The 57,255-nt window shown below is 73.5% G+C and carries 48 protein-coding genes and 2 pseudogenes (1 of these 50 only partly in view); 23 read left to right on the plus strand and 27 right to left on the minus strand.

The genetic code is table 11. From position 1 onward, the window contains the following. Positions 1–1,345: 1,345 nt before the first annotated feature. Positions 1,346–1,612 (minus strand): annotated as a pseudogene (locus tag IE180_RS36850) (HNH endonuclease); the annotation flags it as partial. A gap of 92 nt (positions 1,613–1,704) precedes the next feature. Here IE180_RS36850 and IE180_RS31085 point away from each other — a divergent pair. Next, positions 1,705–3,060, plus strand: coding sequence for a tetratricopeptide repeat protein (locus tag IE180_RS31085; RefSeq protein ID WP_190160293.1), 1,356 nt, complete (start codon positions 1,705–1,707; stop codon positions 3,058–3,060). 970 nt (positions 3,061–4,030) lie between these two features. Here the strand turns inward: IE180_RS31085 and IE180_RS31090 are convergent. The 4 genes from IE180_RS31090 to IE180_RS31105 all read right to left on the minus strand — a co-directional run bounded on the left by IE180_RS31090 (position 4,031) and on the right by IE180_RS31105 (position 7,009). Then, entirely contained in the window at positions 4,031–4,477 is a 447-nt protein-coding gene (locus IE180_RS31090; RefSeq protein ID WP_190160294.1) for an ATP-binding protein, read from the minus strand. 155 nt (positions 4,478–4,632) lie between these two features. Continuing rightward, positions 4,633–4,959 (minus strand): hypothetical protein, encoded by a 327-nt coding sequence (locus IE180_RS31095; RefSeq protein ID WP_190160295.1) that lies wholly within the window; start codon positions 4,957–4,959, stop codon positions 4,633–4,635. 234 nt (positions 4,960–5,193) lie between these two features. Then, the gene (locus IE180_RS31100) at positions 5,194–5,616 is read right to left on the minus strand and encodes an STAS domain-containing protein (protein WP_190160296.1); all 423 of its coding nucleotides are present in this window, start codon (positions 5,614–5,616) and stop codon (positions 5,194–5,196) included. A gap of 988 nt (positions 5,617–6,604) precedes the next feature. Then, a complete protein-coding gene (locus tag IE180_RS31105; protein ID WP_190160385.1) occupies positions 6,605–7,009 on the minus strand; it encodes a putative type II toxin-antitoxin system PemK/MazF family toxin in 405 nt (134 codons plus the stop codon). 285 nt (positions 7,010–7,294) lie between these two features. On the opposite strand from IE180_RS31105, the gene IE180_RS37690 reads away from it, so the two are divergent. Next, a protein-coding gene (locus tag IE180_RS37690) for an IS630 family transposase (protein WP_444545787.1) occupies positions 7,295–8,358 on the plus strand; the annotation gives its coding sequence in 2 pieces (ribosomal slippage) (positions 7,295–7,738 and positions 7,741–8,358; 1,062 coding nt in all). Positions 8,359–8,375: 17 nt separating this feature from the next. Here IE180_RS37690 and IE180_RS31120 read toward each other — a convergent pair. Beyond that, a complete protein-coding gene (locus IE180_RS31120) occupies positions 8,376–8,789 on the minus strand; it encodes a hypothetical protein (protein ID WP_184931761.1) in 414 nt (137 codons plus the stop codon). Between the two features lie 419 nt (positions 8,790–9,208). Between IE180_RS31120 and IE180_RS31125 the strand changes: the two genes are divergently transcribed. Further along, positions 9,209–9,574: a hypothetical protein gene (locus IE180_RS31125; protein WP_190160299.1), complete on the plus strand. Its 366-nt coding sequence runs from the start codon at positions 9,209–9,211 to the stop codon at positions 9,572–9,574. Beyond that, positions 9,571–10,242: a nucleotidyl transferase AbiEii/AbiGii toxin family protein gene (locus IE180_RS31130; protein ID WP_190160300.1), complete on the plus strand. Its 672-nt coding sequence runs from the start codon at positions 9,571–9,573 to the stop codon at positions 10,240–10,242. The genes IE180_RS31125 and IE180_RS31130 overlap by 4 nt, the downstream gene beginning before the upstream one ends. Positions 10,243–10,300: 58 nt before the next feature. Here IE180_RS31130 and IE180_RS31135 read toward each other — a convergent pair. The 3 genes and pseudogenes from IE180_RS31135 to IE180_RS31145 all read right to left on the minus strand — a co-directional run. Then, positions 10,301–10,552: pseudogene (locus IE180_RS31135) on the minus strand (transposase family protein); the annotation flags it as partial. A gap of 94 nt (positions 10,553–10,646) precedes the next feature. Continuing rightward, positions 10,647–11,129 carry a hypothetical protein gene (locus tag IE180_RS31140; RefSeq protein WP_190160301.1) on the minus strand — a complete coding sequence of 161 codons (483 nt, stop codon included), beginning with the start codon at positions 11,127–11,129 and terminating at the stop codon, positions 10,647–10,649. A gap of 7 nt (positions 11,130–11,136) precedes the next feature. Continuing rightward, a complete protein-coding gene (locus tag IE180_RS31145) occupies positions 11,137–11,589 on the minus strand; it encodes a universal stress protein (protein ID WP_190160302.1) in 453 nt (150 codons plus the stop codon). Positions 11,590–11,801: 212 nt separating this feature from the next. Here IE180_RS31145 and IE180_RS31150 point away from each other — a divergent pair, with 212 nt between their 5' ends. The 3 genes from IE180_RS31150 to IE180_RS31160 all read left to right on the plus strand — a co-directional run bounded on the left by IE180_RS31150 (position 11,802) and on the right by IE180_RS31160 (position 15,793). Beyond that, positions 11,802–12,272, plus strand: coding sequence for an STAS domain-containing protein (locus IE180_RS31150; protein ID WP_373302840.1), 471 nt, complete (start codon positions 11,802–11,804; stop codon positions 12,270–12,272). After that, on the plus strand, positions 12,247–12,696 hold the full coding sequence (locus tag IE180_RS31155) for an ATP-binding protein (protein WP_190160304.1): 450 nt from the start codon (positions 12,247–12,249) through the stop codon (positions 12,694–12,696). Before IE180_RS31150 ends, IE180_RS31155 begins: the two co-directional genes overlap by 26 nt. A 142-nt stretch (positions 12,697–12,838) precedes the next feature. After that, positions 12,839–15,793, plus strand: coding sequence for a HAMP domain-containing protein (locus IE180_RS31160; protein ID WP_190160305.1), 2,955 nt, complete (start codon positions 12,839–12,841; stop codon positions 15,791–15,793). A 96-nt stretch (positions 15,794–15,889) separates the two neighbouring features. Here the strand turns inward: IE180_RS31160 and IE180_RS31165 are convergent, their stop codons facing one another. The 3 genes from IE180_RS31165 to IE180_RS31175 form a co-directional block, all read right to left on the minus strand. Next, on the minus strand, positions 15,890–18,205 hold the full coding sequence (locus tag IE180_RS31165; RefSeq protein WP_190160306.1) for a SpoIIE family protein phosphatase: 2,316 nt from the start codon (positions 18,203–18,205) through the stop codon (positions 15,890–15,892). 345 nt (positions 18,206–18,550) lie between these two features. Beyond that, positions 18,551–18,793, minus strand: a complete 243-nt coding sequence (locus tag IE180_RS31170; RefSeq protein ID WP_190160307.1) for a hypothetical protein — start codon at positions 18,791–18,793, stop codon at positions 18,551–18,553. Between the two features lie 192 nt (positions 18,794–18,985). Continuing rightward, positions 18,986–19,255 carry a DUF6213 family protein gene (locus tag IE180_RS31175; RefSeq protein ID WP_190160308.1) on the minus strand — a complete coding sequence of 90 codons (270 nt, stop codon included), beginning with the start codon at positions 19,253–19,255 and terminating at the stop codon, positions 18,986–18,988. Between the two features lie 282 nt (positions 19,256–19,537). Between IE180_RS31175 and IE180_RS31180 the strand changes: the two genes are divergently transcribed. The 3 genes from IE180_RS31180 to katG all read left to right on the plus strand — a co-directional run bounded on the left by IE180_RS31180 (position 19,538) and on the right by katG (position 24,251). Further along, positions 19,538–19,927, plus strand: coding sequence for a hypothetical protein (locus IE180_RS31180; RefSeq protein ID WP_190160309.1), 390 nt, complete (start codon positions 19,538–19,540; stop codon positions 19,925–19,927). Positions 19,928–20,006: 79 nt separating this feature from the next. Further along, positions 20,007–21,893, plus strand: a complete 1,887-nt coding sequence (locus IE180_RS31185) for a transketolase (RefSeq protein WP_190160310.1) — start codon at positions 20,007–20,009, stop codon at positions 21,891–21,893. 174 nt (positions 21,894–22,067) lie between these two features. Then, the gene (gene katG, locus IE180_RS31190; RefSeq protein WP_190160311.1) at positions 22,068–24,251 is read left to right on the plus strand and encodes a catalase/peroxidase HPI; all 2,184 of its coding nucleotides are present in this window, start codon (positions 22,068–22,070) and stop codon (positions 24,249–24,251) included. Between the two features lie 57 nt (positions 24,252–24,308). Here the strand turns inward: katG and IE180_RS31195 are convergent, their stop codons facing one another. Both IE180_RS31195 and IE180_RS31200 read right to left on the minus strand, forming a co-directional pair. After that, complete coding sequence (locus IE180_RS31195; protein WP_190160312.1) at positions 24,309–25,106, minus strand: hypothetical protein; 798 nt, start codon at positions 25,104–25,106, stop codon at positions 24,309–24,311. 15 nt (positions 25,107–25,121) lie between these two features. Further along, positions 25,122–25,682 carry a hypothetical protein gene (locus IE180_RS31200; RefSeq protein WP_190160313.1) on the minus strand — a complete coding sequence of 187 codons (561 nt, stop codon included), beginning with the start codon at positions 25,680–25,682 and terminating at the stop codon, positions 25,122–25,124. 148 nt (positions 25,683–25,830) lie between these two features. Here IE180_RS31200 and IE180_RS31205 point away from each other — a divergent pair, with 148 nt between their 5' ends. Next, complete coding sequence (locus tag IE180_RS31205) at positions 25,831–26,661, plus strand: SDR family NAD(P)-dependent oxidoreductase (RefSeq protein ID WP_190160314.1); 831 nt, start codon at positions 25,831–25,833, stop codon at positions 26,659–26,661. A gap of 22 nt (positions 26,662–26,683) precedes the next feature. Here the strand turns inward: IE180_RS31205 and IE180_RS31210 are convergent, their stop codons facing one another. Beyond that, entirely contained in the window at positions 26,684–28,489 is a 1,806-nt protein-coding gene (locus IE180_RS31210; RefSeq protein WP_190160315.1) for a glycoside hydrolase family 15 protein, read from the minus strand. A gap of 171 nt (positions 28,490–28,660) precedes the next feature. On the opposite strand from IE180_RS31210, the gene IE180_RS31215 reads away from it, so the two are divergent. Together IE180_RS31215 and IE180_RS31220 are read left to right on the plus strand one after the other, a co-directional pair. Further along, positions 28,661–29,356, plus strand: a complete 696-nt coding sequence (locus IE180_RS31215) for an alpha/beta hydrolase (RefSeq protein ID WP_190160316.1) — start codon at positions 28,661–28,663, stop codon at positions 29,354–29,356. Between the two features lie 95 nt (positions 29,357–29,451). Next, positions 29,452–29,697, plus strand: coding sequence for a hypothetical protein (locus IE180_RS31220; RefSeq protein WP_190160317.1), 246 nt, complete (start codon positions 29,452–29,454; stop codon positions 29,695–29,697). An 8-nt stretch (positions 29,698–29,705) separates the two neighbouring features. Here IE180_RS31220 and IE180_RS31225 read toward each other — a convergent pair whose 3' ends face one another. Both IE180_RS31225 and IE180_RS31230 read right to left on the minus strand, forming a co-directional pair. Then, the gene (locus tag IE180_RS31225; protein WP_190160318.1) at positions 29,706–30,206 is read right to left on the minus strand and encodes a DUF3291 domain-containing protein; all 501 of its coding nucleotides are present in this window, start codon (positions 30,204–30,206) and stop codon (positions 29,706–29,708) included. 32 nt (positions 30,207–30,238) lie between these two features. After that, entirely contained in the window at positions 30,239–30,910 is a 672-nt protein-coding gene (locus IE180_RS31230; RefSeq protein ID WP_190160319.1) for a helix-turn-helix transcriptional regulator, read from the minus strand. Between the two features lie 312 nt (positions 30,911–31,222). Here IE180_RS31230 and IE180_RS31235 point away from each other — a divergent pair, with 312 nt between their 5' ends. Then, entirely contained in the window at positions 31,223–32,608 is a 1,386-nt protein-coding gene (locus IE180_RS31235) for a GH1 family beta-glucosidase (protein ID WP_229861080.1), read from the plus strand. Between the two features lie 169 nt (positions 32,609–32,777). After that, on the plus strand, positions 32,778–34,226 hold the full coding sequence (locus IE180_RS31240) for a purine-cytosine permease family protein (protein WP_190160320.1): 1,449 nt from the start codon (positions 32,778–32,780) through the stop codon (positions 34,224–34,226). Between the two features lie 7 nt (positions 34,227–34,233). Here the strand turns inward: IE180_RS31240 and IE180_RS31245 are convergent, their stop codons facing one another. The 4 genes from IE180_RS31245 to IE180_RS31260 all read right to left on the minus strand — a co-directional run bounded on the left by IE180_RS31245 (position 34,234) and on the right by IE180_RS31260 (position 38,748). After that, the gene (locus tag IE180_RS31245; protein WP_190160321.1) at positions 34,234–34,800 is read right to left on the minus strand and encodes a HutD/Ves family protein; all 567 of its coding nucleotides are present in this window, start codon (positions 34,798–34,800) and stop codon (positions 34,234–34,236) included. 143 nt (positions 34,801–34,943) lie between these two features. Continuing rightward, the gene (locus tag IE180_RS31250) at positions 34,944–36,197 is read right to left on the minus strand and encodes an acyltransferase family protein (RefSeq protein WP_190160322.1); all 1,254 of its coding nucleotides are present in this window, start codon (positions 36,195–36,197) and stop codon (positions 34,944–34,946) included. A gap of 2 nt (positions 36,198–36,199) precedes the next feature. Continuing rightward, the gene (locus tag IE180_RS31255; RefSeq protein ID WP_506005097.1) at positions 36,200–38,353 is read right to left on the minus strand and encodes a bifunctional polysaccharide deacetylase/glycosyltransferase family 2 protein; all 2,154 of its coding nucleotides are present in this window, start codon (positions 38,351–38,353) and stop codon (positions 36,200–36,202) included. 164 nt (positions 38,354–38,517) lie between these two features. Beyond that, a complete protein-coding gene (locus tag IE180_RS31260; protein ID WP_190160323.1) occupies positions 38,518–38,748 on the minus strand; it encodes a hypothetical protein in 231 nt (76 codons plus the stop codon). 352 nt (positions 38,749–39,100) lie between these two features. On the opposite strand from IE180_RS31260, the gene IE180_RS31265 reads away from it, so the two are divergent. The 3 genes from IE180_RS31265 (at position 39,101) to lanL (ending at position 43,092) form a co-directional block, all read left to right on the plus strand. Then, complete coding sequence (locus IE180_RS31265) at positions 39,101–40,051, plus strand: glycoside hydrolase family 16 protein (RefSeq protein ID WP_190160324.1); 951 nt, start codon at positions 39,101–39,103, stop codon at positions 40,049–40,051. A gap of 150 nt (positions 40,052–40,201) precedes the next feature. After that, positions 40,202–40,384, plus strand: coding sequence for an SflA family class IV lanthipeptide (locus IE180_RS31270; RefSeq protein ID WP_190160325.1), 183 nt, complete (start codon positions 40,202–40,204; stop codon positions 40,382–40,384). Positions 40,385–40,386: 2 nt separating this feature from the next. Then, positions 40,387–43,092, plus strand: a complete 2,706-nt coding sequence (gene lanL / locus IE180_RS31275) for a class IV lanthionine synthetase LanL (RefSeq protein ID WP_190160326.1) — start codon at positions 40,387–40,389, stop codon at positions 43,090–43,092. A gap of 111 nt (positions 43,093–43,203) precedes the next feature. On the opposite strand, the gene IE180_RS31280 is transcribed toward lanL, so the two are convergent. The 4 genes from IE180_RS31280 to IE180_RS31295 form a co-directional block, all read right to left on the minus strand. After that, the gene (locus IE180_RS31280) at positions 43,204–45,756 is read right to left on the minus strand and encodes a galactose oxidase family protein (RefSeq protein WP_229861082.1); all 2,553 of its coding nucleotides are present in this window, start codon (positions 45,754–45,756) and stop codon (positions 43,204–43,206) included. Positions 45,757–46,001: 245 nt separating this feature from the next. Then, positions 46,002–49,520 (minus strand): CHAT domain-containing protein, encoded by a 3,519-nt coding sequence (locus IE180_RS31285; protein WP_190160327.1) that lies wholly within the window; start codon positions 49,518–49,520, stop codon positions 46,002–46,004. 3 nt (positions 49,521–49,523) lie between these two features. After that, complete coding sequence (locus tag IE180_RS31290; RefSeq protein WP_190160328.1) at positions 49,524–49,673, minus strand: hypothetical protein; 150 nt, start codon at positions 49,671–49,673, stop codon at positions 49,524–49,526. Further along, entirely contained in the window at positions 49,670–50,317 is a 648-nt protein-coding gene (locus tag IE180_RS31295) for a DUF6338 family protein (RefSeq protein ID WP_190160329.1), read from the minus strand. The genes IE180_RS31290 and IE180_RS31295 overlap by 4 nt, the downstream gene beginning before the upstream one ends. A gap of 305 nt (positions 50,318–50,622) precedes the next feature. Between IE180_RS31295 and IE180_RS31300 the strand changes: the two genes are divergently transcribed. Further along, the gene (locus IE180_RS31300; protein ID WP_190160330.1) at positions 50,623–51,687 is read left to right on the plus strand and encodes an NAD-dependent epimerase/dehydratase family protein; all 1,065 of its coding nucleotides are present in this window, start codon (positions 50,623–50,625) and stop codon (positions 51,685–51,687) included. A gap of 114 nt (positions 51,688–51,801) precedes the next feature. On the opposite strand, the gene IE180_RS31305 is transcribed toward IE180_RS31300, so the two are convergent. Beyond that, on the minus strand, positions 51,802–52,911 hold the full coding sequence (locus tag IE180_RS31305) for a sensor histidine kinase (RefSeq protein ID WP_190160331.1): 1,110 nt from the start codon (positions 52,909–52,911) through the stop codon (positions 51,802–51,804). Further along, positions 52,904–53,725 carry a response regulator transcription factor gene (locus IE180_RS31310; protein WP_190160332.1) on the minus strand — a complete coding sequence of 274 codons (822 nt, stop codon included), beginning with the start codon at positions 53,723–53,725 and terminating at the stop codon, positions 52,904–52,906. The genes IE180_RS31305 and IE180_RS31310 overlap by 8 nt, the downstream gene beginning before the upstream one ends. Before the next feature lie 124 nt (positions 53,726–53,849). On the opposite strand from IE180_RS31310, the gene IE180_RS31315 reads away from it, so the two are divergent. The 4 genes from IE180_RS31315 to IE180_RS31330 all read left to right on the plus strand — a co-directional run. After that, positions 53,850–54,566 carry a glycosyltransferase family 2 protein gene (locus IE180_RS31315; RefSeq protein WP_190160333.1) on the plus strand — a complete coding sequence of 239 codons (717 nt, stop codon included), beginning with the start codon at positions 53,850–53,852 and terminating at the stop codon, positions 54,564–54,566. Continuing rightward, positions 54,563–55,183 carry a TIGR04282 family arsenosugar biosynthesis glycosyltransferase gene (locus tag IE180_RS31320; protein ID WP_190160334.1) on the plus strand — a complete coding sequence of 207 codons (621 nt, stop codon included), beginning with the start codon at positions 54,563–54,565 and terminating at the stop codon, positions 55,181–55,183. The genes IE180_RS31315 and IE180_RS31320 overlap by 4 nt, the downstream gene beginning before the upstream one ends. Next, complete coding sequence (locus IE180_RS31325; RefSeq protein ID WP_190160335.1) at positions 55,180–55,839, plus strand: methyltransferase domain-containing protein; 660 nt, start codon at positions 55,180–55,182, stop codon at positions 55,837–55,839. Before IE180_RS31320 ends, IE180_RS31325 begins: the two co-directional genes overlap by 4 nt. 521 nt (positions 55,840–56,360) lie before the next feature. After that, positions 56,361–57,255, plus strand: the 5' portion of a protein-coding gene (locus tag IE180_RS31330; protein ID WP_190160336.1) for a glycosyltransferase 87 family protein. 539 nt of this gene lie beyond the right edge of the window; only the first 895 of its 1,434 coding nucleotides appear in the window; the start codon lies at positions 56,361–56,363; the stop codon falls past the right edge of the window.

Genomic DNA, 57,255 nt, shown 5'->3' on the forward strand with positions numbered 1-57,255 from the left:
GGACTCAACACTTCCGTCCGGGCGATCCTGATGGTGTTCCGTTCCTCCGTTCATCCCTCTGGATCAATCACTTGCCAAACGGGAACTGCGTACTGCTGTTACTGCGAACTGCTTGTACCGCTTGTACTGCTGGTGTTGCGAACTGCTGGTGGCCTCTCACAGCGCCACTTCGGCAGCCAGCCCCGTCGCCCGTCCTGCGTCTGCTCCGGCTTGGAACCCCACTGCCGAACTTCCCGGTGCGCGCGTCCGCAGCCAACGCCTTCACCAGGGGTACTGCGCACTGACTTCACTGCGGGGTACTGCGCACTGCACTCACGGGTACCGCACCTGCCATGACCGCGGTCCCGTGTCGGCGGCCCCTGATCACCGCGGGCCACCCGGTGCGGCCGCCAGTCCCGTCGCCGTCCTGCAACAACCCTGGCTTCGAAACTCCGCCGCCGCACCGTCCTGCGAACTGCAACCACCTGTACTGCTGGTACTGCTTGCCGGCAGTTCGTCTCTGCCAGGCCCTGCTGTCCTTCTTGGCTACGAGAGAAACCATAGCCCCGACACCGACCAATGTCTACTCTGGCCGGTGTAGATTTTTGCGGGTGAGAAGGTGAGGTAATCGACCTCGGCCAGTGACTCGTGTGGGGTGCTGGGCGGCCGCCCAGGGGTGACTGCCGTATGTCGGGACAGAGGAGCAGTCAGTGGAGAACCGGCTGCTCCGTAGGAGCGGAGGGGCCGGTCCGCCTTCTTCTCGGAGCGGTTGAACGGTTGCGCCCAGCAGCTGCCTGTCCTCCTCGGTTTGCTGCTCCCCCTGTGGAACATGCGGTTCGGGCGGCTTGGCACGCCTGGCGTACCAAGCACCAGCTCTGGTCCGACGAGATGATCCGGTCCGGTGGGTCCGGGACGGTCCGGTTCCGCGACGACTGCGGTGAGCAGTTCCGGCCGAAGGGCGAGGGCGTCCCGGACTGGCGCACGCGCACGGTCCGCGGGGAACGACTTGAGGCGCGGCCTTCGTGACCGTCCGGCAGGACCTGGCGCCCGGCGCGGACACCCTGCTGATCGCCGAGGTCGTCGGCACGCTCAACGCCGCCGAGCACGACCCGACGGCCGGCGCCGATGCCCGCCCGCACTCCCTGGACAAGCGGACCGCGCTGCTGCACCGGCTGCTCGACGGCACCGGCCGTTCCGCGGTCGGTGATGCCGATGGTGGCGTACGCGGCGTCGAGGACCTGGCGGCGCCGCTCGGCCTCGGCGGCGCCGATCCAGTAACGCTCGCCGCCCGGCCCGAAGGCCGCCTCGTGCGCCCGGTGCGTGTAGCCGCCGTGTCCCATGGGGCGGTGCACAGCTGCTCGTTGACCACGGCGGTCGGCTCGCAGGCCTCCGCGTACACCGCGAGCGCCCGGACCTCGTCCCGGTCCGCAGCCAGGCCCCGGCAGAGCTTCGTCGCCGTCCACTCGTCGACGTACCGGCGGTGCGCGTCGGGCAGCGGCGGTGGCGTCCACTGGGCCGGGTCCTGGTCGGCCTTCGACCGGTTCGTGCGCGCGGTGACCGCGACGAGCAAGGCGTCCGCGCCCTGGTCGTTGGCGTACGCCTCGCGGTGCTTGGCGTCCCAGGCGCTGGCGCCGACTGGCGGGGAGCGTCCTTCCGTCTGTGGTGCATTCGAAACCGCCGGTGGGGTCGGCAAGGTGTCAGGGGTGAGCGCTATGGTGCGTGGCCGTGGACGCTTCTGATCTTGACCACCGGGCCCGGACGCGGTCCGGCTGCATACCGCCGGAGCTGGTCTCGCGGCTGCTCGAACGCGGCCATGCCGACATGGTGGAGCTGCAGGCCGGACGCGGGGAGTGGTTCTGCGCGCTGGCGTGGGCCCGGGTGCTGGGTGAGCAGGGACGAGAGGCGGACGCGTCGGAGGTGCTCGCCCCGTACGTGGCAACGGGCTGGTGGACGGCCGTTGTCGCCGCGGCCGAGTTGTTGGAGGGCTGGGGCCGTATCGACGAGGCGATCGAGATCACCCGGATCCGCATGGAAGCCGGGCACCCGATGGCTTTGGAGGCCTACACGAGGCTGCTCGCCCGGCACGGCCGCGCCGAGGAGGCGTTCGACCTGCTCGTGCCGCACGTCGACGACGGGGTGCTCGCCACCGCCCTGGTCGACGTCGCCTCCGTCGCCGGCCGCGACGAGGAGGCTGCCGCGCTGCTCGTCGGCCGGATTCGGGCCGACCACTGCTGCGACGGCCCATGGTGCTGCCGCGGCCTCGACCCCGACACGCTGCTCGGCCTGCTCGCGACGACCCGGGAGCGCCAGGGCTGCATCGACGAGGCCATCGCCCTGCTCCACCGCCGGCAGATCACGTCGGTCAACAGCCGGGACCAGCTCGCCGACTTGTTGGCCCGGCACGGCCGGATCGAGGAACTGCGTGCCTACGCCGCGCTGGACGGACATGAGGAGGCCCTCCAGCGGCTGGCGGAGCTGCTGGAGGAGGGGGACGATCTGGAGGGCGCGATCGCCGTATACGGGCAGGCTGACGGTCCCGCGGCCCGGAACCCGAACTCGGCCTACGAGCTCGCGCAGCTCCTGGCTCGACACGGACGGGGCGGAGAGGCGATCGCCGTGATGCGCGCCCAGGCCGACGCCCACCACAGCGACGACTGGATTCTCCACGCCTTGTCCGAGCTGTGCCTCGACCAAGGTTGCCCCGCCGACGGCCTGGCCCACCTCGACGCCCTCGACGCCCGGCGCGGGGGTGGGGGCGAGTGGGAGCTGTTCTGGATGCGGTTGCCGCTGATCGCCGCCTGCGGCGGGGTCGACGAGGGGGTGGAGCAGGCCCGGGCTCACCCTGAGGGCAACACCTGGTACGCGGCGAAGCACATCGCCCGCCTCCTCGCCGGCGCTGGGCGCACCGAGGAAGCCGTTGCCGTCCTTCAGCAGCACGACCGCAGGAACAGCCACGACCTGGCCCACCACCTCGTCGATCTCGGCCGCGTCGAAGAGGCCATGGCTGTCCTTCAGCACATCAGCCCCCCGTCACCGCTCGTGCCGACGGCACGCCTGTGGTCCGAGGAGCCACCGTTCTGAGGCTCTGACAGAGCCCGGGCACTCACGGCACGTCACCCCATGGTTGAGGGGACGACCTTGCGGTTGACGGCCGCCCGCGGTGGTGGAGATCCGCTCGACGGTGGCCGGGACCTCCGTGTGGAACCAGCGGTCACCGTCGGCGCCGGCGGGCATCGACGGCGGCGTCCGCTCCTGCTCCTTGCCGGGTGTCGCGACGACGGGAGAGGCGACGGCCATCGTGGTGACGGAAGGCTCGGCTGCACCGACACCGTCCTTGAGGCCGTCACCGACGCGAACTCCACCTGGGGTGGATGCTCACGCGATCCCCGGCCAGAAGTTCACGATCTTCCCCAGGGGAATCCCGGAGTCCGCACCGTGGGCGCTCCCCACGAGAGGTGGAACACCTACGTCCGCAATCGCCTTCGTCTCGGCCGAACGCCGGTCGGCCGAGACCGTCGGCCCCGCCCCGGCCGAGAACCCCGTTCGCTCACCGGTCTCTTCCGTTCTCGAACACGGCCAGTTCTTCGGACGTGCCGCCGAACGCGGGCCCGCAGTTGGGCGGCAGTCGCTCCCGACCATCGCGATCGCCTCCTGCGCCGTATCGGCCCTCCCGACCTTCTGAGTCCGCGAAGGTCCCTCGACGTAGTACGGCCCGACGGTGCGCGGGCTTTCGTGCGGCAGGAGTACGAGCGAGGGCGGCGCTCCGAGGAAGAGGCCCACGCCGCCCGCTCGGCCTCCTGAGCACTCATGGCCGGGGTCGCGACCACAGCCACAGGCACGGCGCCGGCTCCGCAACGGCCCCGGCGCCGGTCGGACCACGGCGCAGTGAGCACGTACCGCCCGTCCGGCGCCGGACAGGCTCCAGATGGACGGGGGGGAGAGGGAGATGCTCGGACGGTCCCAGGGACGCTGCCATGCGCCGAGTACGCGGATCGCGCGCGCATGGGTGGCGGTGCAGTCGCTTCCCTCCGGAGGCTTGATCCCTGCGCCCTCACGCGTCGTCGGCCAGCCCGATCGCTGTGGTGATCCGTTTGCCCACGGGTTCGCGGGAGACCGCGAAGCTCTGACCGAGGGCCATGACGATCTCCAGCCCGTGCTGCCCGATCCGGTTCGGGTCGGGAGCGAGAATCGCCGGCGGCGTCGGATTGCTGTCCCACACGCTCACCTCGACCGCGCCGCCGTTGACCTCCAGCGTCATGAGACAGGGGCCGGGCGCGTACTTGCGGGCATTGGTCACCAACTCGCTGACGACGAGCTGCACCACGCTCATCACGCGCCCGGACACCGGCAGACCGTGAACGGCCTGCACGTCGGTGAGGAAGGAGCGGGCGAGGTCGCGGGCGACGGCGATGTCCTCGCTGCCCTCGAACGCCCCGGACACCGAGAGGACATCCCCCAACGGCGACTGCCGTTCCCCGCTGCTTGCCGTCTGCTGCATGCTGACCAGCCTTGTCCCTGTTCACCCAGTCTGCCGCGACCCGCTTACCCCCGAACCCTCACCTCACACATCCGGCGATCACAAGTCGCCCCGGCGGGTCTCGGCGTCGTCGCCCCTGCCGAGCGGCACCGCTCCGGAACAGGCCTTCGCCGGGGTCAGGTCCTCGCGGGCACAGTTGCCGTCGGCGGTTCCAGGTGGCCGTGCAGGACGGCGGCCAGCTCCCGGGCCCTCGCCTCACTGTTCACACCGCGCAGGACGAAGCCGACGGGGCCGGCGTAGACGTCCGAGCGGACCTCACCGGCCCGGACCAGGCGGAGGACGGCGCTGCGGGCGGCGTCGTCGATGGCGTGTCCCGGGCCGGCCGGCTTCGTCATCTCGCCGGCCCCGAGTTCGTCGCCGGACTCGTCCGGGCTGGGCGGGCCGCTCGGGAACGTGAACCGTCGGTCGCGCGGTGGTCCCGGGACGACGCCGATCAGCGGCATGTGTGCGGCTCGGGGAGAAGGTGGTGTGGGGTCCGCGGACGGACACGGCCCCCACACCTTCCCGTGTCTATGCCGTGGAGCACAGGGACGGGGGCGCCAGGCGGCAGTGTATCAGGGTTCTGCGGGGCGTGGGCCGGGAAGGCCGGGCGGGGCGGCGGTGCCGTGCTTGCCGGGGTTCCCGGTGCACCAGGAGGACCGCCGCGAGCATCGGGCCGCAGGTCAGGAGCATGAACGTCATGACGTGACCGCTGCCGTCGGGGAACCGGCCCGGTTCGGGGCCTGTCTTGCCGCGGTGGACGCGTTCAGGAGGCGCTGAACGGCCCGGGAGCGGTTCGCGAGTCTGAGGCGGCGTCCGTGCCGGGGCCACCAGCGGAGGACGGCGAGGAAGCCGGAGTCGCAGAAGGTGACCCGCGAGGTGTCCAGGACGAGGCCGGTGCAGCCGTGGTCGGCGGCCGAGGCCAGCAGCGCCCCCAACGGTGCGACGCTGGAGCGGTCGATCTCTCCGGCGAGGTGGACGATCAGGGTGCTGCCGAGGGTGGTGCAGGAGCCGATGCTTATGACGCCGGGCGCGGTGTCCGCGCCCGAGTCGTGCACGACGGGAGGGGCGGGGGCGGCGAGGGTCGCGGGCAGTATCGGGGCGGTGGTCGAGGTACTCACACCCCCATGAACGCCTCCCACCCAGGTCCGGGAAACGAGCCACGCGGCCCCTTCACCCCATGTGACCAGCACCGGTCCCCGGCAAGAGGGAAAGATTCCACCCGGACGAGGCATGCGGGCGTTTGCGGCGCGACCGCTGGTTCCAAGATCGCGGGTGCGGTTCACCGCACGGGCGCCTTCCGTCGTCTTCACCGCGGCCGGCGCGCTCGGCACGCCCTGCGCCAGCCCCCCGTGCGGGCCTGGCGCAGGGCGTGGGCCCAGGTGGCATCCTGGGGGCGACGGCGAGAACGGCCGGGAGGCCGAGGGCGGTGATTCCGGGCAGGGCAGAACAAGTCGGAACCCCGCTCGCGGCCATCCCCGCGGCCCGGGCCGGCGTTGTTCGAAGCGGCATCACCCGTGGGAGTCACGGCTGCTGCGGCGTCTTGCGCGGACATCTCGCCGCGGGCTTCGACGGGGCCGGGCCCGTGCGCGTCCGGCCGCGCGTGGGAAGACGCCCCCGCACCCTTTCGCCGAGGGCCGGCCGGAGGCATCACCACCCGTACGACGCACCTGCTGACCCACTGCGCCAACGCGCTCGCCGCCGGGGGCCGGTGCGGCGCGGAACAGCGACCCCGATGCCCCGGGCCGCCCTCGCCCTCACCGAAGACCGTCGCCGCAGCACCGGCGAATCCCACCAAGCCCTCCCCCCACTCCTCACGGACGCCGGCCAGCCGCTGACCATCCCTGCGGCCCGCCCTCCGGAGCAGGCACGGTTGGAGGCAGCGGTGTTTCTCGCCTGCTGCAAGATCGGCTGCCTCTCCGCGCACCCCCTGGGCATCGTCCAGGTGCCTCCGGAAGAAGACCGCCTCCCCCTTCGGCTCCTCGACGAGCCGTACATCGTCCCCTACTGGGCCGAGTTCCTCCTTATCCCGATGGTGGGGGCGTCGAGGCGGCGGATCATCTCGCCCGAGCTCGCCCATGCCCTCGCGGGCGTCGGCTCCTTCTCCGTCTACCCGAGTTCACCGCGACGGAGGGCGTCCCTCATCTCGCTGAGCTTCGCGGTCGTTGCCGGGGTCCGCTCCTGTGCCTGTTCAGCGATTCGGAGGGCATCGTCGATCTCGCTGAGCTTCCTGGAGGACAGGACGGCCGCCCGTTCTATCAGGTCGTCCCGGGACACGGTGGTCAGCCACGTGCACGGGGTGAAGCCCGGACGAGGGAACGCGAGCCGCAACACGCCTTCGAGCGGCAGCCCTTCACCGGCGCCGACCGTCACTTCGATGCCCAGGCCACTGATGTCGAGGCCCGCCGGAGCGACGACCTGCATCACCTGGAACCCGGACGCGTCGTCTCCTGACAGCAGTACGACCAACCTCCGCTCGTCGAACCGGACCCACCAGACTTCGCCACGTTGCACAAGCCCTCCGATACACAGGACGGCGGTCAGACGCTGCGCGACCTGACGCGGTGTGGAGACGGGTGCGGCCACCGTTGATCATCGGTGCGCGAAGACGAACGATCATGCGGTGGCTGCAGGTCACAGCGTAGACCTCGCCTGCCGGCAGGACGCGTTCGAGGGCCTGATGGGCCGGATAGCAGGACGCTTCACAGGGGTCGAACCCCGGTGCCTACTGAACTTGATTGGGTGATGTCGGGGATGTTTGCCTGACGTCGGCCTGTCGGCTGAGGTAGCTGTGGGGCTGTGAGGTACGCGCAGGGCGGCGGGCTGACCGACGCCGAGAGAGCCGCGCGGGAGCGGATCCGGCTGCAGGCCGTGGAACGCTTCGAGGGCGCGGAGAAGAACCGAGAAATCGCTGCCGCGCTGCGAGTGAGCGAGCGGCCGGTGGAGCGGTGGCGCCGGGCTTGGCGCGAGCGAGGCGAGGCCGGGATCCTGTCGAAGGGATCGCCCGGACGTCCCAGGCTCAGCTCCGTTCAGATCGCGCGGCTGGAGCGGGAGTTGGAGCGTGGACCACTGCTCCACGGCTGGGCCGATCAGCGGTGGACGCTGGCGCGAGTCAAGACGCTGATCGGTCGACTGTTCCACGTTTCCTACACGGTGGAAGGCACGTGGCGGCTACTGAAGCGGCACGGCTGGTCGTGGCAGCAGCCCACCCGCCGGGCGATCGAGCGCGACGATGCGGCGGTTGACCTGTGGAAGAAAGAGGTCTGGCCACGGGTAAGAGCTGTGCGGCGGCGTGTAACGGCTGGATCGTCTTCGAGGATGAGGCCGGCCAGTCGATGACGCCGCCGCGCTCTCGCACCTGGGGACGGATCGGCCGAACCCCGGTCGTCCGGGTTCGCGGCCGAGGCTCCGGACGGGTGTCGATGGCGGGTATGACCTGCTGCAGGCCGGGCGAGCGGTCCCGGCTGATCTACGCCATCCGCGAGTACCGAGGGCGCAAGGGCCAGCCGAAGGGCTTCGGCTGGCGGGACCTCCGCGGCCTCTTGGGGCGTGCCCGCATCCAGCTCGGCGAACCGATCGTGCTGGTCTGGGACAACGTCCGCCTCCACCTGACCGCCGGGATGCGGAAGTTCATCGCCGCGAATGCCGCCTGGCTCACCGTGTTCCAACTCCCCACCTACGCGCCAGACCTGAACCCGCAGGAGGGCATTTGGTCGCTGGTCAAACGCGACATCGGCAACCTCGCCGCAGCCGACCTGGGCCAGATCGCCAGGGCCGTGAAGCGCGGGCTCAAGCAGATCCAGTACCGCCCTGATCTCGTCGACAGCTGTCTTGCGGGCACCGGCCTCATCACGGACGACTGACCGGCGCTGCGGATTCGTCAGTCGCCGTAGTACCGGTCGTAGGAGGCGGAGCGCTCCTCCACTGAGAAGCCCTCGAATTCACCGTCTGCCTCGAGCTCGCGCAGTCGATCCAGAGCCGCTGCCGCAGCAGGTGCACAGTTGGCCGAGAGGTGGGCCTTCGTCGCGTCGAGCCCGTGCCCGAGTAGGAATTCGATGTCGATCGAGCACGCTGCGTCGAAGCTGGCTTGCTTCGCACTCCAGATCAGGAGCACGTCGTCGACGTCGCCGCTGTTGAACAGATAGAAGCAGCAGAGCCTCATCAGCTCGGTGTCGCCCTCGCCCTGGGAGCGTCGCTCACGCGCCGTGTGCTCCCGGAGGAGTGTACGGATCTCGTCGAGGTCCGCGTCGACGGGGCGCAGCCCATAGCGGCGCCAGCATTCCTCGACGTCCATCACTGGTCTCCCTGATCGTCCGGCCCGGCCCGGTGCCTATCGGCCCCACCCATCGCCGTTCGGTCGGACGACGGCCCTCTGCGGGTCACAGTATGCACACCGAGGGCCGGCCCATGTGGGTCGGCGGTCACCGGCGCAGGTGACCGATGGCGCACGCCACCCGACATCACCCAATCAAGTTGAGTAGCTCGGGACCACCTCCGCAGGCGCAGGGAGCAGTCGATCACTCCGACCAACGGGCAGAGCCTGCAGGGGCCGTCCCCGCAGGCACGGGGAAACGGGTCGGGGGCAGCCGTCGCAACGCCGGTATGAGCCTGCCGGGACGGTACGCGTCCCATCCTCCCTGAACAGGCACGGGGAACCCGTGAAAGCCTCCCGTCACATGGCCCCCGTCCGGCACGGCACGCCATAATCAGGCTATGGCTCCTTCCACCGCCGCTCCCCCGACGTCGGCTTTCGACGTGCTGCGCACGCGCTACAGCAGACGGCTCCCGGCCCGGCTGGAAGATCTTCGCGGCCCCACCCAGGGCACCGTCGACCTGCCGCCGCACGTCGTCTGGTCGGGACGGCGCAGCTACCAGCTGGAAGGCACCCGCTCGCGGATGAGCCTGTACCGCACCGTGCTCGCCGAAGGCCAGCGGGAAGACCTGGAGGCCGTCCTCGACCGGGACCTGCTGATCAGCCAGTGGCCCGTCCTGCGCACTCTTGTCAGCCGCCCGCTGCGCGACGCGTGGGAAGCCGCCTTTCCCGAGCTCGCCGCCGCCCGGGACGCCTCGGTCGCGTGAACCTGGACGACCTGCACCGCCGACTGCTGGCCGACGTCCTCGCCCTCGGCGCTCCCTACCCCCTGGTCATCACCGGCGGCTACGCCGTCCAGGCCCACGGCCTGGTCCACCGGCTCAGCCAGGACCTGGACGTGGCCACCGAGAACCCTGCTCCGATGACGGAGATCGTCCGCACCATCGGCGCAGGCCTTACCGGGCGCGGCTGGTCAGTGAGGCAGATCGAGACCGACCCCCTTTCCGGCCGGCTCCTCGTCACCGACCCCGCCACTGACGAGCAATGCGAAGTCGACATCCTCAAAGAGACCTTCTGGGCCCCGCCCGCCGCCACCGAGTACGGACCCGTCCTCTCCCTCGATGACGTGATCGGCACCAAAGTCCGCGCCCTCGCCGACCGCGGCGCGGTCCGCGACCTCATCGACATCCATGCCGCCTCCCTCCAGCGCACCAATGCCGAACTCGAAGCCCTCGGCCGTCGCCACGCCCGGTACGAGTTCAACCTCCACGACCTGCGCGACCGCCTCGCAGGCGCCGAATGGTGGGACGACCAGGACTACACCGACTACGGCCTCACCCCCACCCGGATCACCGACCTCAAAACCTGGGCGCTGACCTGGGCCACCGACCTCGATACACGACTCCTGACCGAAAACCCACCGGACGACACCTGAAGGGTGTTGCAGAAGGTTGCGTCCGGGCAGGTCGGGGCGGGTTCCGGTGCCGGTCCGGTCATGCGGCGAGGGCGAGGTTGTGCATGGGGGCGACGGCCTGGACCGCGTGGTGGAGGCCGTCGCCGCGCTGTCGGCGGTCGCGGAGGATCTTGTAGTGCTTCATGCGGGCGAAGGCGTGCTCGACGCGGGCCCGGACCTTGCGGTGTCCGGCGTTGCCCTCCTCCTCGCCCGGCAGCAGGGCCCGTCCGGGGCGTTTGGGGTGCAGGACGACCGGGCCGGTGTTGATGTAGGCGCCGTCGGCCGGCACGGAGCCGTTCGGAGTCTCCGGCCCGGGAGGGGGACGGCCGGACACACCGGGGCGGAGCCGCTCAGGGCCGTCGATCCCGGAGGGGCGGGGCCACGGGTCACGCCGGGACGGGGCCGTTCGGGGTCTCCGGCGCGGGAGGCGGGGTGGCGGGCGTACGCGGCGGGGGCGCGGCGCGCTCCGGTCCGGCCGGCCGGACCGGCTGGTGGACGAGGCGGAACCGGTGGTGCTCCCGGCCGAGCACCCGCCCGGTGGAGTCGGTGAAACGGCCCGTGACCTCGTAGACGCCGCAGTTGCCCCGGCCGACGGGCAGCCGCTCGGGCGGCAGGTGGACCTCGTACGGCCCGCCCGCCCGGTATCCGCCGAGCGTGGTCCTGGTGGTGCCGATCACCCTTCCGGCGTATCTGCGGGTCTCCTCGAAGACCAGTCCGTCGACCGCCTCGCCCACGCGGAAGGCGAGGGCGACGCTCATCGTCCCGCCTTCGGGGACCTCGACGGGGTCGCCGTCCCCGTCCAGGGGCAGCACGGCCGTCCCCCGCTCCTCCTGGGCCAGGCTCACGCGCGTCAGCTCGAAGGGTGCCATGACGTCCTCACGTCCTCTCGGTGGCGTCCGGGCGGACGATGACGACGGGGCAGGGCGCGTGCAGGGCGCACTGCTGGCTGACGGAGCCCAGGAGCAGGCCGGTGAACCCGCCCCGGCCCCTGCTGCCCACCACGAGGAGTTCCGCGCCCGACGCCGCCCTCGTCAGGGCCTCGGCCGGGTTGCCGCGCACCACGTGCTCGCGCAGCCGCACGTCGTCGGCGCCCACGAGGACGGTCTGGATCTCGTCGGCCAGCGCCCGCCGCGCCTGGGTGCCGTCGAAGCCGGTGTCCACCGGCGGGGCCGACCAGCCCGCGACTCCGGGCAGCTCGTACGCCGCCACCGCGTCCACGGCGGCCCCGGTCAGCCGGGCGTGGCGCACCGCCCACCGCAGCGCCTCGTAGGAGGCCGGGGACCCGTCGATCCCGACCACCACGCGGCGATCCTGGCCCTCGGCGTCCATGCTCGGCTCCCTCCTGCTCCCCGGCGGCTACCCCGGGGGCGGAGCCGTAGACCCCGGGAGGGGACGAACGCGCTCCGGATGTCAGAAACGGGAGAAAAAGGGCAGGAGTGGGGTAGGAGCTTCCGGCCACGGAGGCATCGGGCGCCAGGGGTGTCCGGCACCAGAGGTATCCGGATTCACGCACGAGGAGACGGGTGAGCCCCATGGAGGCTGTGAGCCGAACGGAAGGGGCGAGGTCCTCGCGGGAGGACCGTCTCCTGGTGGTGAGCCGGCACGGCGGACATCCCGGGACCGTCCTCCTGACACTCGACGGCGAACTCGACCACGACACCGTGAAACCCCTCCGGAAGGCGCTGCAGGAGAGCACGGGCGCCGCGCGCGTCGTCGTCGACTGCACGGGCCTGCGGTTCTGCGACTCGACCGGCCTGAACGTGCTCCTGCGGACACGGCTGCGGCTGCTCACCGAGGGGGGTCGGGTGGATCTGGCCGGGCTGCGGCTGCCGGTGCGCCGCATCTTCGAGATCACCGGGGCGCTGAACGTCTTCCGGGTGTACGACGACGCCGACTCCGCCCTCGCGGACACCGGCACCGGAAACTGGCACCAGGAAGATTCCGCGCCGCGTGATTCGGCGGGCGGGACCGGGGAAGCAGCCCGTCATGACCGGCCCGCACATCCGGCATGAGACCACTCGTACCCGCCGCTACGAGCTGGCGGAGGGCGACGGGGTGGTACGGGAGTGCCGTGATCTCGCCCAGCGGGCCCTGAGCGAATGGTTCGGGGCCGCCGGGGAGCCTGGGCGGGTCCCCGTCCAGGACGCCCTGCTGCTGGTCTCCGAGGTCGTCACCAACGCCTCCACCCACGGCGGCGTCCCCTACGAACTGCGGCTCGACGGCGCCGACGGCCGGCTGCGGGTCCAGGTCAGCGACACCAACCCGGCGCGCCCCCGGCCCCGCGGGCGGCACCACCCGAGCCTCCCCTCCGGGCACGGGCTCTACCTCCTGGAACGGCTGGCGGCGGCCTGGGGCTGCGTCCCCCGGGCCCGCGGCAAGGCCGTCTGGTTCGAGGTGGAGGTGGCGGCCCGGCCCGACGGGGCGGCCCCGGCCTGATCGGCAGGACGCCCCCAGGGCCTGATCCGAAAGACGGGCCCCGGAGCCCGACGGGGCGGACCCGGCCTAGAGTGGAGGGTGATGCAGGACCCCGGCGCCCCCTGCGCCCGGGCAGTGCCACCCTCCCTCTGCGAGGTCGTTCATGGCAGAGCACGGTTCCACCCCGGACGCGGCGGCGCCGCGGACGGAACTCGGCCAGGACGGCCTCGGGCAGCTGCTCGCCGGGCTGACCGCCGTGCGGGAGGGAGACCTGTCCGTCCGGCTCCCCGTCTCCGCGGACGGCATCCTCGGCGAGATCGCCGGCGTCTACAACGACATGGTCGGCCACCTCTCGCTGGTCACCTCCGAGGTCACCCGGGTGGCCGACGAGGTCGGTGCCCAGGGGCTGCTCGGCGGCCGGATCCGCGAACCCCGTTCGCGCGGGGTGTGGAGCGAGCTCACCTCCAACGTCAACACGATGGCCGACAACCTCACCTCCCAGGTCCGGTCCATCGCCCAGGTCGCCACGGCCGTCGCCGGCGGGGACCTCACGCGGAAGATCCGGGTGGACGCGCGCGGCGAGATCCTGGAGCTGAAGGAGACCATCAACACGATGGTCGACCGGCTGTCCTCCTTCGCCGAGGAGGTCACCCGGGTCGCCCGCGAGGTCGGCACGGAGGGCAAGCTCGGCGGCCAGGCCACCGTGCACGGCGTCTCCGGCACCTGGAAGGACCTCACCGACAACGTCAACTCCATGGCCGACAACCTCACCAACCAGGTGCGGAACATCGCCCAGGTCACCACCGCCGTCGCCCAGGGCGACCTGACCAGCCGGATCGACGTCTCGGCGCGGGGCGAGATCCTCGAACTCAAGACCACCATCAACACGATGGTCGACCAGCTGTCCTCCTTCGCCGCCGAGGTCACCCGGGTCGCCCGCGAGGTCGGCACGGAGGGCAAACTCGGTGGCCAGGCCGAGGTGGAGGGTGTCTCCGGCACCTGGAAGCGGCTCACCGAGAACGTCAACGAGCTCGCCGGGAACCTGACCCGCCAGGTCCGCGCCATCGCCGAGGTCACCAGCGCCGTCGCCGAGGGCGACCTGACCCGGTCGATCACCGTGGACGCCCCCGGGGAGGTCGGGGACCTGCGCGACAACATCAACTCGATGGTCGAGTCGCTGCGCGCCACCACCCGGGCCAACGAGGAACAGGACTGGCTCCAGACCACGCTCGCCCGGACCACGGGCCTGCTGCAGGGCACCCGGAGCCTGCCCGAGATCGCCGAGTTGATCATGGCCGAGGTGCCGCCGCTGATCGGAGCCCAGTACGGGGCCTTCTTCCTCGCCACGGACGGCGAGAAGGGCACCGAGCTCGTCATGACCGCCTCCTACGGCTCCCCCGACGACCCGGACGCCCCTCCGCGCCGCTTCCGGCTCGGCCAGTCCCTCGTCGGGCAGGCCGCCCGGGACCGGCACGCCCTCGTCGTCGAGCGCGTGCCCCCCGGATACGCAACCATCGCCTCCGGCGTGGGATCGGGCGACCCGGGCATGCTGGTCGTCCTGCCCGTGGTGGTCGAGGACCAGGTGCTCGGCGCCGTCGAGTTCGCCTCGCTGGCCCCTTTCTCGTCCCTCCGGCGGGAGTTCCTCGACCGGTTCGTGATCAGCGCGGGAGCCGTCCTCAGCTCCCTGGTCGCCAACCTGCGCACCGACGAGCTCCTCGGCCAGTACCGTCAGCTCGCCGACGAACTCAGAGCCAGGTCGAAGGAGTTGCAGACAGGGCAGCAGGAACTCCAGCGGTCCAACGCCGAGTTGCAGGAGAAGGCGGCGCTCCTGGCCGACCGCAACAGGGACATCGAGTCGAAGAACCTCGTCATCGAGCAGGCGCGCCAGGAGCTGGAGGCCCGGGCCCAGCAGCTGTCCCGCACCTCCATGTACAAGTCCGAGTTCCTCGCCAACATGAGCCACGAACTCCGCACCCCGCTCAACAGCCTGCTCATCCTCGCGCGGCTGCTCGCCCAGAACCCCGAGGGGAACCTGACGGAGAAGCAGGTCGACTACGCCGAGGTGATCCACTCCGCCGGCTCCGACCTCCTCCAGCTGATCAACGACATCCTCGACCTGTCGAAGGTCGAGGCGGGCAAGATGGACATCAGGCAGGAGCCGTTCCCCCTCAGCCAGTTGATGGAGTACCTGGAGGCGACCTTCGGGCCGGTCGCCGACGAGCGCCACCTCCGGTTCACCGTCACCCTGGCGGACGACCTGCCCGAGACGCTGAACAGCGACGAGGCGCGCATCCGCCAGATCCTGCGCAACCTGCTCTCCAACGCGCTGAAGTTCACCGAGGAGGGCAGCGTCTCGCTCGCCGTCGAGCACGCCTCCTCCGCCGAGGTCCCGCCGTCCCTGGCCGGGGCCGGACACGTCCTCGCCTTCCGGGTCACCGACACCGGCATCGGCATCCCCGCCGAGCAGCTCCAGCACGTCTTCGAGGCCTTCCAACAGGGCGACGGCACGGCCGCCCGGCGGTACGGGGGCACCGGACTCGGGCTGTCGATCAGCCGGGAGGTGGCCGGCCTCCTCGGCGGGGCCATCCAGGCGCAGAGCGTCGCGGGCCGGGGCAGCACCTTCACGTTCTACCTGCCGGTGCCCCGCCCCGCGGAGCTCGCCGCGGCCGGGGCGGCCTCCACCGCGCGGGCGCGGACCGCCCCCGGCTTCTCCCCCGGCGGCCGGGCGGACGCCCTGGACGGGCTGGCGGGCCGGACCGTGCTGGTGGTGGACGACGACGTCCGGAACGTGTTCGCCCTCACCGCGGTCCTCGAAGGGCACGGACTCCGCGTCCTCACGGCCGACGGCGGTCGTGCCGGCCTCGAGGTGCTCGCCGCGCACGACGAGGTCGCGCTCGTGCTGATGGACGTCATGATGGCCGGGATGGACGGTTACTCGGCGATCAAGGCCATCAGGCGGCTGCCGGGCCGGGCAAGCCTCCCCGTCATCGTGGTCACCGCGAAGGCGATGCCGGGAGACCGCGCCCAGGCCCTCGCGGCGGGTGCCGACGACTACGTGTCGAAGCCGGTCGACGAGGAGGAGCTGATCGGCAAGGTCCGCGGCTGGTTCGCCGGCTGAAGCGCGCCGGCCCCTCGCGGAGCGCCCCTTGCGGAGGGGCCCTCGCGGAGCGGCCCTCGCGGAGGGGCCCTCGCGGAGGGGCCCGGGCGGCGTGCCTCACCGAGCCGGTGGCCGGCCCCGGACCCGTACGGCGACGAGGCTGGTGTCGTCGTCGGTGTCCCCGGCCGCCGTGGCGAGCAGGGCGTCGACGAGGGTGTCCGGCGCGTGGCCCGCGAGCCGCTCCGCCTCCGCGGCGAGCCGCGCCACGCCCTCGTCGAGGCCGTCGTGACGGCGCTCGATCAGCCCGTCGGTGTACAGCAGCAGGGTGTCCCCCGGGCGCAGCCCGATCCGCTGCTCGTGGTAGGCGTACGACGGCACGGCGCCGAGCAGCACGTCCCGGGGCGGTTCGAGCAGCCGCGCCCCGCCGTCCCTGAGCAGCACCATCGGCAGGTGTCCGGCGCTCGTCCAGAGCAGGCCCCGGTCCTCGGGGTCGTACAGGGCGCAGACGGCGGTCGCCGTGACGCCGCCGCCCGTGCGCAGGGTCACCTCGTTGAGCCACCCCATCAGCCGCCGGGGCGAGTGGCCGGTGAAGGCGAGCGCCCGCTGGGCGTTGCGGAGCGCCACCATGCCCGTGACGGCGTCGATGCCGTGGCCCGCGATGTCGCCGACGGCCACGAGGATCTTGCCGCCGGGCAGGGCGAGCACGTCGTACCAGTCGCCGCCGACCCGGTACTCCTCCGCCGCCGGCCGGTACCGGGTGGCCACCACCAGGTCCCCGGGCATCTCCTGGAGGCCGGGAACCTCGGGCACGATCGCCTGCTGGAGCTGGAGCGCCAGCTGGTGGCGCAGCTCCGCCTGGTCGTGCAGGGCGGTGAGGTGGTCGAAGGTCGCGGCGAGCGCGGCCTCGGTCCTGCGGCTGTCCGAGACGTCCTGGTACACCCCGGCGAGGCCGGTGACGGTGCCCCGGGCGATCAGCGGCTCGGCCGCCACCCGCACGTGGCGCACGATCCCGTCGGGGAGCACGATCCGCAGGACCGTCTGCCCGCCCGTCTGCCGCTCGGTGAGGGTCGCCACCAGGCCGGCGAGGGCCTCCCGGTCTTCCGGGCGCACCCGGTCGCGCAGCTCCGCGAGCGGCACCGGCGGCTCGTGCCGCGCCATCCCGAAGATGCCGTACGCCTCCGGTGACCACACCGTCCCGCCTCCGGTCAGGCTGTCCTGGAAGGGCGCCACGCTCTGCAGCCGGGCGACCGCCCGGGCCGCGGCGAGCCCGGGAGCGCCCTCGGTGTGCCACATCACCACGGCACGTTCCCCACCGGCCGGCAGCACCCGCACGTCGAGGAGCGGTGGCGGGTCCCCGGGCACGCCGGTCACCGGCAGGCGGGCGGCCCGCTGGGTGCGCGCGGTGCCGGTGGCGCGCCGTGCCAGGCGTGCCAGGTCGGCGTGGACGAGGGGGAAGGCGCGGGCCAGGGAGGTGTCGCTGCCCGAGGAGGTGCCGCCGAGCGCGGCGGCACCCTCGTGGTTGAGGTGCTCCACGGTCGGCTCCCCCGAGGTGCCGGGCACGGCGAGCAGCATCGCCGGCTGGGCGAGGGAGTCGAGGACGTCGACGAGGACGGGGACGGCGGACGGCGGCGAGTCGGCGGTGTCGAGCACGGTGCCCGCCACGCCCATGAGGCCGGTGACGGCCCGGCGGGCCGTCGCGTCGAGCGTCGTCGGGCCCGGCCAGCCGACGAGTGCGAGGCCGACGGTCCTGTCGCGCCGGCGCAGCGGGAGCAGGGCGCGGGCGGCGCGGGCGGTGGGCCCGGGCAGGGGTTCACCGGCGGGCGGGCCCTCCTCCAGCCAGACCGGGGCGTTCTCGGCGAGGACGGCGCGGAACGCCTCGGGGGCGGCGGGCGGGATCCACTGCCAGGCGGCGGCCTCGCCGGCTCCCGCGCCCGCGGAGCCGGCGAGCCGCAGACAGCCGCGGTCGACGCACCGCCACAACCAGAGGCTGTCCGCGCCGAGCGGGGCGAGGCCTTCCTCCAGGAGGGTGCGTGCCGCCTCGCCGACCGTGTCGGCGGTCTCCGCGGCGGCGGCCGCCCGGCGGGCCCGGCGCCCCTCGCCGGGGCGCTCGACGGGCTCGTCCTCGCGTGCGGGGGCGTCGCTCTCCGGGGGGACGGTGACGCCGGGCCCGGCGTCACCCGCGGCCGCGTTCACGATGTCCGCGGCGAGGTCCTCCGCGGACAGGCCGGTCGCCTGTGCGAGGGCGGAGAGGTGATCGGCCGCTTCACGGGGGGACAGCCGCAGTTGGGCGGTGAGGGCGCCGGCGGCGAGGTCGAGCAGGTGGCGTCGGGCGAGCCGGTCCCGCAGCCAGCGGTTCTCGGCGGCGAGCGCGGGGAAGGCGCGGTCCGCACGGGCGACGGGCGGGGACCCCGTGGGGTCTGCGGAACCGGTCAAGTGGACCTCCGTCCCGCCTGGGTGCGGGCGTCCGGAGCCTGCGGGTGGATCCGTTCCGGAGTCTACTCGCGCGTTCGCGTTCGCGTTCGCGTCCGTGGCCGCTCGCGGGCGGCGGGCTCGGGCGGGCTCCCGTCCCCCGCACGGTCCTCGCCCGCGCGCTCGCCCACCCGGCGGTCGCGGACGCGGCCCGGGGTGCCGCGCCGGAGCCGGTGGAAGCAGGGGGTGTGCCGGTCCGCGGCCCCATGGGGCCCGCCCCCGGCAGGTGGGGCCCGCCCCCGGCAGGCCGGCCGGCCCGTACGCCCGGTCTGCCTTTCCCGTCGGGCGCGCCCGGCCCTCCCCGTCCCGTCAGTCGGCCGGCTCGCCCGGCGCGGGGTGTTCGGGGTGGACGGTGCCGTCGTGCACCCGGCCCCGGGGGCCCGTGCCGGCCTCGTCGGTGTCCGGTGCCCCTCCCCCGTCGTCCCCCTCGGGGACGGGTACGGACAGCGGGTCGTCCGCCGTGGCCTGCTGGTCCTCGGGATCGCGGGGCAGCGGCTCGCCCGGACGTGGCTCCTGTTCCTCGCCCGTCCTTGTCTCCTCGTCTTCCGGCATCCTGCTCTCCTCGCTTGCGGCCCCCGGTTCACGGGGGCGTTCCTCCGACCTCGCGGTTCACGGGGGCGGCCCTCCGGTCTCCCGGTTCACAGGGGGGTCCAGGTCGCCTCGGTTCACAGGGGGCCAGGTTCCCCCAGTTCACAGGGGCGGCCAGATCCCCCCGGTTCACGGGGGTCGCCCGGTCCCCCCGGTTCACAAAGGCGGTGGAACGCCTCCGTCCCTCCCGGCCTCTCCCTCCTCGCTGAGCGGCATGAGCGCGATGCACTCGGCGTCGATCCTGTCGGCGACCTCCGTCAGCGCGCCGACCAGCGCCTCCACCGTCTCCGGTTCGAGGCCCGAGTCGTCGGCGTCGGCGGAGTCCAGCCAGTGGGACGCGAGGTGTCGCAGCAGGAGGGTCACTTCTTCGGCGGGGAGCAGGAGAGGGCCGCCGGGGACGTGGACGAGGGACATCGACGCGTTCATGGGGAACCGACCTCCGCGGTACGGGACGAGCAGTCAGGGCGCCGGGTCCGCCTTCTCCCGAGGGGCCCGAGGAGCGGGCGGGCTTCCGGTCCCGTCGCTTCCCTCCCGACCGACTACCCGGTGCCCGGTCCCGTACGCGCGGGTGCCGTGCGCGCGGGTGCCGTGCGCCCGTGCCCCCCACGCGTGAGCGCCGGACCGTCCGGGTAGACGCGGGGCCGAAGGAGGGTGGGGCGGCGGAGGAACGCGCCGGACACGGGGAGGTCAGCGGAAGGACGTACGACCATGCTGTTCCTGCTGGGTCTGCTGCTTCTCGGGGCGACCGGCGCCTTCATCGGGCTGGCCGTCTCGGAGAACACCGGAGGCCCCGACCAGACCGTCATGATGCTGGACCACCGGATCGCCACGATGAACGGCCTCGCGATCTTCCTCGCCGGCGTGACGCTGACCGTGATCGTCGGCCTCGCCTGCGCGATGATGGCGGCGGGCGCCGCACGGGCCCGGCGCCGCCGGGCCCTCGGACGTCGCGCCCAGGAGCCGGCGGAGTCGCGGTCCCACCCGCGGGAGCGCGATCCCCACGAGGAGCGGGACGCGGCGCCGCCCCGCACGGAGGACGACACCACGGCCGCCGGGGGGCAGCGCCCCCGCCGCCACCATTTCCGCTTCGGGCACTGACGGCGCCCCCCTGCGCGCCGGCCCGCCCCGGGGGGGCGGAGGCGGCGTGGGACCCCGCACGGTCGGAAAGGACCCGGTCATGACCGCACCACCCACCACCCCCACCACGCTCGGCCCCGACAGCGACCTCTCCCAGGTCTTCGAACTCGCCCAGCAGCTACGGGTGGACTCGGTGCGCGCCAGCACGGCCGCGGGCTCCGGCCACCCCACCTCCAGCCTGTCGGCGGCCGATCTGATGGCGGTCCTCATGGCCCGCCACCTCCGCTACGACTGGGCGGCGCCCGACAACCCGGACGGCGACCACCTGGTCTTCTCCAAGGGTCACGCCTCGCCCCTGCTGTACGCGATGTTCAAGGCGGCCGGGGCGATCGGCGACGACGAGCTGATGACGACGTACCGGCGCTTCGGCCACCGCCTCCAGGGCCATCCCACGCCCGAGCTGCCCTGGGTCGACGTGGCCACCGGCTCCCTCGGCCAGGGCATCGGCTACGCGGTGGGGATCGCGCTCGCGATCCGGGACCTGGAGCGGCGGTCCTCCCGGGTGTGGGTGCTGTGCGGTGACAGCGAGACCGCCGAGGGCTCCGTGTGGGAGGCCCTCGACAAGGCCGGGCACCACCGGCTGGCCAACCTCACCGTCCTGCTCGACGTGAACCGCCTCGGCCAGAGCGGACCCACCGAACTGGAGTGGGACACCGCCACGTACGCCCGCCGCGTCGAGGCCTTCGGCTGCCGGGCGATCGAGGTCGACGGCCACGACCTGGAAGCGATCGACCTGGCCCTGGCCGAGGCCGCCGACGGGCAGGCGCCCACCGTCGTCGTCGCCAGGACCGTCAAGGGCCGTGGCGTGGCGGAGGTGGCCGACAAGGCGGGCTGGCACGGCAAGGCGCTGCCCGAGGACCTGGCGGCGCGCGCCGTCGCCGGACTCGGCGGCGTCCGCGACCTGCGGGTGCGCGGCCCCCGTCCGCCCGCGCACCCCGGTTCCGCCCGTCCCGACGGCCGACGGGCCGGCCCGGTGCGGCCGCCCCGCTACGAGGTCGGCGACGAGGTCGCCACCCGGGTCGCCTTCGGCGCCGCCCTGACCGCCCTCGGCGCCCGCCCCGAGGTCGTCGCCCTGGACGCCGAGGTCGGCAACTCGACCCACGCCGAGGAGTTCGGGAAGGCCCACCCGGACCGGTACTTCCAGACGTACATCGCCGAGCAGCAGATGATCGCGGACGCCGTCGGCATGGCCGTGCGCGGCTTCCGCCCGTACGCCACGACCTTCGCCGCCTTCCTCACCCGCGCGCACGACTTCGTCCGGATGGCCGCCGTCTCGCGGATCACGATGGCCCTGTGCGGGACGCACTGCGGGGTCGAGATCGGCGCGGACGGCCCTTCGCAGATGGGGCTGGAGGACCTCGCCATGATGCGCGCCGTCCTCGGCTCCACCGTGCTGTACCCCTCGGACGCCACCTCCGCGGCGGCCCTGACCACGGCCATGGCGGACCTGGACGGGATCTCCTACCTGCGCACCACCCGCGGGGCGTACCCCGTCCTCTACGACGGTGACGAGACGTTCCCGGTGGGAGGGTCGAAGACCCTGCGCGAGAGCGCGGACGACCGGGTCACGCTGGTGGGCGGCGGTGTCACCCTCCACGAGTGCCTGGCGGCCGCCGAGGAGCTCGCCGCCGACGGGGTACGGGCCCGGGTCGTCGACCTGTACTCGGTCAAGCCCGTCGACGTGGGCACCCTCGCCCGCGCGGCCCGGGAGACCGGCGCGCTCGTCGTCGTCGAGGACCACCATCCCGAGGGCGGGCTCGGCGAGGCCGTCCTGTCGGCCCTCGCCGTGGCCGACGCGCATCCGGCCTTCGCCCACCTCGCCGTCACGGAGCTGCCCGGCTCGGGCACCACCGGGGAACTCCTCGACGCGTGCGGCATCTCCCGTGCCCAGGTCGCCGGGGCCGCCCGGGCACTGGTCGCGCGGTAGGCGCCCGCCGACCCCGGCCCTCGGCGCCCGGCCCCGGCGCCCGGTCGTGAATTCCTTCTTTCCGATGATTTCTCCCTGTTGGGCGGGCCCTGCGTGTTATCACCCCTGCGCGGTCCGCCGTACGCGACCATGACGGACGCCGAAACCGTCACGATGAGCGGAAGAAGGACCCACGTGCCCGGCAGCGAGAGCGAGAACCCGGCGATCCCCTCGCCCACCCCCACCGAGACCCGGCCCAAGACCAACAGGGACTGGTGGCCGAACCAACTGGACCTGCAGGTACTCCACCAGCATTCGCCCCTCTCCGATCCGATGGACGCGGACTTCGACTACGCGAAGGAGTTCGCGGACCTCGACGTCGACGCGCTGAAGCGGGACGTCATCGCGCTGATGACGGACTCCCAGGACTGGTGGCCCGCCGACTACGGCCACTACGGGCCGCTCTTCATCCGGATGAGCTGGCACGCCGCGGGGACGTACCGCATCGCGGACGGCCGGGGCGGCGGCGGCCAGGGCGCCCAGCGTTTCGCCCCGCTCAACAGCTGGCCGGACAACGCGAGCCTCGACAAGGCGCGCCGGCTCCTCTGGCCGGTCAAGCAGAAGTACGGGCGGAAGATCTCCTGGGCCGACCTGCTGGTCTTCGCCGGCAACTGCGCCATGGAGTCCATGGGGTTCAGAACCTTCGGGTTCGGCTTCGGACGCCCGGACGTCTGGGAGCCCGAGGAGATCTTCTGGGGCCCCGAGGACACCTGGCTCGGGGACGAGCGCTACAGCGGCGACAGGGAGCTCACCGGCCCCTTCGGCGCCGTGCAGATGGGCCTGATCTACGTCAACCCGGAGGGCCCCAACGGCACCCCGGACCCGATCGCCGCCGCCAGGGACATCCGGGAGACGTTCGCGCGCATGGCGATGAACGACGAGGAGACCGCCGCGCTCATCATCGGCGGCCACACCTTCGGCAAGTGCCACGGCGCGGTCGACCCCCAGTACATCGGCCCGGAGCCCGAGGCCGCCCCCGTCGAGCAGCAGGCCCTCGGCTGGCGGAACTCGTACGGCACCGGCAAGGGTGCCGACGCGCTCACCAGCGGGCTCGAGGGCGCGTGGACGAACGAGCCGACGAAGTGGGACAACGGCTACCTGGAGAACCTGTTCCGGTACGAGTGGGAGCTGACCACGAGCCCCGCCGGCGCGCAGCAGTGGACTCCCAAGGACGCGTCGGCGAAGGACACCGTGCCCGACGCGCACGACCCGTCGAAGCGGCACGCCCCGATGATGCTCACGACGGACCTCGCGCTGCGGATGGACCCCGTCTACGCGCCGATCGCGAAGCGCTTCCACGAGAACCCCGACGAGCTCGCCGACGCGTTCGCCAAGGCCTGGTACAAGCTGCTGCACCGTGACATGGGGCCGCTCTCGCGCTACCTCGGCCCGTGGGTCCCCGAGCCGCAGCTCTGGCAGGACCCGGTCCCCGCGGTCGACCACCCGCTGGTCGGGGAGGCGGACGTCGCCGCCCTCAAGTCCAGGATCCTCGACTCCGGGCTCTCCGTCTCCCAGCTGGTGACCACCGCCTGGGCGTCGGCGGCGACCTTCCGCGGCACCGACAAGCGCGGCGGCGCCAACGGGGCGCGGATCCGGCTCGCGCCGCAGAAGGACTGGGAGGTCAACTCCGCGCCCGAGGTGGTCCGGACGATCGATGCGCTCGACGGGATCCGCCGGGACTTCGAGGGCGCGGGCGGGGCGAGGATCTCGCTCGCGGACCTCATCGTGCTCGGCGGCTGCGCGGCCGTGGAGCGGGCCGCGAAGGACGCCGGGTACGACCTCACCGTGCCGTTCGCGCCGGGCCGCACGGACGCCTCGCAGGAGCAGACCGACGTGGAGACGTTCGCGGTCCTCGAACCCCGGGCGGACGGCTTCCGCAACTACCTCCGGGCGGGAGAGAAGCTGTCGCCGGAGACCCTTCTGCTCGACCGCGCCAACCTGCTGACGCTGACCGCCCCCGAGATGACGGTGCTGGTCGGCGGCATGCGGGTGCTGGGCACCGGCTTCGGCCAGTCGCGGCACGGGGTCTTCACCGACCGGCCGGAGACGCTGACCAACGACTTCTTCGTCGGGCTCCTGGACATGGGCACGGAGTGGAAGGCCTCGACGACCGAGGAGAACGTCTTCGAGGGCCGCGACCGCGCCACGGGCGAGGTGCGGTGGACCGCCACCCCCGTCGACCTCGTCTTCGGTTCGCACTCCCAGCTGCGGGCCCTCTCCGAGGTGTACGCGTCGGCGGACGGGGGCGAGAAGTTCGCGCGCGACTTCGTGGCCGCGTGGGACAAGGTGATGAACCTGGACCGGTTCGACCTGCGCTGAGCGCGGCGCGCCCGGCCGGCCCACGGGCCGGCCGGGCCCTCCGGCCCTCGGTCCGCGTCAGGTGGTGAGGAGCCGGTTGAAGAACGAGCGGTACTGGCGCAGGGCGGTGCGCAGGTCCTCCGTGTCGACGTCCTCGCCTTCGCTCCACTGGCCTTCCAGGTCCTTCTTGCGGTCGGCGAAGGTGGCGGCGAGCCGCCGTATCACCTCGGTGACCAGCTCGTCGGCCTCGTGCACGGCCCCGCGGGGGTCGTCGACGAACCGGCCCTGTATCTCGCGCCAGCGCGTACGGAACACCTCGTCGGCCTCGGCATCGAGGAGGCGCGGCAGCTGATCGCCTGCGCCGGACTCCGCACCGACGCCGGACCCCGTGCCGGAGCCGGAACCCACGTCCGCACCGGACCTCACGTCGGTGCCGGACCCCATGCCGGTGTCGGACCTCACCTCCGTACCGGACCCCATGCCGGAGCCGGACCTCACCTCCGTACCGGACCCCGTGCCGGTGCCGGACCTCACCTCCGTACCGGACCCCGTGCCGGTGCCGGAACCCACGTCCGCACCGGACCTCACGTCGGTGCCGGACCCCATGCCGGTGTCGGACCTCACGTCCGTACCGCCCCCCACCTCGCCGCCGGACCCCGCCTCGCGCAGTTCGGCTCCGCGCCGCTCGGCCTCGCGCGGCTCCGTGCCACGCGTGTCCTCGTCGGCACGTACGTCCTCGTCCGCGCGTACGTCCTCATCCGCGCGTACGTCCTCGTCGGCACGTACGTCGGCCGGGACGTCCGTGCTCTCTCCGGGGTACATGGGCGGTGCCTCGGCGTCGCCGGCCCGTGCCGGTGTGTCGTGCTCGCGTCGCATAACGCGTCCTCCTGCTCAGCTCCGGCCCTGTCCGGGCGCGTCGCCGTTCGAGAGAAGTTCGTCGAACAGCGCCCGGTAGTGGACCATCGCGCCCCTCAACTGCTCGGTCGTGGCCTGCCGCGAGGAGCTCAGGTCGTTGATCTCGTGCGCCGCCTGATAGTGCTCCAGGGTGCGGCCGTGCTCCACGGAGAGGTCCCTCATCTGCTGCTCGAAGCCCTCCGTGGGATAGCCCCGCTCACGCATGAGCGAGGTCACCAGCGTGTCCGCGTCGTGCACCGCGCCGTCGGGGCGGTCCACGAACTGCTCCTGCACGCTGCTCCACTGCTCGGCGTAGCGCTCCCGCGCCCCGCTCGGCAGCGGCTTGATGTCCAGGTCCTGATGGCGCTTCTCCCGCTCCTCGAGGTCGTGCTCGGCGGCCCTCCGGCTTCCGGCGTCCTCGACGGCGCGGTCGTACTCGGGCCCGAAGCGTTCGCGCAGCCGACGGCGCCGCCGCCGGTCCAGGGCGACGGCCAGCACGATCAGCGCGATCACCACCACGACGGGTATGACGATGGCCAGAATCGTTCCTGTCGACATCGGCCTCGCTCCCTCGGCTCTCATCGATGTCCCCGGCGGCTGCCCAGGCGCGCCGGGCTGAAACGGCCGCCGGGGTCCCGGCTGGTGGTGTGGACACCAGGTGCGGCACGCACTCCCTCGGGGCGCCGGGCACTGCCACCGTCGTCCCATGACCCAGCACACCACTCTGATCACCGGCGCCACCACGGGGATGGGGCGCGCTCTCGCGCTCGATCTGGCGCCCCGCGGCGGCACCCTCCTCCTGCACGGCCGGAACGCCGAGCGGCTCGGTGCCGTGGCCGCCGAGGCCCGGGCCGCGGGGCCCGGCACCACGGTCCGCACCCATCTCGCCGACCTCTCCGACCTGGACCAGGTGCGGGCGATGGCCGCCCGGATCCGGGCGGCGGAGCCGCACCTCGACGGGCTGATCCACAACGCGGTGGCGGGCGGCGGCTCGCGGCCGCTCGTCCGGGAGCTGAGCGGTCAGGGTCACGAACTCCGCTTCGCGGTGAACCACTTGGCGCCGTACGCGCTCACCCGCGCCCTGCTGCCCCTGCTCACCGCCTCGGCTCCGGCGCGGGTCGTCAACGTGGCCTCCATGGGCCAGGAGGCCGTCGATCTCGACGACGTGATGCTGGAGCGGGGCTACGAGGGCCTGCGGGCCTACTGCCGGAGCAAGCTGGCCATGATCATGGCGACCTTCGAGCTGGCGGCCGAGCTGGAGGGCACCGGCGTCACGGTGAACGCCCTCCACCCCGCCCACCTGATGGACACGCCCGGCCTCCGCGCCTACGGCTTCGCGCCCGCGACCACCACGGAGGAGGGCGTCCGCCCCACCGTACGGCTGCTCCTGGACCCGGACCTGGCCACGGTCACCGGCCGTTACTTCGACCGGTTCACCGATGCCCGGGCCCACGAGCAGGCGTACGACGCCGAGGCGCGCGAGCGGCTGACGAAGCTGACGCACGAGCTGACGGAGGGGGTCTGGCGGGACGCGTGACGGGCCCGGCGGGGCGTGAGCCCTATCCCTGTCCCTGTCCCTGTCCCTGTCCCTCTCCGTCGCCGTCGGCCTCCGTCGCCCACCGGGCCGCGTTCTCCAGGAGGAGGGCGTGGACGAAGGCCTGGGGGAGGTTGCCGCGGAGACGGCGGCGCCGGACGTCGTACTCCTCGGAGAACAGGCCCGGCGGGCCGACGGCGCTGCGGGTGCGCTCGAACCACCGCGCCGCGGCGACCGGTCGGCCCTCCGCGCGGCAGGCGGCCGTCATGAGGAAGCCGCAGAGGAGGAAGGCGCCCTCCGAGCCTCCGAGCCGGGTGGTGTCGTCGTCGTGGAAGCGGTAGACGAAGCCGTCCTCGGTGAGTTCCCGCTCCACGGCCCGGCGGGTGGCGGTGAGCGTCGGGTCGCCGGGCGGCCAGGCCGAGGAGACCAGTGGCCGCAGCAGGGCGGCGTCGGGGCGCGGGTCGCCGGCGGCGCGCTGCCAGCGCCCCGAGGGGTGGAGGCAGCGGCGGCGGGTCTCGGCGAGGATCCGGTCCGCGAGGTCCCGCCAGCGGTCCGCGTCGGGCGGGCGGATGTCCCTGGCGGCGGCCCGCAGCCCGCACACGGCGGCGAGCCGCGAGTGCGTCCACCACGCCGGCGGCAGTTCCCACAGGCCCGCCTCCGGGCGCGTCCAGTTCTCCTCCAGGGCCGAGACGGCGGTGTACGCGGCCTTGACTCCGTCCGTGTCGAGCCGGTCCTGACGGCCCGCGGCGGCGAACAGTTCGAGGATCTCGCCGAAGGTGTCGAGCTGGAACTGGTGCCCCGCCCGGTTGCCGACGCGGTCGGCCGCGCCGGGGTAGCCGCTGAGCGGCAGGGTCCGTTCGTCGGGCACGGGCCGTCCGTCGACGCGGTACGCGGGTCGCAGCCGGTCGCCGTCGGCGAGCACGCGCGCGGTGGCGACGGCCACGGCGGCGTCGGTGAGCGGGTGGGGGCCGTGGGCGGCGACGGCGAGGCCCGCGTAGCACTGGTCGCGCAGCCAGGCGTACCGGTAGTCGTAGTCGCGCTCGGAGCCGGTGTGCTCGGGGAGCGAGGTGGTGGCGGCGGCCACCATCGCCCCGGTGCGCGGGTGGGTGAGGCCGGTGAGGACGGCGTACGCCTGGCGGACGTCGCGGGCCGCGGGCAGTGCCGTGCAGTCGGGGACCGCCGCGGTCCAGTGCCGTTCGGTGTCGCGCCAGGCCCGTTCGGGGGGCACGGGGGTGCCGAGGGGGCGGTCGGAGAGTTCCAGGACCAGGTCGTGCCGCTCGCCCTCGGGCAGGGTCAGCCGGGCGGTGAGCTCGCCGCCGGGGCCGACGCGGGCGTCCGCGAGGCCGCGCAGCCGTGTCCGCAGCCCGCCGCGGGCGGCCTCCCAGGTGTCGGGGCCGGTGCGGTGCGGCAGCAGGGGCGGGTCCGCGCCGTAGCCGCCGCGCACGGCGAGCCGTACGGTGACGGCCGCCGTGCCCTTCACGGCGTGGAGGCGGCGCAGCACCGTCGCGCGGTGGGGGTCGGCCGGTGCGGCGAGGGCGTCGCGGCATTCGACGACGCCGTCCCCGAGGGTCCAGTGGCCGGTCCACACGAGGGAGCCGTCGTGGTACGCGCCCTCGGCCACGCGCCACGGTTCCTCCGGACGCACCTGGAAGGCGCCCGCGCCGCCGATGAGTTCGGAGAAGACCGCGGGGTCGTCCCAGCCGGGGACGCACAGCCACACGAGGTCCCCGTCGGGCCCCAGGAGCGCGGCGCGCTCGCCGTCGGCGAGCAGCGCGTAGTCGCCGAGCGGCCGGGGCCGGTGCGTGGGGCTCCGCGGAGTCGTGGCGGGCATGGGGTCGTCACCTCCCGGACATGCCGGGCGGCTACCCCGCGGGCCCTGCGCCCACTCCCCCGCGGGGCGGCCGGAGCGGGGTCGTCACTCCCCTGGACGGCGCACCGCGCCGTGTCGGTCACCGTCCGTGAGACTCGCCTGGAGCGACCCCCCGTACGAAGGAGGAGAAGCATGGCCGACAAGCCCACCATCGTCCTGGTCCACGGTTTCTGGGGCGGCGCCGCCCATTGGGCGAACGTCATCGTCGAGCTGAACAAGCGCGGCCACGACAGGATCCGCGCCGTCGAGAACCCGCTCACCTCCCTCGCCGACGACGCCGAACGCACCCGGAAGATGATCCAGCAGGTGGACGGTCCGGTGGTCCTCGTCGGCCACTCCTACGGCGGCGCGGTCATCACCGAGGCGGGTGACCTGCCGAACGTCGTCGCGCTCGTCTACGTCGCCGCCTTCGCCCCGGACGCCGGCGAGAGCCCGGGCGGCATCAGCCAGGAGCTGCCGCCCGCCGCCATCGAGAACCTCGCTCCCGACTCCGACGGCTACCTCTGGCTCAGGCAGGACAAGTTCCACGAGAGCTTCGCCCAGGACCTCGCGCCCGACGAGGCGCTCGTCATGGCCGTCACCCAGAAGGCGCCGCTCGCCTCCGCCTTCGGCGACAACGTCACCGCGCCGGCCTGGCGCAACAAGCCCGTCTGGTACCAGGTGTCCACCGAGGACCGCATGATCCACCCCGACAACGAGCGCCGCATGGCCCGGCGCATGAACCCGCGCAGGACCGTCGAACTCGACGCGAGCCACGCCTCCCTGGCCTCGCGGGCGGAGGAGGTCGTCGACCTGATCGAGGAGGCGGTCCGCGAGACCGCCGGCTGACCCGGTCCCGTACCGGCACCGCCGCCGCGCTGCCCGTACGGCGGACGCGGCGGCGACGGCACGCCCCCGGCGGCGGTGCGCGGGCCCGACGGGTGATGTTCGCGCGGACGGAGGCGACCCGCTACGGCCCGGGGCTGCTCGTGCTCGGCGACCGGGTGTCCCCGCGCCCGTTGTTCTTCGGGCACTCGGCGTCCCGGGCGCATCTGCCGTCCCGGCGGCCGGCCATCGCGGTCGCGACCACGAACGGCCCGGCCGCCCCGGGCGGCCACTCGGCGCACACGATCGTCCAGCGCGTCGCGGCCGCCCCGGCCCCGGCCCACTCCGTCCCCGAATTCGGCTGACGGCCGTCTCAGACCGCCGCCGGGTCCTCGTCCGGCGTGTGCGCGGCGGCTTCGGCGGCGGTGTAGGAGGAGGCGAAGGTGAAGGCGCGCGGGGACGGGCCGTGCGCCCGCAGGTCCGCCAGCCGTCCGACGGCCTCGTCGACGGTCGGGACGTGCCCGGCGGGGATCCACCAGAGCACCAGGTGCGCCTCGACGTGCCGGTGGAACCAGTCACGGCGCTTCCGCACGACCTCCAGGTGCCCGCTGCGGTAGGCGAAGTCCCACAGGGCCTCCCGGGTCTCCCAGACCGACAGGTTGACGATGACGTCGTCGCCCAGCGGGCGCAGGCCGGTGGCGTCGGCCTCCCCCTCGCCGACGAGCCGCCACACGAAGCCGGGCGCCGCGTCGGCGGCGGCGTTGACCGGGTCGAGCATCTCGACGAACGGCGCCGTGCGCGGGTCGTCGAGGGGGTGGAGGAGCTTGGAGACGTTGAGCTGGGCGAGGTGGGCGGAGTGCCGGGCCGTGGTCATGGCCTCATCCCAGCACGCACCGCTTTTCTATGTCAATCGATATTGTTTTTAGAAGCTTCGACCACCACGCAGCACTCCCCCGGCCGGGCGTCCATGCGGGCGCGCACGGGCCCCTCCGTACCGAACAGCCCTTCGAGGAGTGCGAGGTTCATGCCGCAGACGAGGGGCGGAAAGCTCTCGGCGACGGCGTGGAAGGGACAGTTGCGCATCCGGACGACCCCCGCGGCCTCCCCCTCGACCTCCTCCCGGTACGGCTCGTAGCCGCGTGCCGCCAGCGTCTCCAGCGCCTCTTCGAGGCCTCCGCAGGGTCCCGCCGGACCGCGCAGGGCCTCACCCCGGCGACGCGCCGCCGCGCAGAGACCGGCGTCGAGCCCGGCCCGCTCGGCGGCCTCGGCGAGCAGTTCGGCGGCGGTGCGGTAGTCACGGGCGGGCAGCGACACCGACCGTTCGCCCCGCGCCCGCGTGTACACCTTGGCCGGACGGCCGGCCCCCGGTCCCGACCGCCCCGACAGGCGGCGGCTGCCGCTCTCCAGCAGCCCGGCCCCGGCCAGCTTGTCCAGATGGTGCGCGGCGAGCGTCCGCGCCACCCCGGTCGCCTCGGCGGCCTCGTTGCGGCCGACCTCGCGGCCCTGCGCCACCACGTACTCGTACAGGCGGCGCCGCACAGGATCCTGCAGCACCGCGATCGCGTCGATGTCCTCCATCGGACCATTCTAGGAACAACGCGGATTGGCGATAGAGAATACGCCTCCCGGCGCCGGGAGGGCGGGGAGCGCGGGGTGGCGGGGAGCGCGGGGTGGCGGGGAGCCGTGGGGTGGCGGGGAGCCGTGGGGCGACGGGAGCGACGGAGCGGGAGGCACGGGCGCGCGGGCTCGGACAGCCCCAGCGGGCGCGCAGCCGGGCCGGGGTCGAGGCCGTCCCGAGCGCGGCCGCGCCGACACATAGAACATGAACAAGTGTTCATGTTACGGTGCGGCCCACCTCGGACGGCAAGCCGGCAGCGAAGGCAGGTTCCCGTGACGACCAGCCCCACCGACCCCACCCGACTCCCCCGGCTCCCGGCCGGCTTCGTCTGGGGGGCCTCCACCGCCGCGTACCAGATCGAGGGCGCGGCCGACGAGGACGGCAAGGGGCCGTCGGTCTGGGACGCCTTCGTGCGACGCCCCGGGGCCGTCCGCGACGGCCACACCGGCGACGTCGCCTGCGACCACTACCACCGGTTCGACGAGGACGTGGCGCTGATGCGCCGCCTCGGGCTCGACGCGTACCGCTTCTCCGTCTCCTGGCCGCGCGTCCTGCCGTCCGGCGCGGGCGGGGTGGAGCCGCGCGGGCTCGACTTCTACGACCGGCTGGTCGACGCGCTGCTCGCCGCCGGGATCGAACCGACCCCCACCCTCTTCCACTGGGACCTGCCGCAGGCCCTGGAGGACGAGGGCGGGTGGCTGAACCGGGAGACCGCGCACCGGTTCGCCGAGTACGCGGCGGTGACGGCGGACCGGCTCGGCGACCGGGTGAAGCGGTGGATCACCCTGAACGAGCCCTTCGTGCACATGTCCTACGGCTACGGCTTCGGCGTCCACGCCCCGGGCCGCGCCCTGCTCCTCGGCGCCCTGCCCGTCGCGCACCACCAGTTGCTCGGCCACGGCCTCGCGACCGCGGCGCTGCGGGCCGCCGTCCCGGACGGCCAGGTGCTGATCGCCAACAACTGCACGCCCGTACGGCTGCGCGCGGACGCCCGGTCGGACGCGGACGCGGCGGCGGCGGCGGCCTCGGCGTACGACGTCCTGCACAACCGCCTCTTCAACGACCCGGTCCTGCTCGGGACCTACCCCGACCTCTCGGCCTACGGCATGACCGACCCGGGCTGGGGAGGAGTGGTGCGCGACGGCGACCTCGCCACCATCGCCGCGCCGCTCGACGGACTGGGCGTCAACTACTACAACCCGACCTGGGTGACCGCCCCGGCCGATCCGGCGGCGCGGCTCCCCTTCGACCTGGCCGAGCCCCAGGAGCCGTACCGGCGGACCGCGTTCGGCTGGCCGGTCGTCCCCGACGGGCTCACGGAGCTGCTCACCGGCCTCGGAGACCGCTACGGCGACGCCCTTCCTCCGGTGTGGATCACCGAGAACGGCTGCTCGCAGCCGGCCGGGACGGACGACCGGGAGCGGGTCGACTACCTCGCCGGGCACCTCACCGCCGTCGCGGACGCCGTGGCCCGGGGAGTGGACGTGCGCGGTTACTTCACCTGGTCGCTGCTCGACAACTTCGAGTGGGCCGAGGGCTACCACCAGCGCTTCGGGCTGGTCGAGGTCGACTTCGCCACCGGACGCCGCACGCCCCGGGCGAGCTTCGCGTGGTACCGCGACCTGATCGCCTCCCAGCGGGGCCGAACGCCCTCGTGACCCGGGCCCGCACGGCGGACGGGGCCGGACCGTGTCCAGCTGCTGAAATTGTTCATTCAGAGTATTGATCCTTGTTGGCCTCTATGCGAGATTCGGCGCACCGCGGTGCCGGTCGACGGCCGCGGTCCGTCCTGATCCACAGGAATCGCCGCCGGGAGAGGTCTTCGACATGCCGGTCCAACACGCCCCCGGGGAACGACTCTCGATGGAGAGGCGCACCATCGAGGTCATTCCCGACGCCGAGCGGCACGGCACGCCGCGCAGCCAGTTCACGCTGTGGTTCGGCGCCAACATGCAGATCACCGCGATCGTCGACGGCGCCCTGTCCGTCGTCTTCGGCGCCGACGCCCTCTGGGCGATACCGGCGCTGCTGATCGGCAACGTGCTCGGCGGCATCGTCATGGCGCTGCACTCCGCGCAGGGCCCGCGCCTCGGCGTGCCGCAGATGATCTCCAGCCGTGCGCAGTTCGGCGTCCGCGGCGCGGTCCTGCCGCTGCTCCTCGTCATCCTCATGTACCTCGGCTTCGCCGCGACCGGCAGCGTCCTGGCCGGCCAGGCCCTGTCCGAGCTGCTGCACATCGACGACACACGGGTCGGCATCCTCGTCTTCGGCGTGCTGACCGCCGTGGTCGCCGTCACCGGATACCGGCTCATCCACGCCGCCGGCCGGGTCGCCACCGTCGCCGGGGTGCTCGGCCTCGGTTATCTGCTCGTGCGGTTGTTCACCCGGTACGACGTCGGCGCGCACGTCGGGAACAAGGGCTTCGAGGCCGCGACCTTCCTGCTCGCCGTCGGGCTCGGCGCCGGCTGGCAGCTGACCTTCGGCCCGTACGTCGCCGACTACTCGCGCTACCTGCCGCGCGACACCGGCACGCGCGCGACGTTCTGGTCCACGTTCGCCGGTTCCGTGATCGGCTCCCAGTGGGCCATGACCCTCGGGGCGCTCACCGCGGCCGTCGCGGGCGAGGCCTTCCTCCCCGACCAGGTGGGCTTCCTCGGCGACCTGGCCGGACCCGCGGCCCTCGCCTTCCTCGTCTACCTGGTGATCGTGGTCGGCAAGCTGACCGTCAACTGCCTCAACGCGTACGGCGGCTTCATGTCGATCCTGACGACCGTCACCGCCTTCGACGGCCGCTCACGGATCTCGGCCGCCGCCCGCGCCGCCTACATCGTCGGCTTCACCGCCGTGTCGGTCGGCATCGCCCTGGCCGCCAGCGCCGACTTCCTGAACAACTTCAAGAACTTCGTGCTGCTGATCCTGATGGTGTTCACCCCGTGGAGCGCGATCAACCTGGTCGACTACTACCTGGTGTCCCGCGAGCGCGTCGACATCCCCGCCCTGTACGACCCGGACGGCCGCTACGGACGCTGGAACGTCACCGCGCTGACCTGCTACGTCGTGGGCGTCGCCGTGCAGGTCCCGTTCCTGGCCACGAAGCTGTACACCGGCGCGATCACCAAGAGGCTCGGCGGCGCCGACATCTCGTGGATCGTCGGCCTGACCGTCACCGCGGCCCTGTACTGGCTGTGGGTGCGGCGCACCGCCGACCCGCCCGCCGAGACCGTGCACCCGGCCGCCCTCGACGGCGGCGACCGGTCGACGGCGCCCGTCGGCTGACCCGTACTCATCCCACCGGCACGACGTCCGCCCACAGGGCGGCGGCGTCGGGCGAGAGCGGCGTGACCGCTCGGCCCGGCGCCTCGTCGTCCCCGCCCCACCACACGCCCTGCCCCGCGGCCAGCGGGCCCTCCCCCGGGCCCGTGCTCCACCGGCCGCGCAGCACGTGGAAGACCCCGGCACTCCCGCCGGCCCGCACGACGGGCCCGGTGACCCGCTCCACCCGGGCCACCGCACGGCCCCGCCGCACCATGATGTTGAGGACCCGGCACGCGCCGCCCAGCAGCTCGGCGGTCAGCTCCAGGTCGCCGGGGAACGGCAGGGGCTCCTCCGCGCGCGCCGTCCGGTCGAACGTCCCGGGGGCCGTCAGGCGCACGCCCTCGCCCGTCAGCAGGGTGAGCGTCCGGTCGACCCCGGGAAACGCCGAGAACGGACCGTCCCGGTCGATGTCGGCGACGCTCGCGCGCCACCGGAACTCCTCTGCGCCCACCGGCCACGAGACGATCTCCCGGGTGGCGCCCCCGCCGTTGCGCCACCGGCCCGCCGTCAGCGTCTCGACGTCGAAGCGGTGCATGGGGGCTCCCGGGCTGCGTGCGGTACGGACGGTACGGGCGCGGACCACCCGGCGGGGCAACGATAGGGGGCCGTCCCGGACGTCTGCCGGAACGGCCCCCTGTCTGCGGCTTCGAAAGGCCGGTTACGACTGCCGCGGCCGTGTCAGAACCCGGCCCGGCGCCTGCCGCGGATGCGGCGCGGGTACGGGAAGAGGCGCGGGGAGCGCTTGGCGGCCACGTCCTCGATCCAGCCGAAGGTCAGCACCAGCAGTCCGATCAGGGGGATCGCCACCAGCAGCGGGAACCACTGGCTGGTCAGCAGCCACTGGCCGTGCTCGTAGAAGAAGTCGACGGACCAGAGGGGGTCGATCAGGGGGATGGCGGCCACCAACGCGGTCTCGTGCCAGAGGTAGACGCTGACGGCGCGTGCGTTGAGCAGGCTGACCAGGCCGTTCCAGCGTTCCAGCGGTTTGGGCCACTGTTCCCAGGAGGGACTGACGTGGAGCAGGATGGCGACGAAGCCGAGGGACCACAGGGCCTGGGCTATCGGCCAGCTCTCGATGTCGGTGGGCACGGTCGGGTCGACCGGCCGGGTCTGCAGGTACCACCAGCCGGCCACCATGACCAGCGGCGCGACAGACGGCACGACGTACTGCGGGATCTTCTTGAGCAGGCCCTCCTGGTGAGCCATGCCGAGGATCCAGCAGGAGCCGAAGGTGGCGAAGTCGCTGACGGTCTCCCAGACCCGGCTGTAGATGAACTCCTGGTCGATGAAGAACGTGTTCATGACGATCGCCAGCGCGAGCGGCACGAACAGCGTCACCACCGGCATCCGCCGCAGCGCCCACAGCATCAACGGTGAGAGCAGGACGTACCAGAGGTACGCGCGGAGGTACCAGAGCGGGACGATGACCTGCACCGCCCAGCCCTGCCCCACGAGGTGGTCGAAGCCGTTCAGCGATTCGGCGTACGGCGGAGTGCTCAGCGGCACGAGCCAGAACAGCAGCTTGCCCCACCACCAGTCGGGATGCCCCTCGGCGTCGGGCCCCCAGCCGTCGGCGATCTCCAGGGCGAGCATGACCGCGCCGAACAGCCACATCGGCGGCAGCAGTCGGCGCAGACGGCCCCGGATGACGCCCAGGGCGGGACGGCTGAGCGAGCGCGCCATCAGCGACCCGGCCAGCGCGAACATCACGCCCATCGACGGGAAGACGATGGGCAGCCAGAACCAGCCGAAGTTGTGGTAGAGCACCACGCGCACCAGCGCCAGCGCGCGCAGCAGGTCGAGATAGCGGTCCCGGCCGCCCTTGCGCGGGGACGGTGCCGGCGGCTCCGGTTCCGGCTCCTGTCGCAGAACGGCGGGGACGCGCAGCTGGACGGTGTCCTGGGTGCCCCCGAACCCGAAGGATGTGGTCATGGTCAGGCCTCCACGGGTGCGGCGGCGACCTCGCCGGTGCGCCGGAGCTTCTGCCAGCGCAGTCGGCCACCGGTCAGCGCCGTGATCGCGGACTGCAACAGGACGATGTACATCAGCTGCCGATAGACCACCTGCTGGATCGGCAGGCTGATCAGGTGCAGGGGCTTCTCGCCGTCGAGCCGGAAGGCGTACCAGGACAGCGCGGCCTGGAGCAGGATGAAGCCGCCCCAGCTGGCGAGGGTGATCGGGGCGTCCGCGAACAGCACGCCGTACAGCAGGAACATGTCGACCAGCGGCGCGAGCAGCGGGGCGACCACGCCGAACAGCACGACGAGCGGCAGTCCGATCCGGCCGAAGCGCCCGGCCGGTCCGCGGGAGATCACGGCACGCCGGTGCTTCCACATCGCCTGCATGCTGCCGTAGCTCCAGCGGTACCGCTGGGACCAGAGCTGCTGGATGCTGGCGGGGGCCTCGGTCCAGGCGCGGGCGCGCTCGGCGTAGACGATCCGCCAGCCGTCGCAGAGGACCGCCATGGTGATGTCGGTGTCCTCGGCGAGGGTGTCGTCGCTCATCCCGCCGACCCGCTGCAGGGCCTCCTTGCGGAAGGCGCCGACCGCGCCGGGGATGGTCGGGATGACGTTGAGCATGTCGTACATCCGGCGATCCAGGTTGTGGCCGAGGACGTACTCGATGTGCTGCCAGGCGCCGATCAGGCTCTCGCGGTTGCCGACCTTGGCGTTGCCCGCGACCGCGCCGATCCCCGGGTCGCCGAACGGCTGGACCAGCTCGCGCACCGTGGACGGCTCGAAGACGGTGTCGCCGTCCATCATCACGATGATGTCGTGCGACGCGGCCGCGATGCCGGTGTTGAGCGCGCTGGACTTTCCGCCGTTGACCTTGCGGATCAGCCGGACGAACGGCAGGTTCATCTCCTCGACGATGTCCGCGGTGCCGTCCGTGGAACCGTCGTCGATGACGATCACTTCGATCGGATGGTCACTGGCGATCAGGGAGTTGAGGGTGTTCGCGATGCACTCGCGCTCGTTGTACGCCGGCACGAGCACGGTGACCGGTTCGGTGACGGGCGGTCCCCACGCGTTCCGCCGCCGGGAGCGCCGGGCGTGGAGCGGCGCGAGGACGAGCATCAGCGCGAACCGGCCGAAGTTGAGGAAGCCGACGACGGCGAGGAGGGCGACCAGCACCGGCAGGGTGAGCACGGCGGCCTGGCTGGCCCAGATGAACCCCTTGCCCGCCCACAGCTGGTAGCCGTGCACCGGCACGGTGGCGTCGGTGGCGCCGAGCGCCTCGGAGATGGTGGCGAAGCGGTACCCCTGGGCCTGCAGCTTCTCGATGATCTGCTCGAGCGCGGCGATGGTCTCGGTACGGTCGCCGCCCGCGTCGTGCAGCAGGATCAGCTCGCCCGCGCCGGGCTTGCGCGGCATCGCCGCCTTGACGATCTCGTCGACGCCGGGGCGCTTCCAGTCGTCGGTGTCGCGGTCGATGAACGCGGTGAGGTAGCCGTGGGAGCCCACGTACTTGATCACCGGGTAGTTCCAGTCGTCGAGCGCCGAGGCGTCGGAGGAGTACGGCGGGCGGAACAGCGCGCTGTGGACGCCCGCGACGCCGGCCAGCGCCAGCTGCGTCTGCGCCAGTTCCCAGCTGATCCGGGTGTGGGACTGGTAGGCCAGGTCGGGGTGGGTGTAGGTGTGCACGCCGATCTCGTGGCCGCCCGCGACGATCTGCCGGATCAGCTCCGGGTTGCGCGTGGTCATCGCACCGGTCACGAAGAAGTCCGCGCGGATGTCGTGGTCCGCGAGCAGCTTCAGGATCTTCGGGGTCCACTCCGGCGAGGGGCCGTCGTCGAAGCTGAGGACCACGGTGTGGTTGGGGATCCGGTAACTCACCGGGCGCTCGTTCTTGTCGCCGCGCGCGTCGATGACCGGGCCGCCCTTGAGGAGGTTCTCCGGCACGGTCGTCTTGTCGACCGAGGTCGCGATCCGGGTGTCGTGGAACGCCTCGTTGGTGGCGAGGCCCCGCAGGACGAGGAGCCCGAGCAGGCAGGCCAGCAGGGACAGCGGCATGAAGAAGCGCAGCGGCGGCGCAGCCAGTCGGCGCGGCCTCAGCAGGGACTGCCGACGACGCTGGTGGCGGGACAAGGGCGCTCCTGGAGATGGGTGGTGCGGACGATCAGGCACGCTCGGCAGGCCCGCGGGCGTTGCTCCGGGCGGCACGACGGTCGCGGCATGTCGTGGGACGTGGCGACGTCCGGCGCGGTGGCCGGACTCTTCGGGCGGCGTGTCGCGGACCGCGCCCTCGGGGGTCAGGAGGGCAGTACGGGTCCCCTGGTGGGCATGTACGAGGGCTTCGGCGGTATCCCCATCGCCGGGGCGTCCGACTGCATGCCGATCAGGCTGCTGCCCATGGCGGCCGCCAGGATCGCGCCGATCACGGAGACCGGCCAGCCGAAGCGCCGCAGCAGACGGCTGCGCAGACCCGACTGGTCGACGAACACCGGTGCCGGAGCAGGCTCTTCGAAAGGCGATCCGGACATGCCGGGCTGTACCGGGTATGCCGATCCGCGCTCGAAGGGCGTGATGACTTGGCGCATCTTGTGTGGCCTTTTTGTGCAGGGTACGTAGACCGCTGAAGCGTAGAGCGGACCGTAGCGCACGGCCTGAATCGTTTGGCGAACGATGTTCCCATTTGACATGATCCGTTCGAATGTCGTAACCGGATCGGTATGTGGGCGGGCATGTTCCGACCCGCGGACGACCGGGGCGCGGACGGGGGGCGGGGCGGCCCGGACCCTTCGCTAGGATGACCCCTCAATTCGTGTGATCAGCGATTGATCCTCATGCAAAGGGCGTGTCCGGGTACCGCCTCAACGCCCCAAGGAGAACCCCGTGAGCCAACCCCGCCGCACCTCTCGTCGCCGCGTGTGGGCCGTGCTCACGCTCCCCGCCCTCCTGTGCGCACTCGCCGCGTGTTCCGCCGACCCCGCGTCCGGCGGGGGCGCCGACGCGGCCCCGCCCGCGCAGGACGCCTCGCCGACCCCGACCGGGCCGCCCGGGACCCTGTTCGACGACTTCCACTACAGCGGCGCCGACGACCCCTCCCTCGCCGCCCACGGCTGGGAGATCCGTACCGGCGGGGGCGGCCCGGGGATCAAGGACACCTGGTCCGCCGACGGCGTCGGCTTCCCCTCCGACGCGACCGCCCAGGGGGGCAGGGCCCTGCGGCTGCGGTCCTCCACCGACGGCACCGCGCAGGGCACCCGGCAGGTCGAGGTGCAGACCACCGGCAAGAACTTCCTCACGGGCACCTTCGCCGCCCGCGTCCACCTCAGCGACAAGCCCACGAGCGGCCGCAACGGCGACCACGTCGTCCAGACCTTCTTCCCCATCTCCCCCGCGGACTCCTCCGAGAACTACAGCGAGCTCGACTTCGAGTACCTGCCGAACGGCGGCTGGGGGTCGGTGGGGCCGCGACTCGACAACGTCAGCTGGTACAAGGCCGATCCGCCGGACCGGGTCAGCCACACGCTCAACCGGCGGCTCGAGGGCTGGCACACCATGGTGATCACCGCCATGGACGGAAAGGTCACCTACTCCCTGGACGGCGAGAAGCTCTTCACCAGCTCCGGCAAGTACGTCCCGCGCGAGAAGATGGACATCCACTTCAGCAACTGGTTCGTCGACCTCCCCTTCACGGGCGGCCCGCGCGCCTGGGACGTGAAGGTCGACTGGGTCTACTACAAGGCCGACGAGGCCGTCTCCCCGGCGGACGTCCAGAAGACGGTGGACGGCTTCTACAGCGCCGGCACCGACTACGTCAACACCGTGCCGAAGTCCTGACCCCGTACGCAGAACACGTCCTGACCGTCCCCTTGTCAGCGGGTTCGCCTCCTCCCTACCTTTGTGCAGCGAGTTCCCGGCTCGGCGGGCCCACCGGTCCGCCGAGCCGTTTCCTGCTCCTCAGCGCACGACAGACCATGGAGGCGTCACATGCCCGTAGCCGTGCCGGAACTTCTGGAAGTCGACGGAATCCGCGACGCGGGTCCGCTGGAGATCGACGACGAGGCGATCGCGTTCGAGGACGACGACCGCGGCGACCGCGAACACATGGCGTGTCTCGCCGACCCCTGGGTGACCGCCACCACCCGCTTCGCGTGTGACCTGAACTCGTAGCGGTGGCCGTCTCCATCGCCGGCCGCAGCGGTTGGTCGGACGACACCTGGTCGTATCTGAACGATCCGCGGATGCCGGCGATGGAACACGGCTGGAAACTGCACGTCTCGGCGCGCCCCGGCGAACTCGACGCCGTGACCCGCCTCGTCCTCCCGGTGCTGTCCCGGCACGTCTGCCACGCGAAGTTCGCCCGCGACCCGGAGACGCTGCGCCGCCTCAACTCCGGGGTGGTGAGCGCCGGAGCCGTCGGCAAGGCGATCACCGTCTATCCCGCGGCCGGCGCCGTGGTCGAGGTCGCCCGGGAACTCGCCGCCGTCCTGCGCGGCCGGGAGGGCCCGCGGATCGTCAGCGACCGGCGGGTCGACCCGGCGGCCCCGGTCTACTACCGCTACGGCCCCTTCACGGGCGACTACCGGACCGGCCGGAGCGGGCGGCTCGAATCCATCATGACCGGCCCGGACGGCCGGATCTTCGACGGCCTGGCCGTGGGCCGCTACCGGTGCCCGCCCTGGGCCGAGGACCCCTTCGCGACCGGCCCCGGACCCGGTGACGAGTCGTCCGCGCCCGGCTTCGGCGGCGGACGCTACGCGCTCACCGCCGGCATCGCGCGCGCCGCCCGGGGCAACGTCTACCGCGCGGTCGACCACGCCCTCGGGCGCCCGGTCGTGGTCAAACAGGCGAGGGCCTTCGTCGGCGAGGACGAATCCGGTACGGACGCCCGCCACCGGCTGCGCAACGAGCACAGGGTCCTCACCGCGCTCGACGGCGTCACGGGCGTGCCCCGCGCCCTGGACTACTTCGCCCACCGGTCGGACGAGTACCTGGTGATGAGCGACTGCGGGGACCGGAACCTGCGCAAGGAGGTCCTGCGCGGCGGGCCCTACCGGGACGACGACGCCCGGTCGGCACGCTCCCTGTCCGTCCTCGCCTCCCGCCTCCTGCGCGTCCTGGACGCGGTCCACGGCCGGAACGTGGTCGTCCGCGACCTCAAGCCCGACAACGTCGTGCTCGACGACTCGGGCCCCGGCCACTGCCACGTGATCGACTTCGGGATCAGCGAGCACGACGGCACCGGTCCGGGAGGAGCGACCCCCGGATACGGCGAACCGGTGCTGCGCGCCACCGGACCGGCCGCCCCCGCCGACGACCACTACGCCCTCGGCGCGACCCTCTTCTTCGCCGCCACCGGCATGGACCCGGTGATCGTCGACGCCGACCACGAGGTCAACCGGGACAGGACCCTGGCCTGCCTGGCCTGGGCGCTGCCCGGCCGCGCCCACCGCGAGATCCGGTCGACGGTCACCGGCCTCCTGAGCTTCGACCCGGCCGTACGGACCGCCGCCTCCGACCGCCTGCGCACCGGCACGCCCGGACCCGCACGCCGGCCCGCACGCCCCCGGATCGACGACGACCTGCTGGACGAGGTCGTCGCGCACACGACCGCGTACTGCGTCGGGGAGGCGCGCGCGATCGTGGATCCGGTACGGGCGGCCCGGCTGAACGTCCCCACCTCGATCGACGTCTACGGCGGCAGTGCGGGGCTCGGACTGGAGCTCCTCCACCACGCGGACCGGCCCCTCGTGCGGTCCGCCGTCGACGCGTTGGCGCGGTGGACGGCGGAGCAGTCCAGGAACCTGCCGCCCGGCTTCTACACGGGACGCACCGGCGTCGAGCTCTTCCTCACCGAGGCGGGAACGGACGCGGGACGGGAGACGGGCGCGGGACGGGCGACGGACGCGGGCACGGGAACGGGCACGGAACCGGGAACGGAACCGGGAACGGAACCGGGAACGGAACCGGGACCGGGAACGGAACCGGGACCGGGACCGGGAACAGAACCGGGAACGGGAACGGACACAGGAACGGACGCGGGCACGGACGCACGGCCCGCCCGCTCCCTCCTGCCGGAGCGCGCGCCGGACGGCGGCCCTCCGGAGGCGGACCTGATCGCGGGAGCCGCCGGAATCGGCCTCGGCCGGCTGCTGCTCGCCCGGCACGCCCTCCGGTCCGGTGACCGGGCCGCCGCGGACCGGCACCTCGCCGTCGCCGCCGACTGCAACCGGATGCTGGCGTCGGGCACCGCCCGGCTGTCGCCGGCCGGTGCGGACACGGCCGGCGGCGCCGCGCTCCGCGAGGGCATCGCGCACGGCGAGGCGGGCGTCGTCTGTTTCCTGCTCGAGTACGGCCGCGTCACGGGGGACCCGGACGCGATCAGCCGCTCCGAGAGGGCCGCCGCGCACCTGGCCGCCGTGACGCCGGACATCATCGCGGCCGCCGCCGCGCCGGGAGCGGCACGGAGCTACGGCTCGTGGTGCCGGGGCCTGGCCGGCATCGGGACCGTGCTCGTCCGGGCCGCCGAACTCCTCGACGAGCCCGGACACCTCGACCTCGCCCGGCGGGCCGCGCGCGCCTGCGCCGCCCTGGCACCGCGGATGCCGCTGGTCACGCAGTGCTGCGGACTGGCCGGAGTGGGCGAGCTGATGGTGGACGTCGCCGAGGCGTCCGCGTCCGAGGAGTTCCGGGACGCGGCCGAGACGGTCGCCCTGCTCGTCCTGAGCCGCAGCGGCGGCACCTGGTCCCGGCCCGTGTTCCCGGACGCCGGTCTCGTCCGGCCGAGCGCCACCTGGGCCGGCGGCTCCGCGGGCGTGCTGTCGTTCTTCAGACGGCTGCGCGACCGGGGCGGCCCGCGGCTCGGCCTCCCCGCCTGACCGCCGCCACCGGCAGCGCCGTCACGACGTCCGGGTGCTCCGCGCGTCCCGGCCGCGGCGCCCGGCCCCGGCGGGTGCTCCGGGCCGGGGGCGGACGCCGCTGCCGTACCGTCAGGAGACGGTGACGAACCGGGCGGTGCTCGGCACCCCTCGGGCGTCCAGGGCGAAGAGCATGTAGGTGCCCGGCAGGACCACGCCCGTGTCGGCCGGGAGGGACACCGTGTACGTGCCGGTCCCCGTGGCCGTGGACTTCAGCGGGACCCGCCGCTGGTCGTTGTCCGTGGAGTGGGTCGCGGCCGCGGTCCGCATCAGGACGAAGGAGGCCACCGGCCCCTCGGTGGTGACGGTGAGCGAGGTGCCGGCGGCGGCCCGGGGCGGCACGCCGCCGGTGATGACGGGACGCGGCTTGGGCGAGCCGTCCGCGTTGAGCAGGTACGGCGGGGTGAACACGGCACCGTCGGAGTGGTTGGTGGCGCAGTCGCCGCACAGGCCGCCGCCGCCGGAGAAGACCCGGCCGTCGGGCAGCAGGTTCGCCACGCTGTGGTAGTTGCGCGGGATGGCCATGCTGGCGAGCGGGGTGAAGCGTCCGGTCGCCGGGTCCCACAGCTCGGGGGTCAGCACGGACGTGGCGTCGCTGAACGGCACGGGGTACGACTGTCCGCCGAACACGGCGACCTTGCCGTCGGGCAGGACGACGCTGTTGCCGAAGGCGCGGGCGTGGCCCATGTCTCCCGTGCGGGCGGCCGTGGCCCGGTCGCCGTCGACGCTCACGGTGTACGCGCGCCGGGTGGCGGGCGTGTTCTCGTACGCGGGCGAGCCGCCCAGGGTGAGCAGCTTGCCGACGTCGTACGCGACGGCGTTGCCGGTCATGGCGTCCTGGCTGTCGGCCCGGGTGCCGGCGGAGGTGATGCTCCCGTTCCCGCCGGTCGTGATCCAGTTCATCTGCTTGCTCGGGCCCAGTTGGAGCACCTTGCCGCCCGAGGTGGCGTACAGCCACATGTGGTTGTCCGCACGGTAGGGGCCGCGGGGGTCGGCCGTCATCGCCGGGGTGGCGGGGACGCCGGGGAGCTTGCGCCAGGCGCGGGTGTCCGGGGACCAGACCTCGCCGGACTTGTCCCCCGTGGCTCCGCTCCAGGATCCGCCGAGGACGAAGGCCTCTCCGGTGGAGATCAGGGTCATGGCCTGGTAGCCGCGGGCGATGTTCATGTCGGTGGTCGCGGACCAGGTGTCGGTGGCCGGGTCGTAGATGCTCGCCTTCTGCGCGTTGCTGCCGCCGGTGACCAGGACCCGGCCGTCGGCGAGCATCGCTATGCCCGGACAGAACATGTCGTGGCCGGTGTTGTCGATGCGGCGCTGGGTGACCTTGCCCGTCCTCAGGTCCAGGATCGCGGTCTGGGTGTAGCCGTTGCTGCCGCCGAAGCGGTCGAGCGCGTACGCCGACCAGGCCAGGAGCTTGTCGCCCGGCAGGACGGCGCTGGCCACCGGCACCAGGGGGAAGCCGGTGATCCGGCTCCAGGAGCCGTGGGCGGCAGGATCGGCCGGTCCGCTCAGGCGTATCTCGGCCGCGGAGGTCCAGGGCCCGCGGTCGCCGGCCTCGCGGGTCACGGTCAGGCGTATGTAGCGGGCGCTGCCGGGGCGTATGAAGGTGGCGGTCTTGACGGTGTCGTCGTCGCGCCAGGTGCCCGTGGAGACCGGTGCGCCGAAGGTGGTGCCGTCGGTGCTGGTGGTGATGGTGTACGCGCCCGCGCGCCCGTTGATGCCGTCCTTGCGGGGCTGGTACACGAGCGCCGAGACCACCGTCGTGCGGTGCATGTCGACGGTGATGCTGTGCGGCAGCGGGGCCGGGGTCCCGGACCACCGGCTGTGCCAGAGGGTCGCGGCGTCGCCGTCGAGGACGTTGGCGGCGCGGCCGTTCTCCTTGAGGGTCTCCTCGTCGCTCGCCGTGGCGGTCCATCCGGTCCGGGGAAGGTCGACGGTGGCCGCCGGGGTTCCGGGGTCGCCGAGGAGGTTGAGTTCCGCGGCCGCGCTCCACGGGCCGCGGTTTCCGGCCTCGGTGAGGGCGGTGAGCCGGACGAACCGCGCGCCCTGCGGGGCGAATCCGAGGGTCTTGGCGGCGGCGTCGTCCGCGAGGGTGCCGGTGGCGACCGGGCTGCCCCAGCTCCGGCCGTCGGTGCTCACGCTGATGCTGTACTCACCGACGCGCCCGTTGATCCCGACGGTGCGGGGCTGGTACACGAGCGCCGAGACCACCGTCGTGCGGTGCATGTCGACGGTGATGCTGTGCGGCAGCGGGGCCGGGGTCCCGGACCACCGGCTGTGCCAGAGGGTCGCGGAGTCGCCGTCGAGGACGTTGGCGGCGCGGCCGTTCTCCTTGAGGGTCTCCTCGTCGCTCGCCGTCGCCGTCCATCCGGTCCGGTCGAGCACGGGAGCCGTCGGCTCCATGGCGCTCGCCGGGGCCACGCCGTGGTGCGGCGACTGCTTCGCCGTCTGCTGGTCGAAGGCCCCCGGTATCGGCGGGGGTGTCGCTCCCCGGCCGGCCGGTCCCGTGCTCGCCGTTCCCAGCCAGGGAGTGAGCCCGACGAGCAGCGAGCCGAGGGCGAAGGCGACGAGCAGGGGGAAGCGGCGGAATGCTCCGGCGAGGGAGCGCATGCGTCTGGTCTGCAATCGGACCTCCTGGGCGAACCGAACCGCTGTGCGGGCCCCTCGAACATAGGGCAGAACGGCCCAACTCGACTGTGGAACGATCGAGTTGGCAGAAGAGGAGGGAGAGGAGGAGAGACGAGGGCGATCCCGACGACGGCCCGTTCCAGGGCTCCGCCGCGCCGGTCGGGGCCGGCTCCGGAGGTCTCCTCGGTCCGGACCCGGCCGAGTCGGCCGCGGATCGGCCTCCGGTACGACGGGGCGCGTGATCAGGCGCCCGCGTGGATGTACGCGGCCCACACCGACGGCAGGTTCGGGTACTTCGCCCTGAGCCGCCTGACCGCGCGGTGGACCGCCGCCGACGCGCACAACGCACCGGACCGATCCGCGGTCAACTCGCCGTAGACCTGCCGGCTGAAGGCCGGTGCCACGGCGTCGTCGACGCGCCAGAGCGTGCCGACCACCTGGGAGAACCCGGCTATCTGAAAAGCCGCCAACGGGTGGATCGCCTCGTCGGACAGACGCGCGGTGGTGCGGGCCGTGTCGCAGGCCGACAGGAACGCGAACTCCGCGTCCCGCAGGCGCAGCCGGGAAAGGTCCAGCACCCGGAAGGGCGCACGGTCGTGGTCGTGCAGCGCGAGGTGGCTGTCCGAAGGGTTGTCCGGGTCGCTGTACCCGTGGCAGGCGAAGTGCGCCCAGCCACTGGCCGGCAGGGCGTCGAGAACGGCGTCACGAGTCGCGTCCGCGCCGACCAGGACCGTGGCGCCGGGCAGGAGGGCGGCCAGGTGGTCGGCTTCGGCCTGTGCGCCGGGCAGGTCCGGGGCGTCCGGGGTGCGCGGCATCGCGACCACCAGCAGCCGCGGTTCGTCCCGGTCGCCGCGGCGGCCCGCGCGGGCGTGGCCCAGGGCACGGATCGTCGGCGTCGTCGAGGAGACGACGCGGTCGAGGAGCACGGGCCCGCCGTCGCGGTGGTGGCCCGCCGCGTGCAGGGGGAGCAGGCTGAGCGACCCGACCGGGGCCCACCAGATCCTTGGCCACGGCCCGTCCGGCGCCGGTTCCGCCGTCAGCCCCAGCTCGCCGAGCACAGGGCCCACGACGGTGTCCCACAGCCACGCGAGCGTGTCGTGGATCGCCGACTCGGCGGCCGGCCGCCCCTCCGTGAACGCGGTGTGCAGCGCGCGTACGCGGTGACTCACGGCCTCTTCGCTCAGCCGGTCCAGCGCGCGTGACCGGACCCCGTCCGGAGTGACGATCAGGGCGTCGCACCGGTGCCGGCTGACGTTGACGTACACGATCGGGCCCTCGTGCGCCTGCGCGGTGAGGTCGGTGAGCAGCGGGGGCCGCAGGAACCGCTCCATCCCGGGCAGCGCGCGGATCCGGTCGGTCACCGCGTCGAGCTCGTCGGCGAGGGCCACGCGGTCGCTCGTGGTGTCGGTTTCGAACTCCGCGGTGAGCGTCCGGAAGCGTTCGGCCAGTTCGGGCGCCCGCTCGCGCAGGTCGGAGAGGTCGCCGCGGCCGTCGAGTGCCTGGGCGGCGAGCACGCAGCGGCCGGATTCGAGCAGGGTCACCGCGCTCGCCTCGTCGCCTGCGGCCAGCGCGCACGCGGCCGCGTCGGCGGCGACCCCGGCGAACCGGCCGAGCCAGTACTGGGCGTCCTCGCGGCCCAGGCGGCGTCCGGCGAGCCGGGGCAGCAGCCGGACCGCGGCGGCGTACCCCTCGGCGGCCACGTCGAACCGCCCGGCCTCGGCGGCCAGGTCGCCCCACCGGCCCGCGGCCTCCGCCCGGCTCGCCGTCGGGGATCCGGCAGACGCCGCGGCTTCCCGGTAGTGGTCGAGCGCCTCGGTCAGCGCGTCGCCGTCGCCGAGGTGCCGGAAGCCGAGGGCCAGGACGTTGGCGACGCGGGTCAGCAGACCCGCCCGGGCGTAGGCGTCCTGCCCGGGCCTCCGCGCCGCGCTCCGGGCCAGGCCGATCGCCTCGGCGAGGAGTCGCGGATCCGGCGGCTCCCGTCGCGCGGCGGCGGGCGCCACGGGGTTCGTGCACCAGTCGCCGAGCGCGGCGGCCAGGCTCGCGGTGTACCCGGGCCAGTCCGGGCTGTCCCGCGGAGTCGCGGCCACGGACGCGCGGCGCGCGGCGATCGCGTCCCGCAACGCGTTCCGGTCGCCGAACCTCTCGTACGCCATCCACAGCACACCGCCGAGATTGGCCAGCCGCACGGCCCGGTCCGGGTCGTCGTCCGCCGTCACGTCCGCGGCCGCGCGGTGCGCGGCGATCGCCTCGTCGAGCACGCCCGCCCGGCCCGTCCTGGTGAACCAGTCGGACAGCATGGCGCCGAGGTTGGAGAGCCGCTGGGCCTGTCCGGCGACCAGGTTCGCGCCGAGGCGGACGGACTCCCGCGCGTGGTCGACCGCCTCCGACAACACCTGCAGCTCGCCGGTCACCCGGAACCGGTTGTGCAGCACGACGGCGAGGATCCCGAGCGAACGCGGGTGGTCGCCCCGCCCGGCCGTGGCCTCGGCGGCACGGCGGGCGACGTCGATCGCCTCCATGACGTGGGCCAGGTCTCCGGTCGCGTGGAACAACGCGTTCAGGTTGACGGCGAGGTTGCCCATGAACTGGACCCGCAGCGGATGACCCGCCGGCGTGCAGGCGACCGCCTCCCGCTCGATGCCGACGGCCTCCACGAGCGCGGCGTGGTCCCCGAACTCCTCGCCCCGGGTGGCCAGCGCCGTGGCGAAGTGGTCCAGGCGCACGCCCCGGCGGGGGTGCCCTGCGGGGGTCGCCGCCGCCACCGAACGCCCGAGTGCGATCGCCCGGTCGAGCAGGGCCGGGTCCCGGGTCTGCTCGAACTCGGCGGCGTACCGCCCGCACGCTTCGGCCTCGGTGTCGGCACGCTCCCAGCCGCGGTCCGGTGTCGGGCGCTCGCCGGTGAGCGCGGCCCAGGCGCGTTCCGTGGCCGTCAGCTCGACGAGGTTCTGCGAGTGCCGTGGATCGGTGACCGGGGTGTGGGCCCCCAGCCTCTGCCGGACCCGAAGCAGTTCGGCCAGGTCATCGCGCGCTCCGCGGGCCCGGTAGCGGCCGTCGAGCAGGTCCGCGAGGTTCTTCAGCCGGTCGAGCACGTCGGGCGATCCGGCCGGCGTGAGCTCCACCGCTCGCCGCGCGGCGTCGACGGCCTCCTCCACGGCACCGGCCTCTCCGGTCTCACGGGACCAGTCGCGCAGGACGACGGCGAGGTAGTGCAGGCTCCGGGCGGCGGACACGTCGTCGGGGCAGCATGCGACGGCGGCCCGCGCCCGCTCGACGGCTTCCGCCAGAAAGGCGAGGTCTTCCGTCACGGTGAACGCCGTCCGCAGCGCGACGACGAGGTTGTCCAGGTGGAACGCCTTCTTCGTGGACGGTTCCTCGTCGACGGCCGCCCGACTCCACTCCAGCGCGTCGGCCAGGGTTCCGCGGTCCTGGTTCCGTTGGAACGCGGTGTGCAGCAGCATGCCGAGGTTGTTGGCGTAGCCCGCCGATTCGTCCGGGCTTTCGTACGACAGGAAGTAGGCCTCCGTGACCGCCTGGACGGCTTCCTGCAGGAACGCGAAGTCGCCGGTCTGGTGGTAGCGGGTCTGCAGCAGGCCTCCGAGGTTCGACAGGACCGAGCGGCGCTCGGCCGCGTCCTCGGCGGCCAGCAGGGTACGGCCGAGGTCGATCGCCTTCTCGACCGACGCGGGGTCCGCGCTGTGGCGGGCCACCTGGAACGCCTCCCAGAACCGCTCGGCCAGGCCGTTCGCGGGCTCGCCGCCCACGCGTCAGTCCTCGTTGCCGTTCGAGGTGCCGGCCGGGCCGCCGGGCGCCTCGTCCGGCTCGGCGACCGTGCGTTTCGGGGTGTAGCCGCGTTCCGTGGCCTCCTGCAGCAGTGCCGCCTCTTCGGGCGAGAGCTCGGGTTCGTGCGTCATCATCGCTCCTCCCCCGGCGCAGCCGCCGGTTCTCCGGGTTCGACGAGCTCCAGCACGTCGAAGTCCTCCGCCCGCAGCAGCAGGCCCGCCGTTCCGTGCACGCGCGCGCCGAACGACCCGTCGGCGCCCATCACGCGCGCCGATTCGAGGTACAGCTCGGCCGGGTGGGGGTACGAGGAGGCGTACGACCGGTGGCCGTACCAGCCGCCCGCCCAGTTGCCGTCCTTCAGCCGTACGCGCACGAAGCACGCCTCGCGGTCGCGGAACGCGTGGTCCCAGGCGCTGGGCGTGCGCAGGAACCGGGCCCTGCGCCGCTGCCGGTCCACCAGGGAGACGGTGGCCGCCGCCCCGGCCGGCACGACGAGGAACAGCACCACGGCGACGAAGCCGACCACGCGCGGCCGCTCCACGAAGCCGTCCCAGCCGCCGGTTCCTCGCGCCAGGCGAATCAGCGCCGGCCCCGCCACCACGGCGTACAGGGCGTCCAGCGCGATCGACGCGACGATCGCCCGCAGCACCCGCTCGCCCAGATCACGCTCACCGGGCACCGGCCCACGGCGGCGTTCCCGGACGAACTGGTAGGTGACCCCGGGCAGCACCAGGAGGACGAGCAGAACGAGTTGCGCGACGGTCGCAGGCGCCTGCACTCGCCACCCCCATGTCTCACGGGCTCCCTTCGATCAGGCTACCGGCTTGCGCCTCCGGTCGCTGACGACAGGACGGACAAAGGCAGTTGGGGCACCTCCCGGTGAGCGGCGACCGGCCGTTCCCCCGTGGCGCCGGTCCCCCACCGCCCGCCTCGGCATGCCCGGCGACGGCGTCCGGAAGCACGACGAACACCTCGGCCACCACTGGCGGCCGGGCCGGCGCGCTCCCCGCACCGCATGACGGAAGTCTTACGTGCACGCGTGGGAGACGCCGCCGGCGCGGCCCGCTGCGTAACGTCGCCGCCATGCGTGTACTCGTCACCGGAGGAGCCGGGTTCATCGGCTCCCACATCGTCTCCGCCCTCAAGGCCCGCGGCCACGACCCCGTCGTGCTCGACGCCCTGCTGCCCGCCGCCCACCCGGACACGCCGCCCCTGCCCGACGCGGAGTTCCTGCGCGCGGACGTACGGGACGCCGGCTCCGTGCGGGCCGCGCTGCGCGGTGTGGACGCGGTGTGCCACCAGGCGGCCATGGTCGGCCTCGGCAAGGACTTCGCAGACGCTCCCGGGTACGTGGGCTGCAACGACCTCGGGACGGCGGTACTGCTGGCGGAGATGGCGGCCGTCGGAGTACGGGACCTCGTCCTCGCCGGGTCGATGGTGATCTACGGGGAGGGCCGGTACACGTGCGCGCGGCACGGCACGGTGCGACCCGGGCCGCGTCGGACCGAGGACCTGACGGCGGGCCGGTTCGAGCCGCGTTGTCCCGACTGCGGGGCCGAGCTCGCGCCGGGTCTGGTCGGCGAGGACGCGCCGGCGGATCCCCGGAACGTGTACGCGGCGACGAAGCTGGCCCAGGAGCACCTGGCTGCCTCGTGGGCCCGGTGCACGGAGGGCCGCGCCGTGTCCCTGCGCTACCACAACGTGTACGGGCCGGGGATGCCGCGCGACACGCCCTACGCCGGGGTGGCCTCGTTCTTCCGGTCCGCGCTGGCCCGCGGTGAGGCCCCTCGGGTCTTCGAGGACGGCGCGCAGCGGCGGGACTTCGTCCATGTCGGCGACGTGGCCTCGGCGAACGCGGTGGCCCTGGAGGCCGTGGGCGGGCTGTCCGCCGGGACGCTGACCGCGTTCAACACGGGCAGCGGCGATCCGCACACGGTCGGCGAGATGGCGTCCGCGCTGGCGGCGGCGTACGGGGGCCCGCACCCGGTGGTCACGGGCGAGTTCCGCCTCGGCGACGTACGTCACATCACCGCCGACTCCACCCGGCTGCGCGAGGAACTGGGCTGGCGCCCGGAGGCCGACTTCGCGCAGGGCATGACCGAGTTCGCCCGCGCGGGCCAGCGCGCGTCGGCGGGGGCCGTCGGCTGATCCCGCCCCTCCCGCACCGGCCTCGCGGGGGTCCACCGGCGTGTCCCGCCGGTGGACCCCCGCTGCGTGCGCGCGACCCCCGGGCCGGGCCGGGGCGGAAGGCCGGGGCAGGTTCTACGCGGGGGCCGGGAGGGTCAGTTCGAAGCGGCAGCCGCCGGGCACGTTGCGGACGTCGGCGTGCCCGGAGTGGGCTTCGACGATGCCCCGTACGATCGCCAGGCCCAGGCCCGCGCCCGAGGGAGGGGTACGGGCCTGGCCGCCGCGCCAGCCGGTGTCGAAGACGCGGGGCAGGTCCTCGTCGGGGATGCCTCCGCAGGCGTCGGTGACGGACAGCACCACCGCGTCGGCGCGGCGTTCGGCGGCGACCGCGACGGTGCCGTCGGCCGGGGTGTGGCGGATGGCGTTGACCAGAAGGTTCGAGAGGACGCGGGTCATCTCCTTGCCGTCGACCTCCACGGGCAGGGGGGCGACGCCCGCGCCGGCCAGGTGTACGCCGTGTTCGCGGGCCAGGGCGTCCGCGCCCGCGAGGGCATCGCCGACCAGGTCGTAGAGGGAGATCCGGGTGGGGCTGAGGGAGAGGGCGCCCGCGTGGATGCGGGAGAGCTCGAAGAGGTCGGTGACCATGGAGTTGAGGCGGTCCACCTCGGCGCACATCTGCCGGTGGTAGCGGGTCGGGTCGGCGGCCATGCCGTCTTCGAGGGCCTCCGACATCGCGCGCAGACCGGCCAGCGGGGTGCGCAGGTCGTGCGAGATCCAGGCCACGAGCTCGCGCCGTGAGGTCTCCAGGGCCCGCTCGCGTTCGCGCGAAGCGGCGAGGCGTTCACTGGTGAGGGCCAGTTCGAGGCTGATCGCGGTGAGTTCGGCGGGGGCGGGCACCGCGGGAGCGGTGAAGGTGCCCTCCTCCCCGAAGTCGCGTGCCGCGCCGACGAGTTCCCGGCAGCGGCGCACGACCTGGCGGCCCAGCAGCAGCGCGGTCCCCAAGGAGACGGCGGCGGCCATCGCGACGACCGTGGTCACCACGGCGAGGTCGTGGGAGGAGAGGAACATCGCCCAGGCGACCGCGAGCGTCCCGGCGAGCATCGCGCAGACGGCGACGGCCGCGACGACCGCGAGGGACACGGCCACGCTGCGCCGGCGCAGTATCCGCAGCGCCACGGCGCCGAGGATCCCGGCGCCACCCGCGCCGAGGAAGGCGTGCAGGGCGATCAGCAGGACGTCACGCATGACCGGCCTCCGTCGGGGCGTCTGCCGCCGCCCCGGCGCGGCAGGTCGGGTCCGGGGCTGCTTCGAAGCGGTATCCGGCGCCCCACACGGTCCGGATCAGCTGCGGATCGGCCGGATCCTCCTCGATCTTGGCCCGGAGCCTGCGGACGTGGACGGTGACCGTGGAGAGGTCCCCGAAGTCCCAGCCCCAGACCTCGCGCATCAGACGCTCCCGGCCGCAGACCTGACCGGCATGTCGCAGGAAGTAGGCGAGGAGGTCGAACTCCCTCAGGGTGAGGGCCAGTTCCGCACCGCCCTTCGTAGCCCGGCGGGCGACCGGGTCGACCGACAGTCCGGCGGCGGCGAGCAACGGCTCGTCGGCCGGAACGGCCGAGGAGGCCCGGCGCAGGACCGAGCGCACCCGCAGGACCAACTCGCGCGGGCTGAAGGGTTTGGTCACGTAGTCGTCCGCACCGACTTCCAGGCCCAGGATCCGCTCCTCCTCGTCCCCGCGCGCGGTGAGGATGACCACCGCCACGGCGGGGTTCCCGTGCTCGCGCGCACGCAGTCGGCGGCAGACCTCCAGACCGTCCATGCCGGGCAGCATCAGGTCGAGGACGACCAGGTGCGGCCGGTGCCGGGCCGCGGCCTCCAGGGCGGACGGGCCGTCGGCGGCGCGGTGCACGGTGAATCCGGTCCGTTCCAGATAGCCGGACACGACCTCCGAGACGGTCGGGTCGTCGTCCACCACCAGGACGCGGGCGCCCGTGACGGCGACGGGGACGCGGTCGGTGCCCGCGCCCTCGGACGTGGCCCGCTCGTTGCTGGATTCCATGGCACCAGAGTGACACCGCTGCCCGCCCCCGCGGACCCGGGTCCCCGCGGTTCCGGCACGTCGTCCGCGTTTCGTAAGGTCTTCCGGCGGCTTTCGGCGCCCGCCCGATCCTACGGTGTGGAGGGTGACTCCTTCTGCTTGCCGTCCGCCTGCCGCGGACCTCGTACTGCCCTGCCTCGACGAGGCGGAGGCCCTGCCCTGGGTGCTGGCGCGGGTGCCGGCCGGGTGGCGGGCGATCGTCGTCGACAACGGCTCCACCGACGGCTCGGCGGACATCGCCCGCTCCCTCGGCGCCACCGTCGTGCACGAGGGCCGCCGCGGCTTCGGCGCCGCCTGCCACGCCGGGCTGCTCGCCGCCGACGCCGAGTACGTCTGCTTCTGCGACTGCGACGCCTCCATGGACCCCGGCCTGCTCGCCCCGATGGCCGCCCGGGTCGCGGCCGGCGAGGCGGACCTGCTGCTCGGCCGGCGCCGCCCGCAAGCCCGCGGCGCCTGGCCCGCGCACGCACGCGCCGGAAACATCGCCCTCGCCCGGATGCTGCGCCGCCGCACCGGTCTGCGCCTGCACGACCTCGGGCCGATGCGGGTGGCCCGCCGCGAGGCGCTGCTCGGCCTCGACCTGACCGACCGGCGCAGCGGCTACCCGCTCCAGATGGTGGTCCGCGCCGCCGACGCCGGCTGGCGCGTGGCCGAGACGGACATCCCCTACCTGCCCCGCTCGGGCAGGTCCAAGGTCACCGGAACCTGGCGGGGCACCTGGCACGCGGTGCGGGACATGCGCCGGGTCCTGGCCGAGGCGCCGGGCGCCGCTGCGGCACCGGCCGGGGGAGCGTCCGCGTGAGCACCCTCCTCGTCATCGCCAAGGCCCCGGTCGCCGGCCGCGTCAAAACCCGGCTGACCACGCGGTTCACGCCCGAGCAGGCTGCCGGCCTGGCCCGCGCCGCGCTCCGGGACACCCTCGCGGCGGTCCTCGCCGCTCCTGCCTGGCGCCGCGTCCTCGTCCTGGACGGACAGCCGGGGCCCTGGCTCCCGGACGGCATCGAGGTCGTCCCCCAGGGCACGGGCGGCCTGGACGCCCGGCTGGCCGCTGCCTTCGCCCTGGCCGACGGACCGGCCCTGCTCATCGGCATGGACACCCCGCAGGTCACCCCCGGCCTCCTCGCGTCCGGGCTCGACTTCACCGGGGCCGACGCCTGGTTCGGACCCGCCGACGACGGCGGCTTCTGGGCGCTGGGCCTGGCCGAACCCGACCCGGCCCTGCTGCTCGGCGTGCCCGTGTCCGTACCGGAGACGGGAGAGGTGCAGCGCCGCCGGCTCACCGACGCGGGGCTGGCCGTGCGCGATCTGCCCGAGCTGTGCGACGTGGACACCCCCGCCGACGCGGAACGCGTGGCGCGGGCGGCTCCGCGCACCCGCTTCGCCGCCGTGCACTCCGGTCTGTGCGCGGCGGCCCGATGACCGCCCGGCTCACGGATCCGGCCACCCGAACCTGGCAGGCCGATCCGTACGCCGACGCCCTGCGGACCGGGCGGGGCCCGCTGTACCTGCGCCGCCGCGACGGCCGGCTGCTCCCGCTGGAGGTCGAACGCTGGTGCGCCGAGCCCGACGCGGCCGACCACACCGTGCTGAGCCGCTGCACCGGCCCGGTCCTCGACATCGGCTGCGGGCCGGGCCGCCTGGTCGCCGCCCTCGCCGGCCTCGGGTACGCGGCGCTCGGCGTGGACATCACCCCCGAGGCGGTGGCCCGTACCGTACGGGCGGGCGGCAGCGCCCTGTGCCGGTCGGTGTTCGACCCGCTGCCCGGCGAGGGCGGCTGGCGCACGGTGCTGCTCGTCGACGGCAACATCGGCATCGGCGGAGACCCGGCCGCCATGTTGCGCCGCACCGCCGAACTCACCGCTCCCGGCGGCTCCCTGCTGGTCGAGGTGGCCGCCGCGGACGTCGACGAGCGGGTCGAGGTACACGTCGAGGACGGGAACGGCGGCCGCGGGGAGTCCTTCTGGTGGGCCCGGCTGGGCACCCGCGCTCTGTGCACCGTCGCGGGGGACGCGGGCTGGACGCCCTCGGGCACCTGGCGGGCGACGGGCCGGCACTTCGTACGCCTCACCCGCTGACCGCGAACTCCGGCGCACCGGACCACCGGGGCGGGATCCGCAGCGGTGCGGATCCCGCCCGGAGCACGACCGGTCGCGAGTACCGCCCCGGCGGACTTCGGGAACGACCGCTCGCCCGGCGTCACGGCACGCGCACCGGCGTACCCCGGGGTGGGCAAGGCCGATGGCCGCCACGGCGAGCTGCCGGTCGCGCAGGTGGTCGAGCGGCAGGACGGGGTGACGGACCGTCCGCCCGTGGTGGGCGTGACGACTCCGACCGCGGCTGTGACGCCGAGGAGCAGCCGGCGGCCGATCGCGGTCGCGGTACGGGCATCGCGCAGGCGCGCCCTGAAGGTGACGGGCGGCCCCGGAGGCAGGAGGGAACGCATGCCCCCCTCACACCCCCGGCGAGGCCCGCCCGGGCTGCCGGAACACCTTACGGAACACGGACACCCGCGGTGGCACGGCCCACGGGCAGGCCGATTCCTGGAACGCTTCCGCGGGTGAAGCCCCTTACCGCCCTCAGCCCTCGCGCCGCGGTCATGACCACCGCACTCGCCCTCGCCGCACTCACGACGGTCCTCGTCCTCACCCTCGTGCACGGGGGCCACTTCAGCGACCCCGTCGGGCTGTACTGGTGGTACGCGGCCTGCTGGGTGCTCTTCACCGCCACTCTGCTCGCCCTGCGCCGGGTCCCGGCCCGCCACGTCGCGTCGCTGATCGCCGCGGGGGCCGTCGCCGTCACGGTGACCGGACTGGTGGGACCACCGCGGACCAGCACCGACTCGTACCGCTACGCCTGGGACGGCCGCGTCCAGTCCGCCGGCGTCTCCCCGTACGACCACACCCCGCAGGACCCGGCGCTCGCCCGGCTCCGCGACCTCTGGCTCTTCCCCACCGGCGCCGCCTGCGAGGGCCCCGGCCTCGCGCCGATCCCTCACACGGGCGGCTCGCCCCGCTGCACCCGCATCAACAGGCCGGCCGTCCACACCATCTACCCGCCCGTCGCGGAGGCGTACTTCCTGGCCGTCGAGCAGCTCTCCCCCGTCGGCGCCCGGCACAAGCCGCTCCAGATCGGCGCCGCCGTGACCTCCCTCGGGGTCACGGGCGTGCTCCTCCTGATCCTGCGACGGCGCGGCGAAGGCGTCCACAGGGCCGCGTACTGGGCCTGGTGCCCCGCCGTCCCCGTCGAGGCCGTCAACAACGCCCACGTCGACGTCCTGGGCGTGCTCCTCACGGTGGCCGGGCTCGGCCTCGTCGCCTTCCGGGACCTGACCCGGCGGACAGCGGGCGGAGTGCTGATCGGCGCCGCCGTCGCCACGAAGCTGATGCCGGCCGTCGTCCTCCCCGGCGCGCTGTCCGGGGTCCGCCGCGTCCGCGACGCGGCCGCCGTGCTGCTGCCCGCCGCGGTCTTCGTCGTACTCGCCTACCTCCCGT

Origin of the sequence: Streptomyces litmocidini, from assembly GCF_014649755.1 — a bacterium.
Lineage (GTDB): Bacteria > Actinomycetota > Actinomycetes > Streptomycetales > Streptomycetaceae > Streptomyces > Streptomyces litmocidini.

Bases quoted from the DNA above. Each gene is read 5' to 3' on its own strand.
- IE180_RS31090 (WP_190160294.1), bottom strand. From the start codon at position 4,477: ATGCAGCAGACGGCAAGCAGCGGGGAACGGCAGTCGCCGTTGGGGGAT.
- IE180_RS31095 (WP_190160295.1), bottom strand. From the start codon at position 4,959: ATGCCGCTGATCGGCGTCGTCCCGGGACCACCGCGCGACCGACGGTTC.
- IE180_RS31120 (WP_184931761.1), bottom strand. From the start codon at position 8,789: ATGGACGTCGAGGAATGCTGGCGCCGCTATGGGCTGCGCCCCGTCGAC.
- IE180_RS31125 (WP_190160299.1), top strand. From the start codon at position 9,209: ATGGCTCCTTCCACCGCCGCTCCCCCGACGTCGGCTTTCGACGTGCTG.
- IE180_RS31140 (WP_190160301.1), bottom strand. From the start codon at position 11,129: ATGGCACCCTTCGAGCTGACGCGCGTGAGCCTGGCCCAGGAGGAGCGG.
- IE180_RS31145 (WP_190160302.1), bottom strand. From the start codon at position 11,589: ATGGACGCCGAGGGCCAGGATCGCCGCGTGGTGGTCGGGATCGACGGG.
- IE180_RS31155 (WP_190160304.1), top strand. From the start codon at position 12,247: ATGACCGGCCCGCACATCCGGCATGAGACCACTCGTACCCGCCGCTAC.
- IE180_RS31160 (WP_190160305.1), top strand. From the start codon at position 12,839: ATGGCAGAGCACGGTTCCACCCCGGACGCGGCGGCGCCGCGGACGGAA.
- IE180_RS31170 (WP_190160307.1), bottom strand. From the start codon at position 18,793: ATGCCGGAAGACGAGGAGACAAGGACGGGCGAGGAACAGGAGCCACGT.
- IE180_RS31175 (WP_190160308.1), bottom strand. From the start codon at position 19,255: ATGAACGCGTCGATGTCCCTCGTCCACGTCCCCGGCGGCCCTCTCCTG.
- IE180_RS31180 (WP_190160309.1), top strand. From the start codon at position 19,538: ATGCTGTTCCTGCTGGGTCTGCTGCTTCTCGGGGCGACCGGCGCCTTC.
- IE180_RS31185 (WP_190160310.1), top strand. From the start codon at position 20,007: ATGACCGCACCACCCACCACCCCCACCACGCTCGGCCCCGACAGCGAC.
- IE180_RS31195 (WP_190160312.1), bottom strand. From the start codon at position 25,106: ATGCGACGCGAGCACGACACACCGGCACGGGCCGGCGACGCCGAGGCA.
- IE180_RS31200 (WP_190160313.1), bottom strand. From the start codon at position 25,682: ATGTCGACAGGAACGATTCTGGCCATCGTCATACCCGTCGTGGTGGTG.
- IE180_RS31205 (WP_190160314.1), top strand. From the start codon at position 25,831: ATGACCCAGCACACCACTCTGATCACCGGCGCCACCACGGGGATGGGG.
- IE180_RS31210 (WP_190160315.1), bottom strand. From the start codon at position 28,489: ATGCCCGCCACGACTCCGCGGAGCCCCACGCACCGGCCCCGGCCGCTC.
- IE180_RS31215 (WP_190160316.1), top strand. From the start codon at position 28,661: ATGGCCGACAAGCCCACCATCGTCCTGGTCCACGGTTTCTGGGGCGGC.
- IE180_RS31220 (WP_190160317.1), top strand. From the start codon at position 29,452: ATGTTCGCGCGGACGGAGGCGACCCGCTACGGCCCGGGGCTGCTCGTG.
- IE180_RS31225 (WP_190160318.1), bottom strand. From the start codon at position 30,206: ATGACCACGGCCCGGCACTCCGCCCACCTCGCCCAGCTCAACGTCTCC.
- IE180_RS31230 (WP_190160319.1), bottom strand. From the start codon at position 30,910: ATGGAGGACATCGACGCGATCGCGGTGCTGCAGGATCCTGTGCGGCGC.
- IE180_RS31240 (WP_190160320.1), top strand. From the start codon at position 32,778: ATGCCGGTCCAACACGCCCCCGGGGAACGACTCTCGATGGAGAGGCGC.
- IE180_RS31245 (WP_190160321.1), bottom strand. From the start codon at position 34,800: ATGCACCGCTTCGACGTCGAGACGCTGACGGCGGGCCGGTGGCGCAAC.
- IE180_RS31250 (WP_190160322.1), bottom strand. From the start codon at position 36,197: ATGACCACATCCTTCGGGTTCGGGGGCACCCAGGACACCGTCCAGCTG.
- IE180_RS31260 (WP_190160323.1), bottom strand. From the start codon at position 38,748: ATGTCCGGATCGCCTTTCGAAGAGCCTGCTCCGGCACCGGTGTTCGTC.
- IE180_RS31270 (WP_190160325.1), top strand. From the start codon at position 40,202: ATGCCCGTAGCCGTGCCGGAACTTCTGGAAGTCGACGGAATCCGCGAC.
- IE180_RS31290 (WP_190160328.1), bottom strand. From the start codon at position 49,673: ATGATGACGCACGAACCCGAGCTCTCGCCCGAAGAGGCGGCACTGCTG.
- IE180_RS31300 (WP_190160330.1), top strand. From the start codon at position 50,623: ATGCGTGTACTCGTCACCGGAGGAGCCGGGTTCATCGGCTCCCACATC.
- IE180_RS31305 (WP_190160331.1), bottom strand. From the start codon at position 52,911: ATGCGTGACGTCCTGCTGATCGCCCTGCACGCCTTCCTCGGCGCGGGT.
- IE180_RS31310 (WP_190160332.1), bottom strand. From the start codon at position 53,725: ATGGAATCCAGCAACGAGCGGGCCACGTCCGAGGGCGCGGGCACCGAC.
- IE180_RS31325 (WP_190160335.1), top strand. From the start codon at position 55,180: ATGACCGCCCGGCTCACGGATCCGGCCACCCGAACCTGGCAGGCCGAT.